The sequence below is a fragment of the Zobellia nedashkovskayae genome (assembly GCF_015330125.1).
Lineage (GTDB): Bacteria > Bacteroidota > Bacteroidia > Flavobacteriales > Flavobacteriaceae > Zobellia > Zobellia nedashkovskayae.
In genome coordinates this window covers 3171936-3229606 of record NZ_JADDXR010000002.1, presented here as the reverse complement: position 1 = coordinate 3229606, position 57671 = coordinate 3171936, and the positions used below count along the sequence as shown (strand labels likewise).

The 57671-nt window shown below is 38.9% G+C and carries 33 protein-coding genes (2 of these 33 cut by a window edge); 30 read left to right on the top strand and 3 right to left on the bottom strand.

The window, feature by feature from the left end; genetic code table 11:
• On the bottom strand, positions 1-5818 hold the beginning of the coding sequence (locus IWB64_RS13375) for a T9SS type B sorting domain-containing protein (protein WP_194534471.1). 7475 nt of this gene lie to the left of the window's left edge; only the first 5818 of its 13293 coding nucleotides appear in the window; its start codon is at positions 5816-5818; its stop codon lies beyond the left edge, outside the window.
• Between the two features lie 489 nt (positions 5819-6307).
• Here IWB64_RS13375 and thiD point away from each other — a divergent pair, with 489 nt between their 5' ends.
• From thiD to IWB64_RS13330, 9 genes are all read left to right on the top strand, one after another.
• Positions 6308-7108: a bifunctional hydroxymethylpyrimidine kinase/phosphomethylpyrimidine kinase gene (gene thiD, locus IWB64_RS13370; RefSeq protein WP_194534470.1), complete on the top strand. Its 801-nt coding sequence runs from the start codon at positions 6308-6310 to the stop codon at positions 7106-7108.
• Between the two features lie 52 nt (positions 7109-7160).
• Positions 7161-7463: an ArsR/SmtB family transcription factor gene (locus IWB64_RS13365; protein ID WP_194534469.1), complete on the top strand. Its 303-nt coding sequence runs from the start codon at positions 7161-7163 to the stop codon at positions 7461-7463.
• Positions 7464-7508: 45 nt separating this feature from the next.
• Positions 7509-7778, top strand: a complete 270-nt coding sequence (locus IWB64_RS13360; RefSeq protein WP_194534468.1) for a hypothetical protein — start codon at positions 7509-7511, stop codon at positions 7776-7778.
• 12 nt (positions 7779-7790) lie between these two features.
• Entirely contained in the window at positions 7791-8393 is a 603-nt protein-coding gene (locus IWB64_RS13355; protein ID WP_194534467.1) for a short chain dehydrogenase, read from the top strand.
• A gap of 161 nt (positions 8394-8554) precedes the next feature.
• On the top strand, positions 8555-9304 hold the full coding sequence (locus tag IWB64_RS13350; RefSeq protein ID WP_194534466.1) for a 3-keto-disaccharide hydrolase: 750 nt from the start codon (positions 8555-8557) through the stop codon (positions 9302-9304).
• 21 nt (positions 9305-9325) lie between these two features.
• A complete protein-coding gene (locus IWB64_RS13345) occupies positions 9326-10837 on the top strand; it encodes an alpha-L-fucosidase (RefSeq protein WP_194534465.1) in 1512 nt (503 codons plus the stop codon).
• A 14-nt stretch (positions 10838-10851) separates the two neighbouring features.
• Entirely contained in the window at positions 10852-12246 is a 1395-nt protein-coding gene (locus tag IWB64_RS13340; RefSeq protein ID WP_194534464.1) for a sulfatase-like hydrolase/transferase, read from the top strand.
• Between the two features lie 74 nt (positions 12247-12320).
• Entirely contained in the window at positions 12321-13967 is a 1647-nt protein-coding gene (locus IWB64_RS13335) for a sulfatase-like hydrolase/transferase (RefSeq protein WP_194534463.1), read from the top strand.
• Positions 13968-14439: 472 nt separating this feature from the next.
• Positions 14440-15957 (top strand): sulfatase-like hydrolase/transferase, encoded by a 1518-nt coding sequence (locus IWB64_RS13330; RefSeq protein WP_226975886.1) that lies wholly within the window; start codon positions 14440-14442, stop codon positions 15955-15957.
• A 201-nt stretch (positions 15958-16158) separates the two neighbouring features.
• Here the strand turns inward: IWB64_RS13330 and IWB64_RS13325 are convergent, their stop codons facing one another.
• Positions 16159-17715 (bottom strand): alpha-L-fucosidase, encoded by a 1557-nt coding sequence (locus IWB64_RS13325; RefSeq protein WP_194534462.1) that lies wholly within the window; start codon positions 17713-17715, stop codon positions 16159-16161.
• Between the two features lie 362 nt (positions 17716-18077).
• On the opposite strand from IWB64_RS13325, the gene galB reads away from it, so the two are divergent.
• The 13 genes from galB (at position 18078) to IWB64_RS13260 (ending at position 40870) form a co-directional block, all read left to right on the top strand.
• On the top strand, positions 18078-20555 hold the full coding sequence (gene galB, locus IWB64_RS13320; RefSeq protein WP_226975885.1) for a beta-galactosidase GalB: 2478 nt from the start codon (positions 18078-18080) through the stop codon (positions 20553-20555).
• Positions 20556-20563: 8 nt separating this feature from the next.
• Positions 20564-21967, top strand: coding sequence for a glycoside hydrolase family 28 protein (locus IWB64_RS13315; RefSeq protein WP_194534461.1), 1404 nt, complete (start codon positions 20564-20566; stop codon positions 21965-21967).
• Between the two features lies 1 nt (position 21968).
• A complete protein-coding gene (locus IWB64_RS13310; protein ID WP_194534460.1) occupies positions 21969-23357 on the top strand; it encodes a glycoside hydrolase family 28 protein in 1389 nt (462 codons plus the stop codon).
• A 4-nt stretch (positions 23358-23361) separates the two neighbouring features.
• A complete protein-coding gene (locus IWB64_RS13305) occupies positions 23362-24930 on the top strand; it encodes a sulfatase-like hydrolase/transferase (protein WP_226975884.1) in 1569 nt (522 codons plus the stop codon).
• 108 nt (positions 24931-25038) lie between these two features.
• Positions 25039-26316, top strand: coding sequence for a family 16 glycosylhydrolase (locus IWB64_RS13300; RefSeq protein WP_194534459.1), 1278 nt, complete (start codon positions 25039-25041; stop codon positions 26314-26316).
• 54 nt (positions 26317-26370) lie between these two features.
• Positions 26371-27633: a glycoside hydrolase family 117 protein gene (locus IWB64_RS13295; RefSeq protein WP_194534458.1), complete on the top strand. Its 1263-nt coding sequence runs from the start codon at positions 26371-26373 to the stop codon at positions 27631-27633.
• Positions 27634-28108: 475 nt separating this feature from the next.
• On the top strand, positions 28109-29482 hold the full coding sequence (locus tag IWB64_RS13290; protein WP_194534457.1) for an alpha-L-fucosidase: 1374 nt from the start codon (positions 28109-28111) through the stop codon (positions 29480-29482).
• A gap of 8 nt (positions 29483-29490) precedes the next feature.
• Positions 29491-30912 carry an alpha-L-fucosidase gene (locus IWB64_RS13285; protein ID WP_194534456.1) on the top strand — a complete coding sequence of 474 codons (1422 nt, stop codon included), beginning with the start codon at positions 29491-29493 and terminating at the stop codon, positions 30910-30912.
• A gap of 146 nt (positions 30913-31058) precedes the next feature.
• Positions 31059-33320, top strand: a complete 2262-nt coding sequence (locus IWB64_RS13280) for a DUF7133 domain-containing protein (protein WP_194534455.1) — start codon at positions 31059-31061, stop codon at positions 33318-33320.
• Positions 33321-33347: 27 nt separating this feature from the next.
• Positions 33348-36263 (top strand): glycoside hydrolase family 2 protein, encoded by a 2916-nt coding sequence (locus IWB64_RS13275; RefSeq protein ID WP_226975883.1) that lies wholly within the window; start codon positions 33348-33350, stop codon positions 36261-36263.
• A 230-nt stretch (positions 36264-36493) separates the two neighbouring features.
• On the top strand, positions 36494-38287 hold the full coding sequence (locus IWB64_RS13270) for an FAD-dependent oxidoreductase (protein WP_194534454.1): 1794 nt from the start codon (positions 36494-36496) through the stop codon (positions 38285-38287).
• On the top strand, positions 38284-39402 hold the full coding sequence (locus IWB64_RS13265) for a hypothetical protein (protein ID WP_194534453.1): 1119 nt from the start codon (positions 38284-38286) through the stop codon (positions 39400-39402). The genes IWB64_RS13270 and IWB64_RS13265 overlap by 4 nt, the downstream gene beginning before the upstream one ends.
• 25 nt (positions 39403-39427) lie before the next feature.
• Positions 39428-40870, top strand: coding sequence for a carbon starvation CstA family protein (locus IWB64_RS13260; protein ID WP_194534452.1), 1443 nt, complete (start codon positions 39428-39430; stop codon positions 40868-40870).
• Between the two features lie 8 nt (positions 40871-40878).
• Here IWB64_RS13260 and IWB64_RS13255 read toward each other — a convergent pair whose 3' ends face one another.
• Positions 40879-41895: a GntR family transcriptional regulator gene (locus IWB64_RS13255; protein WP_194534451.1), complete on the bottom strand. Its 1017-nt coding sequence runs from the start codon at positions 41893-41895 to the stop codon at positions 40879-40881.
• Between the two features lie 386 nt (positions 41896-42281).
• On the opposite strand from IWB64_RS13255, the gene IWB64_RS13250 reads away from it, so the two are divergent.
• The 8 genes from IWB64_RS13250 to IWB64_RS13215 form a co-directional block, all read left to right on the top strand.
• Positions 42282-45389: a SusC/RagA family TonB-linked outer membrane protein gene (locus tag IWB64_RS13250; RefSeq protein ID WP_194534450.1), complete on the top strand. Its 3108-nt coding sequence runs from the start codon at positions 42282-42284 to the stop codon at positions 45387-45389.
• Positions 45390-45407: 18 nt separating this feature from the next.
• Complete coding sequence (locus tag IWB64_RS13245; RefSeq protein ID WP_194534449.1) at positions 45408-47216, top strand: RagB/SusD family nutrient uptake outer membrane protein; 1809 nt, start codon at positions 45408-45410, stop codon at positions 47214-47216.
• 191 nt (positions 47217-47407) lie between these two features.
• Complete coding sequence (locus IWB64_RS13240) at positions 47408-48979, top strand: sodium:solute symporter family protein (RefSeq protein WP_226975882.1); 1572 nt, start codon at positions 47408-47410, stop codon at positions 48977-48979.
• 65 nt (positions 48980-49044) lie between these two features.
• Complete coding sequence (locus IWB64_RS13235) at positions 49045-51336, top strand: FAD-dependent oxidoreductase (protein WP_194534447.1); 2292 nt, start codon at positions 49045-49047, stop codon at positions 51334-51336.
• 10 nt (positions 51337-51346) lie between these two features.
• Entirely contained in the window at positions 51347-52231 is an 885-nt protein-coding gene (locus tag IWB64_RS13230) for a hypothetical protein (RefSeq protein WP_194534446.1), read from the top strand.
• A 17-nt stretch (positions 52232-52248) separates the two neighbouring features.
• On the top strand, positions 52249-54201 hold the full coding sequence (locus IWB64_RS13225; protein ID WP_194534445.1) for a glycoside hydrolase family 97 protein: 1953 nt from the start codon (positions 52249-52251) through the stop codon (positions 54199-54201).
• Positions 54202-54241: 40 nt separating this feature from the next.
• Positions 54242-55681 (top strand): sulfatase family protein, encoded by a 1440-nt coding sequence (locus tag IWB64_RS13220; RefSeq protein WP_226975881.1) that lies wholly within the window; start codon positions 54242-54244, stop codon positions 55679-55681.
• Positions 55682-55695: 14 nt separating this feature from the next.
• Positions 55696-57671, top strand: the 5' portion of a protein-coding gene (locus IWB64_RS13215; RefSeq protein ID WP_194534444.1) for a glycoside hydrolase family 2 TIM barrel-domain containing protein. The gene runs 1081 nt beyond the window's last position; 1976 of the gene's 3057 nt are visible here — the first part of the coding sequence; it begins with the start codon at positions 55696-55698; its stop codon lies off the right edge, out of view.

The following is a 57671-nucleotide window of genomic DNA, read 5'->3' as shown; positions in this document are numbered from 1 at the left end:
CTACACTATCGGCAAGTCCGTCATTATCCGTATCGGTCATAAACGTATCAATGATACCATCACCGTCACCATCCATACCACCAGCTTCTGTTACATCTGGAATACCATCGTTATCAGAATCTAAATCTAATCGGTCTAAAATTCCATCGTTATCAGAATCTTCATCTGGTAAAGGAGTCGTATCTACGCTATCGGCAACACCGTTACCATCTGCGTCAACAAAACCATCTACAGCACCATCGCCATCTACGTCTTCGCCACCGGCTTCTAAAGTATCTGTGATACCATCGTTATCGGCATCTAAATCCAAGTAATCTGGATTACCGTCACCATCTGTATCAATAGGGTCTATACCATCTGTATCTGTTCCTACTACAGGAATACCTGTTAGAGGGTCAACAGCTCCAGGTGTATTGAACCCGCTTGTAGTTTGTGCTTCTACCGTATCTAAAATTCCGTCATTATCAGAATCTAGATCGTAAGCATTTATTAAGCCGTCTCCGTCAAAATCTCCACTATCATCAGTTGTACCATCCCCATCTGAATCAAAAATTGTAGATGTAGAATTTATTTGAACACAACCTGTTTGTGGTGTACATGGAGCACTTCCTTCAGGACCATCCGTAGTATCATTATCCACTACATCTGCAAGTCCGTCATTATCTATATCCGTAATAATATCTATGACACCATCTCCGTCTGCATCTATATTTCCTGAGCCTACCTCAACAATATCGGTTATACCGTCATTGTCAGAATCTAGGTCTAAGTGGTTTGGAACACCATCGCCATCTGTATCAAAGTTGATACATACTCCGTTAGCATTCAATCCTCCACAAGTTGGGAAATCTGTATCATAATAATTAGGTGTACCATCCCCATCTAAATCTCCATCTGGATCAGGTAATCCCATTGTTGCACAATCCCATCCGTCTACACCATCAAAATTAGCTGAACAGAAATCAGGATCTTCATAATCTAAAGTTCCATCACCGTCTGCATCACCATTGTAAACCTCAATAGCATCTGGAATACCGTCATTGTCATTATCTAAATCTAATGGAGCACCAGAAACTACAGGAACTTCTATTAGGATAGCCTCACATTGGCAGTTTGTACTAGAAGGTAAAAACTCCACTATATAATTTGTACCAGAACAAGCGGCACCAGAAGTAGTAAACGTAATTTCTTCTGTTACAGTTGCGGTTTTAGCAATTGTACTAGCTACCGTTCCTGTTGAGATAGCAGCACCATCAATATCTCCATTCACATCTGCACAGTATACACTATACGCGTAACCAGCATCTGCATCTACATCACTTGTATTTTCTAAATCTATGGATAAATGATATTCATAATTGTTACTCGTATCTACCGTAAAGAAACTGTCATTTGCAGTACCGTTAAAAATTGGTTTTTCTAAAGGCATTATTTCATAAGACCCACCTGTTGCTACTTGAAAATCCGTGCAACTAGCCGCAGAACAAGTTACCCCTGTAACCTCTACATAGTTTACTATCTGCACTTCTGCCTCATCACCACAAATACCGTCATCGGTAGTTATAAAATCAAAGTCGAAAGTTATAGTTGATCCAGCAGTAACACCGGCTGGATAGTTTAATATAAGTTCTTGGTGGTCGCCCACTGTTGCTATACTATTAAAAGTGGCTCCGTCTGCACTTGCAAAAGAGGAAGCTACATATTCAATGCCTGGTATTAAGGTTACTTTTCCAAAATCAGCACCACCAGTTGTTCCTCCTGTAATTGTGGTAACTACATTTATATTATCAGTAATACCACAACCTTGAACAGGCGCACCAAAACCAGGTAAGTTTATTGTGCTTAAAGCATTGTAAGGCGATACTGCACCTTGCGCTTCTATAGAATTAGAAACTACTCGTGAACCATTACCTGCGGCAATATCACCACATGGCTCTTCTCCGTAAACCTTAAAGGTAAATTCAGAATTGGATATAAAATCGCACTGCAATTGAATTTCAAGATTAACGTGTGCTGTTCTTTCATCTATTGTATTCGTTGCAGGATTACCGGCAATACCATTTAGAGCTGCTATATTGGTATGTTCCAATAAATTTACCTTGGCTATACCGTTTTCAATGGTTACGGTTACTGGCTGAGTGTCAGCCAGATCAGCCGAACCTTTAGGATAAGTAACATTAGTACTTACTATGGTAATACCACCGTCTCCACCAGGAATGGCAAACTCCAATGAAGGGTTTATTAAATCTCCCAATTGTGCACTAATAACATCAACTTCTATATTGAATGGCGTACATAAATCTTGTGCGGCAGTAGGTTGATCAGTGATAGCTACCTGTACTTGAGAACCTTTAGGCTCTAATGTTATAGAAGTAGAATTCTGATAACAGGTAGCTCCCACTCCTAGAAAATCTGAAGTATCTATACTTGCATCTGGATAGCCAGGGTAACCTGAACAATCCCAACCATGCTCTACAAGAACTGTTAAATTTTCACACTCATCAAAATCTGCTTTGAATCGTATAGATTTTGTGGCACCTGAAGCAACAGAACCAGCCTCGATCCACGTTTTGTCACCAGATTGATAAAAATTGACTGCAGTTTCAACACCTCCTGAGACACTATGCGCGCTAGTAATATTTATACCTACTGGTGAAGTAACCTGTAACCAGTTATAATCTACATCTTCTGGACTGGTATTACTTATATTGGTATCAAAATCTACCGTATAGGCATCACCATTAATGGTAGGTAGTGGTGATTGAATTTGAAACGTAGGCTGTATATAACTAAAAGTATTTGAATAACTAAAGTTTGAAGGCACTGGTGTTGCGTAAGCAAAATCGTCATAGTTTACCGTAAAATCATATGCCGCAGACGGGGGTGATTCACAAGTACCCATAAATTCTACATAAAATCTAGGAATGATTGAACCTCCTTGATCCCTATCTCTAAAATTAGGCCCAGGGGTAATGATTACTTGATTACCACTTTCGGTTGCAATAAACTCACCTGTTGCGGTAGAATAAGCTCCTTGAAATTGGATAGATGTAACATTACCAGTAAATCTAGCCCCTTCCGGTATATCTACAATTGTAGAAGTCCAATTGGTAAGTGGTCTATATTCATCACCATGCATATCATCCGGCGCCATTTGATGTCTAAAATATATAATTCCGTTTGAAGGCGTACAACCATTAGTAGCATGAGCTAGGTTAGCTCCATAAATTCTAGGTCTAGCATAATAAGCTCTATCTCCCCAAGTGTCGCACCCTACTCTATTGGGTGGTGTATTGGCAGGGTAATCCGTAAAGGCAAAGAATTCACCTCTTAAATTGGTAAGTTCAAAGTAAGCTATATCTTGAAAATCTTTACTAAACTCAAAAGTCAATTCAACTTCAACAATATCTCTATTTGTAGCGTCTCCTTCAAATAAGTATGCTGCGCTTATTAAATCTTTTTCATCGCTCAAATCAAAACTTAACATATGCTCTGTAGAGCCATTGGTAGTTAAAACCGGTGCTGCGTTAATTACACCAGAATTTGAAGTGCCAGCGCTATTATCATTAATAGTAATTTTCGTGTCTATCAATGTAATGATATCCGAACCACCAGCAGCTAAACTAGCTGTATCATAAGTTAAATCAAAATAAAGGTTATCTAATGAAATACTATTTATAGAAGCAGTAGTGGTAATCTTCATTTGATCACCTGCTAAATATTTTTTGATACCATCTGTATTATCATCTAAAACAACTTTAGTAGTCATGGTATCATCTGTCCATCCTGCGGTAAGTCTTCTGGCAGTAAATCCTTCAATTGCAGGACCAACACAACCACCTGGGCAGTGTGTGTATATATTTACCGTACCACAATGAATGTCTTGTGTCCAACAAACACCAGCAGCACTTGTAGCCGTGTAGTTCGTTTTGTAGGGAATTGCTTGATTACCATTTGGACCACATGTAAAGGTCATCGGAAAATCTACCCATTCTTTATTTGCTCCAGCTGTTAAGTCTGTTGTAGTATATGTAACCTCATTGCCACTTTGGGTAAAACCTGCCGGTAACGGAGTTTGTAATGCCATACCTGTAGGTACTGTAAGTGTTATGCTCCATACTGAAGAGGCATCATTAGAAAACATAGCGACACCATCTATTGTAGGCAAACCTGCCCCTCCCGCATAAAAAGCGGGAGCAACACTTACTACAAAATCTTCGTTATTTACTATATCTGTAGGTGCTTCTACCTCTGTAACATCTGTATAATCTCTAATGATATTGAAATAACCAATATCGATACGTTCAGGAATACGATCACTTTTACATTGATCTTTAAAATACGTATCTATATAGGTATGCTCCCAAGCCATGTAATCAAATCTAGCCACACCACAATTATCTTTAGGTGTTACTGTAAAATCGAACGAAAACTCTGTAGCTTCCCCTGGTGGTAAATCATCAAACCAACCATCATTATCTAAATCATCAAAACCTCCCGGTCCGTCAGGGTCAGAACCAAAAAAGTTTGGCGGTATAGAAACTGTATTACCAGACCCTCTTGCAGTATATACTGTACTCGGTCTATCTTCTGGAGTAAAAGATATACCCGATGCAAACCTGAAATTGGAAACGCTTCTAGTATCAAAATAATCAAAATCCCAAAGTGGATTGTTAGAAGCAGTTCCAACTGGTGTAGCATTAGCACCGTTACCAATATTAACACCTAAGTCCAAAGCCATTGAACCTACAGCGGTGTTCGTATTTTCTATTCTAATCGTATAGGTAACTGCACCACATAAATCTGGTGTAGTAGAACCTACTTTTGATATAGCTATATCTGGTACATTGGCACCAAAATTTAAAGAACCTGTTTGTGGTTCTGCCGCTTGGCACGTTTCGCCTGAGCTACAACCCCAATAGGTATTGTGTACTATAGTGGTATCTAAACAGTCATCTACCCTAAAGGCTTCTTGGAAAATAATTACTTCCCCATTATCAAAGCAATTATTTCCATCACCAACAGTCCCTGCAAAAGGAGCTGCGTTTAAATCTATTTCGTAAGTTAGAACTTGTCCTGCTGTTGTAGCTGGAGTTAAAAAACTACCATTATAAGATAAGGTATACAGGTCATCTACATCTTCACCTAAATCTACATAATAGGTAAATGTTTCCGTACAACCATTACCACCTTGTGCTAGAGTAATATCTCTAGTGTACGATTCACCAACATTTGCATCAACAGTTGGTATGGCAGAAATATTTAAAGAAGCGGCCAATAACGGATAAGAAGCTATAGTTACTTCCGTATCCGAATCTGAGTTAGCTCCACCAGCATCTTGAAAATTAATAGTGTGTGCATCTTTAAACAAACCACCAGAGTTAGAATGCGCCACCGCATCACAATTTGCACTACGTTCAAAAGTAAAGATTACTTCATCTCCCACATCCCAATTTGCATCACTAGGGCGTAAAACAGTAAAAATAGGGTCAGAAGGTGTACCACCCTCCCCTATTGAATATTGATCCGTTGCAATTGGATTACCAAATGAATCTGTTTGCGAAGTTATACTTGCCGTCCCTGAGACATATTCCACACCGGGCGGAAGGTCAAAAGTAATACTGAAGTCATGACAAGTAGCATTCTGACCTCTAATAAGGACTTCTTCAAGAGAATTGTTGACTCCTCCACAGGTAGCCAAATTTTGAGGTGTCAATAGAACCGTGTATCGGTTACTATCGATTTGTGCATTTGAATTGATAGCATAAAATAGAATAGCGATCAATGCAAGGACACTGGTTTTAATGGAAAAATTCATAGTGCGGTGGTTAGTGTTAAAAACGTAGGTTTACTTAAAAGGTAGGTAAAAGACTACATATAAATAGTTAATGTTATCAAATATATCGTTAGAAGAAAAAAAAAACCAGTATTTGTTGTCAGCTAAGTAATCATTGTATGTGAAAACACCTATTTTGTATATGAGATAACGAAGGAATTGTGCACTTTATCGATAAGCCCAATAAAATTGGTACTTTCAAGAGGATGTATTTTTAACGAAAAAAGAGAAATAACTATAACGTTATAGTAACTTGCTTTATAACACTAACTTTTAGTCCTTGAATCGCACCATTATTCAACAGTAAAAAAGTCCGTGAGCAAGTGTAAAAGTCAGGCTGGGCAATAAATTAAGTTTTTAATAAAATGTAAGAATTTTTAATGCGATAATAGCCATGTCTCCCCACCTCCTTTTAAAATAATTCTATACTTTTGATTCTCTTATATTTCCACAATTGTATTCTTCGTAGTTATGATTACAAGATATCCTAGTGTTCTTACCATTGCCGGAAGCGATTCTGGAGGTTGTGCCGGTATACAGGCCGATATTAAAAGTATTAGTGCCAATGGCGCCTTTGCCGCATCTGTCATTACAGCTACTACCGCTCAAAACACTCAGGGTGTTTTTGATATTCACCCTATTCCTGTTGCCCATATACGCAAACAATTAATTGCGGTTCTTGAGGATATTGACTTTGGCGCTATTAAAATAGGAATGCTCCACTCTGCAGAGGTTATTAAAATGGTACAGGACACCCTTAGGGAATACTCTATCAAGAAAATAGTTCTAGATCCTGTAATGGTCGCTACCTCTGGAGATAGACTTTTAGATAAGACTGCACTAGGGAATTTGAAATATTTTTTAAGCGATGCCTATCTTATTACGCCTAATATTCCTGAAGCTGAGATTTTAATCGATAGAATAATAGATTCACAGAAGCTTGGTGAGGCCGCAAGAGAAATAGGGAATACATTCAAAACCTCTGTTTTATTAAAAGGAGGACATTTAGAAGATTCCGAACAAATGACGGATACGCTATTTTTATATGATACCCAGAAAACGGTTTCTATTCAAAACAAAAGGGTACATACAAATAATACCCATGGCACCGGATGCACTTTATCTTCTGCCATCGCCGCTCAATTAAGTTTAGGTCTTACCCTAGAAGAGGCCGTAAAAAATGCCTGCTCTTATTTAAATAAAGCCATTACACAGGGTAAAGACAAAACCTTGGGCAAAGGCAACGGTCCCGTCCAGCATTTTCCTATATAAAAAAAATGTTAAATTTTATATTACATATCGATAAATACCGATATTTGTATCTATGGATGTAAAAGAAGCAGTTGAAATTAGCAAATGTTTATCTAATCAGACTCGAATGCAGATAATGGAATGGCTCAGGGAACCTGAAAAGAATTTTCCGCCACATATCAGCATAGATCATTTTAATGACGGAGTCTGTGCTACATACATACACGAGAAGTCTAGATTGTCGCAATCTACAATTTCAAATTACTTGACCAGTATGGAAAAGTGTGGATTATTGGTTATGACTAGACACGGAAAATGGTCTTATTATAAAAGAAATGAGGCTTTAATTACTGATTTTGCTAAATATTTATTATAAAATTATTAACTAACAAATCGATATATATAGATATTACTATTTAAGATGAAACTCCTTATTGATGTTTTTGGATGGATGGGCTCGGGGCTCATTATCCTAGCCTACGCCATTACAATGATGGAAAATAGAAAGTATTTAGGCTATAGTAAGTACTTAAATTTAATTGGTGGATTATTAATTGCGGCAAATTGTTATTATTATAGTGCCATTCCCCCATTTGTATCTAATATGTTATGGAGTATTATTGCTACGCTTACCATATATAAAACGCGTAAAAAGAACCCTAAACAGAACAAGCGAAAACGTTTGACCTAAAACTAGAAAAACATGAAAATCCTGATTATTGGAGGGCACGGAACTATCGGAAGAAAAGTAAGCGCTCATTTTTCCGAACATAATGAGGTGCTAATTGCCGGCAGAACCAATGGTGATTTCTTAGTAGACATAGAAGATAGTTCCTCTATTTCTAAAATGTTTGAAAAAACTGGCCAATTAGACGCTATTATCTGTATAGCCGGTGAAGCCAAATGGGCAAATTTCAACGATCTTACGGAAGACGATTTTCATATTGGGCTAAATAGTAAATTAATGGGGCAGGTAAACCTTGTTCGTTTGGGCAAGGATGCTCTAAATCCTAAAGGCTCTATTACACTTTCTACTGGTATTCTAGCAGACGACCCTGTTGTAAAAACTACTAGTGCTGCCATGGTAAATGGTGGTGTTCATAGTTTTGTACAAGCTGTAGCTTTAGAGACAGAAAATGGTATCAGGGTTAATGTGGTATCTTCTGGTATGGTAGAAGATGCTTACGAAAAGTATAAAGATTATTTTCCTGGGCACAACCCTATTCCCATGAAAAAAGTAGTTAATGGATACGTTCGCAGTGTGAACGGAAAAGGCAATGGCGAGGTCATTCGCATCTACGATTAAAAACCTCTTTTTTTTGATAATTCCCCCAATTTGGCAATTATACCTCGTTTGTTAGTCAAAATTGACTCGTAAAAAACATTTGTGGTAGTATAAAAAATGTCTGTTGTCCTAGTTAAAGCTATAAATTTAGAATTTACAGCCTCTTTAGAACACCAGAACAGATGACAAACAAAATTACTACCATTGTAACATTATTACTTTATTTGTGTGCCTTTTTTTTATTTTCATCTCAAAAATCTGCGCCTAAAAAATCATCTATAAATTGGGAAAATCCTTTTCCCAAAGATGAACTCGGTACCGCTTACACCATCACTCCAAACGAACTGCCCGATAATCAGCAATTATTCAACATCAAAAAGAATAAAATAGAAGTTCTCTATGCTTGGAAAGGAGACGAAGCTCCTTTTGGCATGGTTACCACTAATAAAGAATACAGTCACTTTAATTTAGAACTTGAATATAAGTGGGGAGAACGTAAATTTGCTCCTCGCCTAGAAGCCAAACGGGATGCTGGTATCGTTTTTCATATTAAAGGAGAAAAAGTTGTCTGGCCCACTTGCCTAGAATGTCAAATTCAGGAAGGTGACACGGGTGATCTATGGGTCATAAAAGGCCCAAAAGTAACGTGGTTTCAAAAGGATGGCTCTACTCTATTATTAGATTCTAGTGGAAAAATAGACTATCTAGAAGGTGATAAATATGGTAATCATGAAGTTGATGGCTGGAACAAAGTACGCGTAGAAGTAAAAGGTTCAAAAAGTGCCAAGTTCTTTGAAAACGGCCAACTGGTAAACGAACTGAAAGACTTCTTAAATGCAGATGGTACTCCATTAGAAAAAGGAAATATTGCACTACAAGCAGAAGGCTCTGAAATTATCTATAGAAATATCAGAATTCAAGAATTAAAATAAGAACAAGCATACTTTATTTAAATGAAAAACAAGATTGCCCTTCTTTTAATATTGGTACTTACTGCTACATGTTACGCTCAAGAAAAGTTTGAACCAGAATGGGAAAACCTTAACCAGCATAAAGCTTCTCCTGAATGGTTTGCAGATGCCAAGTTAGGTGTCTATTTTCATTGGGGCGTCTATAACGTTCCTGCCAACGGAAATGAATGGTACGGGCGTTTTATGTACGAGAGTGACCGGGTAAAGACGTGGGGCAAAGATGTCTATGACTACCATACCAAAACCTACGGAAGAGATGTAAATTATCATGATTTTATTCCCCAATGGAAAGCCGAAAAATTCTCTGCTAAGCGTTGGGTGGATATGTTCGAAAATATGGGTGCAAAATTCATAGGAACCATTGCAGAGCATCATGACGGATTTTCGCTTTGGGAAAGTGAAGTCAATCCTTGGAACTCCTTTGATAAAGGCCCTAAAATCGATGTAGTAAAACAAATTGGTGACGAAGTAAAAAAGCGCAATTTAAAATTCATGACCACTTTTCACCATGGTTTTCACATGCATTTTTATCCCAAAAAAGAGAATAGTTTTCTTCGCCCCGTAAGCATGCATGCCGTAACTTATGCTAACCCAGAAGTTCCTCAAGAAGATGAGTACCGCATTCTTTACGGAAATACCACCTATAAAGAAGAATGTGATATCTGGCTAGGGAAATTGAATGAAGTAATAGATGCTTATTCTCCGGATTATATTTGGATGTATTTTGCCCAAGGGTATATTCAAGAGGATTACCGCAAACAATTTCTGGCCAACTATTTCAACAAAGCAAAAGAGCAGAATAAAGAGGTGGTGATTAACACCAAAGGGTCATTTTTTCCAACGGATTTAGCTGTTGTAAATTTAGAAAGAGCTACGGTTATAGATATCGCCCCAGAAGTTTGGGTAACGGATTTTCAACTGGGTAGCTCATGGGGCTATAATAAAGACAAACGTACTGCTTTAGACCCTAAAAAAGCCATTCGTATTTTGGCCGAGGTAGTCAGTAAAAACGGAGTTATGATTTTAGCCGCTGCCCCAATGGCAGAAGGTATTATTCCAGAAGAACAGGCCAAAGCAATGGAAGGCATTGGAGCTTGGTTACAATTGTACGGCGAGAGTATTTACAAAACACGTCCATTTGTTGCGTATGGTCAAGGACCAACCGAATTGAAACGAAATCCAGAAGACGAGTGGAATGATTATGGAGCCATAAAAGCTGGTTTATATGACTTGAATTCAGCTGATATTCGCTACACCATAAAGGACAAAACAGTCTACGCCATTCAATTAGGTTGGCCGGGTGAGAATACAGAAACGGTGCTGACAGTTTTTGCTAACAAAGCCAAGGATATGGACATCAAATCGGTTTCTGTATTGGGTAGCAAACAAAAAATAGAATGGAAAAAAACAGCAGAAGGCCTTTTGGTTACTTCTCCAAGAAAAATACCTGCCGAAGCGGAAGCTGCTTTTGTTTACAAAATCACTTTAAAATAATTAGAACATATATAATGAAGAACACTAAACTTTTATTCACTTTTGCTTTAGGTTTCCTAACAGCCCTACCCATTGTAGCACAAGAAAAAAAGCCAAATATTATCGTTGTCCTAACGGATGATCAAGGTTGGGCAGATGTTGGCTTTAATGGAGCAACGGATATTCCCACCCCAAATTTGGACAAATTAGCCTCCCAAGGTGTGATTTTTGATAACGGATATGTTTCCCATCCGTACTGTAGTCCTTCACGCGCTGGACTTTTAACCGGTCGCTATCAGGCTCGTTTTGGTCACGATTGTAACATGCCATACCAAGCCGAAAACGATGACACGGTGGGCACGCCACTTTCCGAAAAAATGATTCCTGAAGCCCTAAAAGAACGGGGATATCGCACGAGCGCTATTGGAAAATGGCACTTGGGCGATCATTCTAGCCTTCACCCTACTCAACAAGGTTTTGACCATTGGTTCGGTTTTGCCGGTGGTGGAATGAACTATTGGGGCGTACCTGATGGCCCTATTAAAACTATTGTTAGAAATGGTAAACCGGTTCCTCAAAATGAATTGCGTTACCTAACGGATGATTTCACAGATGAGGCCATCGATTTTATTACCAAGAAAGATGATAAACCATTTTTTATGTATTTGGCTTATAACGCGCCACATGCTCCTGATCACGCTACCCAACAATATTTAGAAAACACAAAACATATTGAATATGGTGGACGTAGTATCTATGCCGCCATGGTAAATGCTGTTGATGCAAACGTTGGGAGAATAGACTCTACACTAGTTGCAAATGGTATGAAAGAAAACACAATTTTAGTATTTTTAAGTGATAACGGAGGACGTACGGAACATGCTGACAACCGACCGTACAGAGGCCACAAAGGCATGTTGTTTGAAGGTGGAATAAAAGTTCCTTTTTTCATTACTTGGCCAGAGAAATTGAAAGCGGGTCAACATTATGAGAAACCTATTAGCTCATTGGACCTTTTCCCTACTTTTCTAGAAGCCGCTGGCGGTGATGTTACAAAAGAAACACAATTAGACGGCACCACTCTCCTACCCTATATTTTAGATGGAAAAACCGACACTCCCCATGAAAAATTGTTCTGGCGTTCCGTTGGCGGATTTGAATATGCCGTTAGAATAGGTAATTACAAACTTTATAAGAGTTCATACAAGAACAAAACGTTGCTTTTCAATTTAAAAAGCGACCCTTGGGAACGAACGGATATAGCAGATAAGCATCCTGAAAAAATTGCTGAACTAGAAAAAGCATACACGGCTTGGGATGCTAAAAACCTAGTTCCTGGTTGGTTAGACCCGCACCGTGAAAATGTTCTTAAAGAAGAAAAAGCTTTACAGGGCATGCGCAAAAAAGCCCAAGGTCCAACATTAAAATAAGAAGAAAATCATAATTTAGGAAGTATAAAATGAAACAGGACTTTCAATTAAAATTGCTAAAAAATTTGGTCATTATGCTCTGCATTTACGCCGCAACAACCGTATCTGGTTGGGCACAAGAGCAGCCAAATTTCATCTTTATATTAACGGATGACCAGCAGTACGGCCTCATGGGCTGTACGGGTAATACCATTGTAAAAACGCCAAACCTAGATAAATTGGCTAGTGATGGGGTTTTGTTCACCAATGCCCATATAACTACTGCTATTTGCACACCAAGTAGAGCCAGTATTCTAACGAGTCAGTTTGAGAGAAAACACGGTATAAACTTTAATTCCGGCACCAGTATGTCCAAAGAAGGTTGGAAGAACACCTATCCTATGGTTATGCGTGAAAATGGGTATTACACCGGTTGGGTGGGGAAAAACCATGTTCCTGTTGGAGAGGGTGGTTATGATAGCGGACTCATGGAAAAAAGTTTTGATTACTGGTACGCAGGCCATGGTCATCTGGGCTTCTATCCAAAAGACCGTCACAGTATTTTTAAAGATGCTAAAAACGACACCCAAGTAGAAGTGGTTGGTGAAGGAATTCAAGACTTTTTATCCAATGAGCAGAAATTAGGCGGGGCCATAAAATTCATAGACAACAGACCTACGGATAAGCCTTTTATGCTTTCCGTGTGTTTTAACCTTCCTCACGGAGCAGGGACAGGTTCTATGCAAATGCGTGATTCTGACGATGAGATTTACAAAACGCTTTATCGCGACCAGAATATTCCGTTACCAGAAAATTATGTCGCTAGAAAAGATATAAAAACACCAAAATTACCTGCAGAAATACATCACGCGGAAGACCGCCAGGTGGGTTATGATTATGTAGATACGCCAGAAGGTTTTAGAGAGCGTTATATACGCCAAATGGAAGCTATGACAGGTATTGACCGTCTTCTAGGAGAGCTTAGACAAACTTTGAAGGACCAAAAATTAGATAAGAATACCGTTATTGCTTTTACTTCTGACCACGGTCTTTTTATGGGGCAATTCGGTCTTGGCGGAAAAGCGTTGTGCTACGAAGAAACTACGCATGTACCTATGATAATCTTTGACCCAAACACCAAGAAATCAAAGAGAGGAAAAACTTCCGATGCTTTGGTACAGAGTATAGATATAGCCCCAACTATGATGACCATGGCAGGCGTAACTATTCCTGACAGTTACCAAGGTAAAAACTTAACCGGACTTTTAGCTGGTGAACAAGAAGCTGTGCGCCCCTACCTTTACACTGAAAATTTATGGTCTACGCAATTTGGAAACCCTAGATGTGAGGCTGTCCAAGACCATGAATGGAAATACATTCGCTATTATAAAAACGAGAATTTCTCGGCATTGAAAAAAATAGCTACTGCTAAAGAAATGGGTATTAATACCAGCGCAATGTTGTACAAAGTTCACGACCCAGATATAGCTGTTTACAGAGATTATGCAGACGGACCACTAAATGGCGAACCAGCTGTCTATGAAGAGCTTTTCAACCTTAAAAATGACCCCAAAGAAACGACCAATTTAGCCTCTGATGCCTCTAACAAGAATAAATTAGAAGAGTTGAGAAAAGTTTGGAAAACAGAAATTACCAATGCTAGAGGTAATGAATTTCCAAAGGTTCTTAGGTATACTTCGGACAGTGAAGGAGAAAGAGGCCTTATTATAGAACCTAAGTAATACTATATGCAAGGGATAGTACATTTTATTGATTTGTGTTATTGTTTTGGGGCAGTTGCATAACCAAAAGGACATAGGTGTAAGAAGTAAAGATCGGGGTGAAGTAAATAGCAAAAATGTTATTTTATGCACTCTTATGAACGTTAAGGCATAAGGTCCTTTAAAAAAAGTAATTATTCCGTAAAACATATCATAAACAAAACAGGTTTTATCGCGGCTCCGTACTTCTGTAAATGCTTTAATAAACAGTTTGAGATAGTACCTAGCAAATACGTAAAACAAATTAGCAAGAAGAAAGAATCTGCTGACTCCTAAAAAAATGTTGAAAGGTTCAATGAACACTATCTTGTTAATACACTATTTTTTTATGCCCACGAAGTTAATAAGTATCTAAAATACACTTTAAGTCATGATTTAGTATATTTACAATGTCATTATTACCACAAACAATTTAACTCCAAAAATTAATCCTTTGAAAAATTTAACGCTTGCCCTTATTACGGTATTGCTATTCTCTTGCAAGGCCGAAAAGAAAGAAATACCGCTTTCTAAACCCAATGTAGTTTTCATTTTTGCCGATGATATGACCTACTCGGCCATAAATGCCCTGGGAAACAAAGAAATTAAAACCCCAAACTTAGACAAACTAGTGCATAACGGAACCACTTTTACACATGCCTTTAACATGGGAGGATGGAACGGTGCCATTTGTGCTGCTTCCCGTGCCATGATTATTTCTGGTAGAAAATTATGGGAGGTAAATGAGTTTCGTGAAAACTGGAGTAATGGTAAAGAGTTTGACAAAACTTGGGGTAAACTCATGGAAGGTGCCGGATACGACACTTATATGACCGGAAAATGGCATGTTGATGCCAAGGCCCAAAATGTTTTTCAAAACGTGATTCATACGCGACCTGGAATGCCTGGTGATGCATGGGCAAAAGAGCTAACTGGCTCTAAATTCTCAACATTGAAAGAAAACGGACTTAAACCTGCTGATATTATGCCTATTGGCTACAACAGGCCGCAGAACGAAAATGACACTACGTGGACGCCAACCAATATGAAGCACGGTGGATTCTGGCAAGGTGGCAAACACTGGAGCGAAGTTTTAAGAGACGATGCCCTTGGGTTTATAGACCAAACCAAAACAAGTAAAAATCCTTTCTTTATGTACCTGGCTTTTAATGCTCCACATGATCCAAGACAGGCGCCAAAAGAGTTTGTAGATATGTATTCTTTAGATGATATAACCATTCCTGAAAGCTTCCTTCCTCTCTACCCTTACAAAGATGGCATGGGCAACGGACCTAGTCTTAGAGATGAGGCACTGGCGCCCTTTCCTAGAACAGAATTTGCCGTTAAAGTACATACCAAAGAGTACTATGCTCTTATAACTCACTTAGATTTCCAGATTGGAAAAATTATAGAGGGATTGGAAAAAACAGGCAAGATGGATAATACCTATATCATCTTCACGGCTGATCACGGTTTAGCGGTTGGGAAACATGGCCTAATTGGGAAACAAAGTCAATTTGACCATAGTATACGGGCTCCTTTCATGATTGTAGGACCAAAAATCCCTAAATACAAAAAAATTGATACGGATATCTATTTGCAGGATGCCATGGCCACAAGTTTAGAATTAGCCGGTGTTAAGAAACCTGAATATGTATTCTTTAATAGCGTCTTGGACCTTGTAAACGGTGATAGGAAAGAAAGCCACTATGATGCTATCTACAACGGTTATATAGACTTACAACGTATGATTCGTAAAGATGGTTATAAGTTGATTCTATATCCAAAAATGGATGTAGTTTTACTTTATGATCTGAAAGCAGATCCAAAAGAAATGAATGATTTAGCTGCAAACCCAGAATACAAGGAAAAAGTAGATACTATGTTCGCAGAGTTGATGATACTCCAAAAAGATATGGAAGACACTCTAGATATTAGCAGCGTACTCAAAAACTACAGAGCAAAGAAATAAAATACCTTTACTGAGTACACCTACTAAAACAGCCCTGTTCATATTCATATGAACAGGGCTGTTTCTTTGCTTAAAATTCAAGGAAAAAAGTCCCCAAACATACCCTAATCTTAGGCATGAACATAAAAAAAGTGCACCAACTATGAACGATTGATGCACTTAAAACTAACACAAAAAAACAATTTTATATAGAGCTTTACATTAAATTGAAATCTCTAACACATGGGCGTACTCGCCCGATTTTTCACCTAATTTCTTAATCGATAGTGCTTCTTCTGTCTGCTCAAAATCAATTTTAGCATCACTACCCAATAATTTAACTCCTTTGATGTCTACACCTTCCGCAAATGCATTGGCGCTTCCCAAGGACTCAATATCAATCTTACCATTTTCTGGCCAAGCCAACATAATGGCATATAGCTTATCCCCTTTTTGAGTAAACCTGATATCTTGTCCTGTAAAATCCTTGTTTTTTCCTTCGGAATGATGTCCTTTTTTAACCTCTGTTGGACCTTCTCCAAAAGTTTTCCAATATCTTGTATCGTAGATGGCATCTCCATTTGTAGCAAGCCAATCTCCTATTTGCAACAGAATCTCTTTTTGGTCATCAGGAATAGTTCCATCGGCTTTAGGACCTACATTTAATAATAGATTTCCGTTTTTAGAAACGATATCTACCAAATCATCTATTAACTGATTGGGCGTTTTTGAATCCCAATTGGTAACGTGAGACCAAGAGTTTTTACCAATTGAAGTATCGGTCTGCCAAGGTAATTTTCTAATACCCGGAAGTTTTCCTCTTTCTAAATCATAGATTACAGTTCCTTCAGGAAATGCCTCATGACCAAAATTCTTATCATTAATTAAAACTTCTTTACCCCACTCGCGGCCCTTATTATAATAGTATGCTGCTAATTTTGGTCTTAAGTCCGTAAAATCCTCAATATCTACATAAAAATCAAAATAGAGAATATCTGGTTGGTAAGTGTCCACCAAATCAATTGTCCTTTTCCACCAACGTTCTTTGAATTCTTCGGAAACCGGCTCATTTAAATCTTTTCCTTTACTGGAATATAAATCGGCATACTCTGGGTCAACCGTATCAAACTTGTCTTTTTTGTTATAAAAAGACCAGTTAAAGGCAAAGTGAGAAGAAGCTCCCATTTTTAGGCCCTGAGCCTTACCTTCCTTAAAAAGTTCGCCCAATACATCTCTTTTTGGTCCCATATCAAATGAATTCCATCGTGTGGTATTAGACTTATACATCGCAAAACCATCATGGTGATCCGCTACAGGAACTACATATTTAGCTCCAGATTTTTTAAATAGGTCGATCCATTCCTTAGCATCAAATTTTTCGGCCTTGAACATGGGTATAAAATCTTTGTAACCAAATTCCTTTTGGTCTCCCCACGTCTTTTTATGGTGTGTATAGGTTGCATTAGGTCCTTTCTTACCTTTTTTTAGTGTCGCAGAAAAAGTAGCCGTATCCATATACATCTTTCTAGGATACCATTCCGAACCAAAAGCAGGAACCGAATAGGCGCCCCAGTGAATAAAAATTCCGAACTTATCATCAGTAAACCATTTAGGGTCTTTATAGTTTTTCTTGATAGATTCCCAATTGGCCTCAAACACCTTAGTGGTGTCCGCAGCTTTCAATTGAGCCGTGTCTTTTTGATTTTTTTTATCCGAGCTACCGCAAGAAGCTATACAGATAATGGCGACTGAGAGTGCCGCTAAATGTTTAAAATTCATAGTGTGGTTGTTATTGACGATACCTGTTTATTTCGCCCTATTAGAAGTTGCTAAATTCTAATTTTATGATTCATCTGCGAGCCACGAATGTGCTAAAGATTATAACAAATGGACATTTACTCATGATTTTTCAAGCAACCTTCATGCTGCTATTCGTTTATGACAAACCTAAAAACTAGACAATACATTGACAAACCTTAATCTCTCATAAATCTCAATGTTTACTCTGTGACACCCTAAATTTTAGATTAACTTATCCAAGCTTCTCTAAAAAAAACCATCTGTTCTATTCTTTCAGCTGTTCGTGGTCTTTTGCCAGAGAATTATTTTAGACTTTCACCACTATAATTATTAACGCAAATATGATGTTGAGAAAAAGCTTTCTATTTATCCTTTTACTACAATTCAGTTTTTCTTTTGCACAACTGAATTCTGAAGCTACAAATGGTGATGTATCCTTTAATAGCGGTTGGCTCTTTCAAAAGGGTGATCCTTCTGGAGCTGAAAAGTCCACTTTTAAAGATGGTGCTTGGCGCAAGCTTAATTTACCGCACGATTGGGCCATTGAAGGTCCTTTTGATAAAAAATACAATGCTCGTACAGGTGGTTTACCGGTACACGGAACTGCTTGGTACCGTAAACATTTTACCATAGACAAGAAATATGCAGCTCAGCAAATAGCTGTTTTATTTGATGGTGTAATGAATAATAGCCGTGTTTACATAAATGGAGCGTATATTGGCGAACGTCCTTTTGGTTATATGGGTTTTGAACTGGATTTAACACCATATATTAAATTTGGAGAGGACAATGTCATTGCTGTTAGGGTTGCCCCAGAAGATTTGGCCTCCCGTTGGTATTCAGGTGCTGGCATCTATAGAAATACCTATCTAAAAATAAATAATCCGGTCCACATTCCGTTTTGGGGAACTTACATTACTACACCCGAGGTAAGCAATGAAAAGGCTACGGTAAAAATTGAGACTACGGTAAAGAATGCCGATGAAAAGAAAGCTTCGGTAACGCTAGAAACCAAAATAATTGACGGACTCAATAACGTAATAGCCTCCAGCAGTCAAAAAATCGGACTAGAAAAATCTTCGGAGAAAGTTATTATAGATGAAATCATAGTTAACAATCCCAAACGATGGGGAGTTGAGAATCCATATTTATATGATGTTGTCACCCAAGTGAAAAAAGGGAACATAGTTATAGATGAGTTTAAAAGCACACTGGGTATTCGTAGTATTTCTTTTGATGCCAAAGAAGGATTTCTATTGAATGAAGAACCAGTTGAATTCAAGGGTGTATGTATGCACCACGACCTCGGTCCTTTAGGAGGGGCTGTAAATTATAGGGCTACTGAACGCCAAATACAAATTATGCAAAGTATGGGCGTGAATGCCTTGCGTACAAGTCATAACCCACCATCGCCCGAAATGCTTCAAATCTGTGATAAATTAGGTATTGTAGTATTGGACGAAGCTTTTGATGAATGGAAAATACCAAAAGTCATTAATGGGTATAACAAGTTTTTTGACGAATGGCATGAGCGCGATTTAAGGGATATGATAAAAAGAGACCGTAACCATCCTTCCGTAATCATGTGGAGTATCGGAAACGAAATTATAGAGCAGCGCGAAAAAGACGGTTGGAAAGTCGCCAAAATGCTGAATGACATCTGCCATGATGAAGATCATACCAGACCAACTACCGCAGGTTTCAATAATTACCCGGGAGCATTCAAAAACAAATTAGCCTATCAGATAGATATTGTAGGTTTAAACTATAAGCCTTTTGATTACGGGGAAGTGATAAGAGAAAACCCTGATATAATTGTTTACGGTTCTGAAACCTCATCGCAGACTAGTAGCCGAGGTACCTATGCCCTACCTATTACGCATGACCATAAGAAGGAAACGTTGGAAGTTTCTAGTTATGACGTAACTGTTGGTCCTCCATGGGCATATCCTCCTGATGTTGAGTTTGATGTGCAGGCAGAAAACCCTACATTTTTAGGTGAATTCATGTGGACGGGCTTCGATTATCTTGGTGAACCCACGCCTTACGGTGGTCGCGATAATTCTACAGATGGATATTGGAATGCTGACTGGCCAGTACACGCCTCTTATTTTGCTCCTGTAGATTTATGTGGATTTCCAAAAGACAGATACTACCTCTACCAAAGCCAATGGACTACAGAACCTATGGTTCACGTACTGCCACACTGGAATTGGGAAGGAAAAGAAGGTGAAGAAATTCCAGTTTATGCCTATACCAATTGTGATGAAGTAGAATTGATCGTAAACGGGAAATCTTTGGGCAAAAAGGTAAAAGGAGTTGATACTACCGATATTCCAGCGGAATTCCGTGGATTTGAAAAAGGAATGTATACTTCAAAATACAGGTTGAGTTGGAATGTTCCTTACCAACCGGGAAGCTTAAAAGTAATTGGTTATAAAGACGGAAAAGCTGTTGCTGAAAAAGTTATTAAAACAGCTAAAAAAGCATCAAAAATACGCTTAACAGCAGACCGTACGGAAATTACCGCAGACGGAAAAGACCTTTCTTTTATTGAAGTTGATATAACAGATGCGGATGGAAACCTTATTCCTAATGCTGATAACCAAGTACAATTCACCATAGAAGGAGCAGGAAGTCTTGCCGCTGTAGGTAATGGAAACCCAGCTTCTTTAGAGTCGTTTCAAGATACTAATATCAAAGCATTTAACGGAAAATGTTTACTCGTAGTGAAATCTACCGAGGCTGCCGGAAACATCACAATTTCTGCTACTTCTAACGGATTAAAAACCAATACAATAACCATTAGTTCAAAATAAAAACTTAAATGAAAATCAAAATCCTAATCCCTTTTATAATCGGCTTACTTTTTCATTTACAGTCATATGCCACAGACTTTAACGTGTTAGATTACGGCGCAAAGGCCGATGGCACCACCATAGACACCAAAGCGGTTCAGAAAGCCATTGATGCCTGTACAAAAAACGGCGGAGGAAAGGTGATTATTCCCTCAGGAAAAACGGTTGTAATCGGCACTATCTATCTTAAGGATTTTGTTACCCTTCATATTGAGAATGGAGCAACGCTTCTTGGGAGTCCTAATTATGAGGATTATGCCACGGACACCCATAAGAATATGTACAAGAACGAACCTCACATGGACCGTTGCTTGATTTTTGCCAAAGACGCACGTTCCATCGCCATTGAAGGGTATGGAACTATTGACGGGAATGGACACAAAGAAAACTTCACCAAGAAAAAAGGAGGCAGACCTATGATGATTCGGTTTGTAAACGTAAAAGACATTCATTTAAATGATATTACCTTAATCAATCCTGCGGCATGGACCTCAGCTTGGCTCTACTGTGATAATATTTCGGTGAGCGGAATCAACATCATAAGTCGCGTAAACAATAACGGAGACGGGCTGGATTTTGATGGATGTACAAACGTGCGCGTGAACAATAGTAATTTTGATAATAGTGATGATAGTATTTGCCTGCAAGCCTCAAGACCGGATAAACCTTGTAAAAACATCACGGTAAGCAATTGCCATTTTAGCACAAAATGGGGCGGAATGCGCATAGGACTACTATCTCGCGGAAATATAGAATCGGTTACCGTTACCAACTGTACTTTTAAGGATATTCAGGATTCGGGACTTAAGATTCAACAATGCGAAGGAGGCGAAATGAAAAATATGGTCTTCAGTAATTTGGTTATGGAAAATGTGCCAAGACCTATTTTTATGACGTTCGCCCAACAAATTGCATCCGTTGATACCCCTGAGGGCCAATTTGAGCCGCTAAAAAGCATGCACAACTTTAGCTTTAGCAATATTGTGGTAGATAATTCCAACCTTGATAAAAACTCTGCTTTCTTTTTAACCGGTTTTCCAGAGCATCAAATTGAAGATATCACTATTAAGGATGTTCAATTTGTAGTTTCTGGTGGAGGTACTGCTGCAGATGCGCAAAAAACGGACATCAAAGAATACACCCAAGAAGTACTCAATGGTTGGTGGCCAGAATTCAGTTTAGTGGGTACCCTACCCGCTTCTGGACTTTATGCTCGGCATATAGATGGGTTGGTGGTTGAAAATTTCAGCATTAAGACTATAAGAGAAGACAAAAGAGCCCCAATTGTTCTAAAAAACGTTACAAATAGCGAAATAAATAGAGTTTTCCTAAACAAAAAAAATATCTCAAAGAACCAAATCCAGAGCAACTAAAATGAGAACCAAACTACATTATGCAAGCCTCCTAATTACCTTTATTCTATTGGTAAGCTGTAATTCAAAGTCAGACAGTTACAACGTTGTCGATCATGGTGCCATAGGCGATGGTAAGACAATAAATACCAAAAGCATTCAACAAGCTATTGATGCCTGTAATCTTGCTGGTGGTGGCACTGTTACTATTAAAGACGGCGATTACATTTCAGGTACACTTCTCCTAAAAGACAATGTAACCCTACATATAGCTAAAGATGCAAAATTGATCGGAAGTTCAAATCCATTAGATTACCAGAGTATAGATACGTTTGAAGATGCTACTGGGCAACAACGTGGCAATTGCCTTATTGGTGCAAAAAATGCCACAAATATTGCCATAACCGGTAAGGGAACTATTGATGGAAACGGAGAAGCTTTTCTATCCAAAAATATAAAGGCGAAAATTAAGGAGCTGAACATTACCGAAACCGAAGGTTTTGGCTCAAATAGGCCTTTTCTTTTACGGTTTGTAAATTCTTCTCAAATCAAAGTACAAGATGTTCATTTACGCCAACCAGCTGCATGGACTTGCCATTTCTATCAATCCAATGATATTTTGGTGGACAACGTTTCCATTTACAGCCACGCCCATAAGAATAACGATGGCATAGATTTGGACTCCAGTTACGACGCTGTTATTAAAAATTGCGATATTAACACGGGCGATGATGCTATTTGCATTAAAACTACGAGTCCAAAACCTACCTATAACATACAAGTTAGCGATTGCAAGCTCAGAAGTGATTGGGGTTCTATTAAGTTCGGAACCGAGTCTATGGGAGATATGTACAACATAGACATTAAAAACTGCCAGATTTATGATACCAAAGGTGGCGGAATAAAAATCTTAAGTGTAGATGGTGCCAACATTCACGATGTGACTATAGACGGGATCCATATGGACAGAGTAGATATGCCTATTTTCATTCGTCTTGGAGAGCGCCTACGCACCTACCGTAATGCCAAAAAACAAAAAGTAGGTTCTATTACCAATGTAGTCATCAGAAATGTTAAAGGTAACGCCCGGGTTTTGGATAGCTCAAGGGTAAAACCACCATCGGGCATATTAATTACGGGAATTCCAGACCATAAAGTTGGTAAAATAACTTTAGAAAATATTGAATTGGAACTCCCCGGAGGAGGCTCAGAAGAAGATACCATGGCCAAAGTTGTGGAAGATGTAGATAGATACCCAGAATTCAGTTTCTTTAAGATACTACCCGCCTACGGCCTGTACGGAAGACATATAGAAAGTATACAAACCAACAACGTCGTGTTTACTTTAAACGGTGACGACAAAAGAGAAGCTCAAATTTTAGTTGATACAAATACAATTCAATCTGAATAACCTTATGAATTTTAAAAATCGATTTTCCCTTTGCTTTTTAGTTGTTTTTAGCATGCTATTGGCACTTCCTGTTAGTGCTCAAAAACGTAAAGCAAAAAAGAAAGACCAGCCCAATGTACTTATTATCTATACGGATGACCATCGTTTTTCAGGTGTTCATGCTTTAAGCGGGATGCAAGTAAAAACACCAAATATGGATGCTTTGGTTGCCGATGGAGTTTCATTTTCCAACGGTTATCTAATGGGTGCTTTTTCCGGTGCTACCTGTGTGCCAAGTAGAGCCATGTTGTTAACCGGGAGAAACGTGTTTGATTTAGAAGGACAAGGACACAGCATTCCTTCTGAACACACAAGCATAGGCGAAGCTTTACAAGGCCAAGATTACAACACCCATATTGTTGGAAAATGGCATCAAGATAACGCTTCCTTGGCACGCTCTTTTGATTCGGGAGATAGGCTTATGTCCAGGGGTTTATATCTAGTCGACCATTTTCGTATGCCTTTGTGGGACTGGAAAAAAGATGGTGACTATAAATTTGAAGACGGCTACTTATTGGAATATGATGAAAACGGAAAAGTGGTTCGTAGAACGATAACCAAAGATGAGAAAAGAGGTCCGTCCGGTACGGAGAAAAATGGCCCGCATACCTCTGAAATCTTTGCTAAAAGTGCTTCTAAGTTTATTACGGACTATAAAAAGAAAGACCCGTTCTTCATGTATTTAGCTTTTCACGCACCACATGACCCAAGACAGGCTCCACAGAAATACAAAGACATGTATCCTATTGACGACATTATACTTCCTCCTTCTTATATGGAGCAACACCCTTTTGACAATGGAGATATGTTCCTTAGAGACGAAGAACTAGCTAAATGGCCAAGAACACCAGAAGTTGCTAAACAAGAACTTTCTGATTACTATGCCATTATTACGCATCTAGATGACCAAATTGGTAAAGTCATTGCTTCATTGAAAGAAAGCGGTGCCTATGAGAATACGTTAATCGTTTTTGCTGGTGATAGTGGTCTTGCAGTTGGAAACCATGGTCTGATGGGGAAACAGAATATTTATGATGAAGACGGAGTTCATATTCCACTTGTTTTCTCGGGTAACCTTATAAAGGACAAGGGCAGTAAAAGAGAGGCCTTCGCTTACAATTTTGATATTTTCCCAACCATATTCGATTTTATTGGAGTTGACGCGCCTAGTTCTGTAACTGGGGAAAGTCTATTACCTGTTATATATAAAGAGAAAACCAGTTTTCGGGATTACACCTATCACGCATACAAACAATTTCAGCGCGCCTATAGAACAGGGGATTACAAATTAATTGAATACGTACGTGCCAATAATTATGATAAAAAGAACGGAGAAACCATAAAAGGTTCCCGCGTTACCCAACTATTCAATATAAAAAATGACCCTTGGGAAGTGTATGACCTTTCCTTCTTTCCTGAATATGCGGAACAAGTGAAAACGATGCGTAAAGAAATGAAAGAAAAAGCTAATGAATTAGGTGACACCAAAGAAAATATTGAGGGTGAGAAATATGGTTTTTGGGAATTTTATTGAATCCAGACTAATTAAAACAATTCCTAAATGTAATATTCATGAAACCCAAAACGATGCTCCTACAAATAGCAAAGGAAGAATTGACTCGGAAAAATAAAAAATACTCCAATGATTATAAGAATAGCTTTTTTAATTTTCACATTTACAACAGGTAATCTCTTTGCCCAAGCACCACCAGAGACTCCGATTTCACCAGAACAAGAATCTCGCCAAGGACCACCTAAACCACCTATGGGTAAGCGATGGGTTTTAAATCCTGATTTTTCAGATGAATTTAATGGTACCGAGTTGGACACCACAAAATGGTATGACCACCACCCCACTTGGATTGGACGTCCACCGGGACTTTTTATGGCATCACAGGTTTCCGTGGGTGATGGTTTTCTGAAAATGACAAGCAAAAAACTTGAAAAGGACACCATAGTTCATGCCTACGGCAGAGATATTACTTTTAACGTTGGAGGGGCCGCCGTGGTTTCAAAAAAATCGACTCAATTTGGTTATTACGAATGTCGGGTAAAAGCTGCCGCTACAACCATGTCCACCACATTTTGGTTTTCTAGCTCTAATAATTTTACAGGCCCTAATGATTGCGATAAATATGGCTTAGAATGGGATATTCACGAATCTATTGGTCGTGAAGGTGATTTTAGCGGAAGCTACTTTGCTAGTGGCATGCACTCCAACGCACATTTCTGGTATACGGACTGCAATGGCGAAAAACATGATTACAGAGCCCCACAAGTAAAATTTGAAGACAGTAAACTTACCTCCGAAGATTTTAATATTTACGGTGGATGGTGGCAAAACGAAAGTACGGCCAGCTACTACTATAACAACCGGGTACCCAAACACCAAAAATTTTATGACAAGGTAAAGGATAAGCCTTTTGACCAACCTATGTATATGCGTTTAGTGAGTGAAACCTATCCTTTTCCGTGGATAGAAATTCCTACTGCCGAGGAATTAAACGACCCAAGCAAAAACACAGTGTACTATGATTGGGTTAGGGCTTATAAACTGGTAGATGCCAATGATTCCAATGCCGTGTTTAAAAGCAGATTGAAACTTTATAATGAAAATGTATCGTTCAATGCGGCCATGATCTCTCAAAAAGAGTCGAACACTGTTGAAATTCCCCTTACCTACCAAGCAAATAAAGACCGAGAAATAGAGCTAAAATTATTCAATTCTAAAGACGAAAAAATACTTGAAACAACACTACAGGCCTATGCAGGCTACGCATACCTATCTTATACTATAAAATTAGAGTCGGAATTAATGGAAGACACAACCTATAAACTAACGGCAAATATTAAACCTAAAGGCGGAGATAAAAAGAAGGTTTTAGACACAAGTACAATCTACATCAATTTTACAAAATAAAAAGTTTAGCCAACCAAACCATAAAATCCAAAAACCTGATATAAGAACAGAATTATGAAACGAATTATTTTTACACTATTGGCCCTAAGCGGTTTTCTTACTTCATACAGTCAAAAAAAAGCTTTTCCCTTTGATCTACCAGAAGAAAAACCGAATAGACCCTTAAGTGCCGCATTAAACCGTAATTATGATAATTATTTAGGCCCTCGTCAGGAAAGCAATGAGTTGTATACCCAGTTTAAATATACAGAGCTCAAAGGCTTTGATTACAACGGTAATGACGGTACTATTTCTCGCCGTGACCCTTCCAAAGTGATTTTTGAAAATGGCCAATATTATATATGGTACACTCACCGTGAAACCCCTGTAGCTCCAGTAGGCATTCCAAGGGTTGAAGAATCTAATGACACTATTCCCTCTGCAGATTGGGATTTAGCCGATATTTTCTACGCGACATCAAAAGACGGGTTTACTTGGGAAGAGCAAGGTGTTGCGATTCCTAGGCCTCCAAAACCACAAGTAGGTTGGCGTTCGGTTACCACGACCGATATTTTAAAGTGGAAAGGGAAATACTATTTATACTACCAAGCTTTTTCCGAAGCACCCGGAAAAAGTGGCGGAGACAATTGTCCGGTCGCAGTTTCTTATGCCGATTCTCCAAACGGTCCTTGGACACCTTTTAAGAAAGAAGTAATACCTAACGGCGCACCCGGTTCTTGGGACCAGTTTTCAATTCACGACCCCTACCCTATAGTACACAACGGTAAGATATACCTATACTACAAATCAGATTTTGGTAAAGTTAACGGTAAGAACAATGTACGTATGCACGGTCTTGCCTTTGCAGATGATCCGTTAGGTCCGTTTACAAAACATCGTTTGAACCCTATACTAAATTCAGGACACGAGACCACTTTATTTCCATTTAAAAAAGGGGTAGCCGCTTTTGCCATTAGAGATGGTAATGAGGCCAATACCATACAATATGCCGAAGATTGGGTAAATTTTGAAATCGCTTCTATGGTAGAAATGATGCCAGATGCCGGAGGACCTTTCGTTGCCGATGCTTTTACAGATACCAAAGATGGTCGTGGAATTACTTGGGGAATTTCACATTTTGCCAACCCTACGCGCGACTGGAAAAAAAACCATGTGGTATTAGTCCGTTTTGATTGCGACCTTAGCCTAGATGTTGATGACCAGCAAATGAAACGCCACCATAACACTCCTAAGTTCGAGTATTTATTAGAGCATGGTCTGAATGCCAAACAGCGTGAGCGTGTGAATAATGGAACAAAACAATTAAATGAAAACTAGCATATATATTCCTTTCCATTTTACTTTCTTATATAGGAACCTATGCTAAAGAAAAGCCATTAATTCCACAACAGGCCAATGAATATGTACAAATCTACAAGCCTGATGGCGATTATTTTTTCGCCTCTGATACACCAAACCTAAAAGAAGCAAAATGGTATGATGAATGGGTCCTTTTCATGCCATTCGCGAAGGTAATTTTAAACTAATCATGATAGCGGATAGTAAGAAAACCTAAAAGGACTAAAAGCAATTGAACTGTATGATTTAAAGGACAATGTACAAGAGAAGAAAAACAAAAACCTAATTAATGAGCCCGGGCAAGCAGAGCGTATACAAAAAATGCAAGAGACCTATCTGGACTTAAACACCAATGGAGGAACTACACTTTTTTAAAAGCTAATTAACGGGCTTTAATCCAGCTTAAAATATTCTTATACGTATCAGAACCACTTACCAAAATAAAACAACGATTATGAAAAAAACAGTCTTCATTTTAATGACCATTTTGTTATCTCTACCCTCTTGTTTACAAGCTCAGGAAAAGAATTATGAACCAGCTTGGAACTCCTTAAGAAACCACCACACCCCAGAATGGCTGGTTGATGCTAAATTTGGAATATACTGTCACTGGGGCATTCAGACCATCAGTTATGAAAAAGGAAAAGAAGATTGGACGGATGAACAATTACTCAAACAATTTAAAGGCGAAAATTTTAATGCGGATGAATGGGCCAAACTGTTTGAATCCGCAGGAGCTAAGTTTGGAGGGGTCATCGGTTGGCATGGTAGTGATTTAAAACACTGGGACAGTGACATATCAGATTACAACACGGCTAAAGTTGGACCTAAAATAGATATCGTAGGCGAAGTTTTTAAAGCCGTCCGCAAACGAAATATGAAAACCCTGGTTTCCTATCATTCTATTGAAGGTGATGAATGGATTAATTTTGCTAAAGAGGGAGTAAATAAGTATGATCCCGATATTTTTTGGGTGGATGCCAGTTTTGGTGGTACCAAAGGCTCTCACAATAAAAAAGTGACTCGCAAAAGCAAGTTTATTGGTGAAGGAACTTTACCATCTCCCGTATTTGAAGATAAGTACCAAAGGGAGTTTATTTCTTACTTTTTCAATAAGTCTTTAGAGCGAAAAAAAGAAGTTGAATTTGTTTATAAATCCAATGATATTCCGCCTTCCGTAGGCATGCGAGATTTAGAAAATGGTATTCTTACCGAAACCGCTTATGACGTTTGGATGACCGATATGGATATGACCGTACCGCCAGATTTTCCAACCCATGGTTGGTTTTATAGAGAAGACATTCCTTTGCGTTCTACCAATGAATTGGTAGATATGTTAATGGATGTTATTAGTAAAAATGGAGTCCTTTTACTAAATATCCCTCCAAAGTCAGATGGTACTTTTCCAGCCGAAGTAATCAAGAATCTAACGCAGATGGGTAATTGGTTGGAAAAGAACGGCGAAGCTGTTTATAATACCGCTCCTTGGTTTATTTATGGTGAAGGCCCTACCGATATTGATGAAGGCAATTATACCTACCATCACAACAATCATTTTGCACAGGTACAATACACAAAAGAAGACATCCGGTTTACTGTAAACGGAAATAATCTTTATGCCTCTTGCTTGGGTAAACCTGATGGTGACCTTTTGATTAAATCCTTAAATTCAAGTTTTAAACTTCGTAAAGGTGATATTCAAAAAATCGTTCATTTGGATACGGGTAAACCTGTTCAATTTGACCATAATGAAAACGGACTTCTTTTAAAATCAAAGGGCATGGAGGTTGATGAATCGGCCAACGTTTTTAAAATAACACTTAAATAAAGTTGTTCATGAGAATAATTCGCACCACTTTATTAGCACTGCTATGTTGTATGCAAGTCAGCGCCCAAACACCTGAAACAACATCAAAACAATATGGCGAACTATTGCAAGATTTTGTTAATATGCGCTTTGGTATGTTCATATGTTACAACATCATGTCTTACGGGGCAAGTTGGGGCGAAAAAAACTATGATATTTCTACTTTCAACCCAAAGAACCTGAATACGGACCAGTGGGCAGATGCTGCCGTTTCCGCTAAAATGAAATTTGGCCTACTGACCACAAAACACCACGAGGGCTTTTGTTTATGGGATAGTGAGGTTACCGATTATGATGTTGCTTCTACTCCATACAAAAAGGACATCGTAAAGCAATATGCTGAGTCTTTCAGGAAAAAAGGACTGAAAGTAGGCCTCTATTATTCCATTTGGGACAGCACACATGGTATCGATAAAGATAAAATCGGACCTCCAGAAATGGACTTTATAAAAACCCAGATTACCGAACTGCTGACCAACTATGGTAAAATAGATTATTTAGTTGTAGACGGCTGGTTTTGGCGGATGGGCCATCATGAAGTACCCTTCACTGAAATTCGTGAATTGATTAGAAAGATACAGCCCGATTGTTTATTGACGGACCATACGCATTTACAGGCCCCTTATCAATTAGATATTCCTTATTTTGAAGGTCCCTTTGGAGCTTTTCCCGATGAGGACAACCAAATGGCTTCGGCATTAGGGCATTGCAGCTTTAAAGGAAACGGATGGTTCTGGGGTCCTGAAACCCCAAACGGTATGTTGAAAGAAGGAAGTGCCGAAAAGCTAGTTTCAAAATTGGAAACGCTAGAAAGCAGGTATTGTAATTTTATGCTCAATTGCATGCCCAACAGAGAGGGTCTTTTAGATCCTGCGTTTATCTCGCTTTTAAGCGACATTGGTAAAAAATGGTCTCCCAATGAATCCAGAATAGACCTCCCATCAAAAAAACATCTCATTTTCTCGGCGCCTATTGTAACGGCGACTGCATCCAGTGGCAAGGCTTCCCATATAATAGATGCTACCCAATACAAAACCGATTTTAAACACTGGGTTTCCGATGCTTCTTCAATTCAGACCCTTACTTTTGATTTGGGCCGTCCCAAAAATATAGACATCGTCACCTTAGTGCCCAACCACAAGAGCAAACCAGCTCCGGAAACGGCCCTTTCGGAAGGAAATATTTTAGAATGTAAGACCTACATCAGCAATGATAATAAAGAATTCCTGCTGGTATCTACGGATTCATGGCCAACGAATTCAAAATATAGAAGCATTGATTTTAAGGCCTCTAAAGCCCGATATATCAAAATTGAAATTTTAAAATGGAACGGTATAAATGCCATTATTGCCGAAGTAGAAATCGGAAATACCACTCATCAGATGAATTAAAAATCATCAAAAAGTACATATGATATAGGCATATGATCATTTGTAACAATTTCAATAAGGTGCTATGATTATTTTTACGGACAATCACTCTTGCAAACTAACATCACCGTTTTAACCAAAAACAAACAAACGCCAAAAAACCGAATATGAACCAATTATTTTACCAGTTAACAAATCGTTCTACAATACAAAAAAGTCTCTTCGTTACTTCTGCCCTTGTACTATTCACTCTTGGCAGTTGTAAAAAAGAAAAACCGGTCTATGCAGATGTTATTTATACCAAACCAACACTCGTAAAGGACCCACCAGTTGTTTTTATGTCTCCAGAAGAGAGTATGAAAACCATGCATCTTCCCGAGGGTTATCACATGGAGTTGGTAGCCAGTGAACCCATGATTAATGAACCAGTTACTATTGCTTGGGGGCCAGACGGGAAACTTTACGTTGCTGAAATGCTGACATACATGCAAGATATTGACGGAACCGATGAAAATGAACCTTGGAGTAGGGTTTCCGTTCTTGAAGATACTGATGGTGACGGAAAAATGGACAAAAGCACCGTTTTTGTGGACAGCTTAATTCTTCCAAGGATTATACTTCCGTTAGATGACCGCGTCCTTATTGGCGAGACCTATAACCGTAGTCTTTATAACTACAGAGATACTGATGGTGATAATGTTGCTGACGAAAAGAAATTAGTACTTGAAAATAACAAAAGGGACAATGCAAATCTAGAGCACCAATCTGCAACAATGATATGGGGATTGGATAACTACCTCTATTTATCCAACGGTTCGTTACGATACCGTTTTACTAGGGATGAAATGGAAATTGACACCCTCAGAGATGCGCCTTCAGGACAATGGGGTATGACACAAGATGAAGTTGGTCAACTTTACTATTCCAGCGCAGGTGGCGAAACACCCGCATTGGGCTATCAACAACATCCCTATTATGGCAATCTAGAAATGGAAGGCAAATGGGAAGAAGGTTTTGAAAAAGTGTGGCCCATAATTGGAACACCAGATGTGCAGGGCGGTCTTCATAGGCTTCGAGAAGACGGTACACTCAACCATTTTACGGCAAGTTGTGGGCAGTCTATATTCTTGGGAGATAAACTACCTATGTACGGAGACCTTTTTATTCCAGAACCGGTTGGTCGTTTAATTCGCCGTGCGAAAGTGAACTTGGTAAACGGGAAAAAAGTATTGTCTAATCCTTATGGCGAAACGGAATTCTTGGCATCTACGGATACCAACTTTAGACCGGTTGATACACGGACTGGTCCTGACGGTTGTCTGTACGTAGTTGACATGTACCGCGGTATTATCCAAGAGGGTAACTGGGTTAGAAAAGGTAGTTTTTTACGCCCCGTGGTAGAAAGAAAAGGTTTTGACAAGAATATTGGGAAAGGTAGAATTTATAGAATAGTACATGATGAAATAGCTCCTTCAAAACAAGAAGATTTGTTGCATAAAACTAATGATGAGCTATTAGAATACCTACATCACCCTAACGGTTGGTACCGTCTTACAGCACAGAAAGTATTGGTTCTAAAACAAGATAAAAGTATCGTTTCTGATTTGAAAGATATGGTTACTGGTGGAACTCCTTTTATAGGTTCTATGTTAGACGATGCCGATTATGCCCTAGGTAGACTTCATGCTATCTGGACGCTAGATGGTCTTGATGCTATTGACAAACTTGTTGTTCTAGCTGCTTTACAAGATGAAGATGCGCGTGTACGTGCAGCAGCCTTACGCGTAAGTGAACCATTTTTAAAATCTGGAGATGCGAATGTTTTTGAAGCCGTTCAGGCTTTAAAGAGTGATAAAGAGCCAGAGGTTTTACAACAAGTAGTCCTTTCTTTAAATTCAGCTAAAGACAAAATGGGAAAAGAAATCATTTCTGAAATTATGGTGGCTAACCCAAATAATGAAGCAATTGCAACTATTGGTGAAGAAAGCTTAAAGGCGGTTCCTTTAGAAATAGAGAAAATTAAAAAACAGTATGTTTTACAAAACAGTAATACAAGAAAGAGAATTGTGGAGGGCTACAACAATTTTAAAAATCTCTGCGCTGCTTGCCACGGCATAAACGGCACGGGTATTGAAGGAATGGCTCCATCATTGGTAGGCTCTCCTAGAGTAACTGCCAAAGATTGGAATATTCCAGTGAAAATTCTCCTAAATGGACTTACCGGACCTGTGGACGGTAAAGAATATTCCGGTGTTATGGCGGGTATGAAACAACAGGACGATGATTACATTGCCAGCGTGGTCACTTATATCCGAATGCACTTGAACAACGAAAAAGGTGTTGGTGGATGGCAAGTCAGTAAAGTTCGAAAAGACCAAGAAGACCGAGAAGATTATTGGACGATTGAAGAGCTTGAAAAGAGTAAATAAACAATTTTCATTAAAGAACATTATAGAATGAAGCTTTACAGATTAATGCTCTGTGCACTATTGTTTACGGCAATAGCTTGGGGGCAACATACAACTTTACCAGAAGGGTTTACAAAAACGGACCGTTCCAAACTAAATATCAACCAAGGATGGAAATTCCATTTGGGTGATCCAGATGCCGATTTTTTTAAATTGGATACGGATGATTCCAATTGGGAAACAGTTACTGTGCCTCACGGATTGGAACTTACTACTATGGACCTCAACGGGGTTCAAGATGATAAGTACCAAGATACATTTATGCGTAAAGTAGGCTGGTATCGTAAAGAAATTCAGGTTTCAGAAAACACGAACAACAAGGTATTTCTTGAGTTTGAAGGTGTTCATCAGGTAACGGATGTTTGGGTAAACGGTAAGCATATTGGCCAGCATGCTGTTGGAGGCTATACTCCTTTCCACTTTGATATTACGGATTTTGTAAATCGAGGTGAAAAGAACCTTGTAACGGTTTTAGCCGATAACAGAAAACGAGATGATATTCCACCAGACCCTGGTCCAATGGACTATATTAAGTTCGCTGGCCTGTATCGCGATGTGTATTTAGTAGAAACTAATCCACTACACATAACTTTTAATTGGGAAGCTGAAAATGCAGGTCAATACATTACTACGCCAACCGTAGATCCAGTTAATCTTAATGCTACTATCAACATTAAAACTACGGTTCGTAATGAAAATATTCAATCTAAAAAGACTACCGTTTTAAGCAGAGTAATAGATGCTAAAGGTTTAGTCGTATTAAAACTAAAGCAGACCAAAACTATTCCAGCAGGAGCCGATGTTCTTTTTAACCTCATTGGCAGTATAGAAGATAATCTAAAACTTTGGTCTATAGATGAACCTAACCTCTACCGAGTACATACGTTAGTTCTAGAGGATGATAAGGCTGTGGACCAAGTAGAAGTTAAAACGGGATTCAGGAAAATTGAAATGAACAACCATGACGGCATAGTCCTGAACGGAAAACCCATAAAACTCATTGGCACCAATTTGCACCAACACTACGGTTTTATAGGTGATGCCATGCCCAATTCTTTGCATTATAAAGATATTCTGCAATTAAAAAAACTGGGAATGAATGTTATCCGAACGGCACATTACCCACATGACAATTCTTTGCTAGAAGCCTGTGACGAACTGGGTATGCTGGTATATGAAGAGGCCCCAACATGGATGTCCATCGGTAATGAGGCTTGGTTCGATAATTTCGAAAAAGCAGCAAGAACTATGGTCAGAAACCATAGAAACCACACTTCCGTTTTTGTCTGGGGAGCTGGTATCAATCACAGGGGTTATGTTCCAAGGGCTCACAATGTAATTAAACAAGAAGACCCGTTTAGATATACCGCTTCGCAAAGTAGCCGTTGGACGGGTTGGCAAACCTCTGGTTTAACAGATATTTATGGGCAAATGGTATATGGACCCTATTATTGGAGTGGAGATGAACCCATGCTAGCAATGGAAGGGCGTCGTGGTCCTGAGGCTATTAATGAATATATGAACAGTCCCATGAAATTGGGTCTCATATCATGGACCGCACATGCCTATTATACTTTTCATCCTACCGACACGCCAAAAGATAGAAGTCGAGGCGGTTTTATGACCGCTTTCCGCTACCCGCGTCCCGAAGAAAATCTGGCCTGGTATCCCGCCGAACTAACCGATTATCCTTATCTCCATATTAATACCGATTGGAAAGAAGGTACTAAAGAAGTGGTCGTGTTCAGCAATTCTGAGAAAGTGGAATTAAAAGTGAACGGTAAGACCATTGCAGCACAACACCCTTCAAAAGCAGATAAATACAAATATTTAAAACATGCGCCGTTCGTATTTTCTATCCCACAATATGAAAAAGGAAAACTTACTGCCAACGGCTTGCTTGACGGTAAAGTTGTTGTTTCTCAAACTACGCAAACACCGGAAGCCGCTTATAAAATAATTCTTGAACCTGATACCGAAGGCCGAGAATTTGTTGCCGATGGTTCTGATATTCTTGTGATTTATGCAAAGGTGCTAGATAGAAACGGCACACTACTGGGTGATACTAACACAGCTATAGAATTCGCTATAAAGGGCGATGCAGAAATTATTGGCGATAAGGAAGGTATTGGTTCCAATCCTATGCCAACACAATATGGTGTTGCCCCAGTATTGATTCGCGCAGGTAATTCTCCCAGTGAGATTACGATTACAGCTAAAGCAAAAGGTCTGAAATCCGCCTCCGCAACGATTGCAACCGTAAAAGCTAATTTTGATGTGATAGCTGCAAACGCAAAGCCAATCTATGATTTTGAAACGCTTCGGGTAGATTTAGGAGGAGATGAACAATTAGTTCAGTTTGATTGGACTCCTTGGAATGGTAAAGACAATGCTGCCTCTACAAAGCAATTTGAAGAGCTTGGTGGTTTCTCCGCTACCGTTCAAAGTAATGGTGATGCTAGCTCAACCCGTTGGTTAGGTGAAATAAATGTTATTGGCAAATATGGTTTCGCTCATGGCGAAGGGGTTCTGGGTGTGTCAAAAGAAGGACTGACCTTAGAATTTTCAGGATTGAAAAAGGGAAAATATAAGTTGAATACGGTTCATCATGCACCAAGAACCAATACAGATAGTATGGACCCTAATCAAGAAAAAATGGCTACTTATAAAATCTATAGGATTCCATATGCCAAAGAAATTGGTGTTACTATTATTGATGCAAATGGTTCCTTTACCCTATCGAACATAACAGTAACCGAAGGGGAAACTATGCAGACTACACCTTTTAAACCCACCGAAATTTATTTTGAGTCGGATGGGGAAAATAAAATTCGATTTATCTTTAAAGGCTCGGATGAAAAAGCAGTTTGGCTCAATAGTTTTATTCTGAGTGAATGGCATTAAACAGATAGCATTAAGTATTCTATAAATCCCCCAGGTATAGCCTTGGGATTTTTTTTTATAAACAACTTAAAACTCCCCTCACTAATAAATATTCAAAATCTGACCCAAAAATATATTAACATCAATTATTTAAAGGTAAATAATTAGATTAAAAATAATTTTATATATTTACATAAACCGTACTAGACCGTACTAGATTTATTTCGTCCTGATACAGAACATTATACTTTATGAAAAATTTACTGACCGTCCTCATCCTCTTTATCGCTTCGCTCAATGCAGTAGCACAAGACATCCTTTTAGAAGCTGAAAGTTTTGATAATCCCGGTGGTTGGGTCGTAGACCCACAGTTCGTAGAACAAATGGGATCGCCCTACCTCAATGCGCACGGCATGGGTAAACCGGTAAAAAATGCTTCTACTGCTGTAGAATTCAAAAAATCGGGTACATATCATATCTGGGTACGCACCATGAATTGGGTTCCAGGTGAATGGGAAGCACCGGGAAGATTCCAATTAAAAGTAGGCGAAACGGTATTAGATACCGTTTTAGGAACCCGCTCTGGTTGGGGATGGCAATATGCCGGTGAGGCCAAAATCAACAAAAAGCAAGCTACGCATATTGAATTACAAGATCTTACAGGTTTTAACGGACGTTGTGATGCCATCTATTTTTCAACTAAAAAAGATACACCTCCCTCATCCACTAAAAAGTTAGCAGCTTGGCGTCAAGAAATTACGGCCCAACCTAATGCTCCTGAAGAAGTAAAATCTTATGATTTGGTAGTTGTTGGTGGCGGTCTAGCGGGTTGTGCAGCAGCTATTGCTGGGGCAGAACAGGGATTGAAAGTTGCGTTAATACACGATCGTCCTGTTTTGGGTGGTAATGCAAGTGAAGAAATTCGTGTTCATACTTTAGGCATCTACGGTAATTTTGAGAGGATATTAAAGAAAATCGATACAGAACACTATCCAAACGGTTCAGCAGATGCCAAACTAGACCAGGAAAAAAGAGATAAAAATGTTAAGAGTTATGACAACATAGATTTATTCCTGAATTGGCGAGCTTACGATGCTTTATCTGAAGAAAACAGCGTAAAATATGTAGATGCGAGACAAACCTTTACAGGAGAAAGAAAGCGATTTACGGCTCCTTACTTTGTTGATTCTACGGGAGATGGCTGGATAGGTTTTTGGGCTGGTGCCGAATTTTCATACGGTCGAGAAAGTGTTGACACCTACGGTGAACATTGGGAAGAACATGGTGAATTATGGAGTCCAAAAGAGGCAGATAATGCTGTTATGGGTTCTTCTGTACTTTGGGGTTCTAAAGATACAGATAGTCCTCAGAGTTTTCCTGAAGTTCCTTGGGCCATGCCTGTTTCTAAAGATTATTCCGAGGTTAATGGTGAATGGCAGTGGGAGTTTAGCCGTAACGATTTGAGTCAGATTGATGATGCCGAAGAAATACGCGACCACATGCTCCGCGCTATCTATGGTTCTTTCTCCAGTGCTAAAAAAGACGAAGTAAACGAAAATCGAAAATTGGAATGGGTATCATACCTAGTAGGTAAAAGAGAATCTAGACGTTTGGTGGGAGACCATATTTTCACCTTCAACAATGCCAAAGAAGGAACAGAATTTCCTGATGGCGTGGTAATCGAAACAAGAGCGGTAGATGTACATTATCAAACTGTTCTAGAGGATGAAAATAATCCAGATTTTATTTCTGAAGCGTTATTCTACAGGGGTCCACAATACTATATTCCATATAGAAGTTTGTACTCTAAGAATATTAAAAACTTGTTTATGGCCGGCCGTAATTTCAGCTGCTCACATGCCGGACTTGGAGGTCCTAGAGTTATGCTTACTACAGGTCAAATGGGAGCTGCTGTAGGTTATGCGGCTTCGCTTTGCAAAAAATATGAAGTTATGCCTCGTGAAATTTACACGGGTTATTTACAAGAATATTTAGATTTAATAGAGGAGCAGAAATATGAAAAAATTCCGACTTCCAAAAAATGATACGAATTGCGTTAGGCTTCCTTTTATTTGTAACCCACTTTTGTGATGCTCAATTTGGGTCGCCTGTCGCATTTTCTGATAGTCAAGAAAAAACTGTTTTAGAGACTAGTCCGGAGTTTTTTATATTGGACTGGAAACCAAATACAGCGCTTCACATTTCAGAAACTCCATTGGAAATCATTACGGATTCTGTGGGTGCTCAAAAAGTAAACTTATTTCGCGATAATACAGAGGCGCCCATCTTATATTCCTCCAACATTATAACTCCTGTCTGTGCAGATGGAGATTGCAAATTTATGCACATTACACTGTATTGGACACTTTTGGGTGATTATGCTGGTTTTGACCGCTCAGTTAAGGAGCCATTGACCAAACATGATCACGATGAGTTTTTGTTCTCAGATTATTGGAAGCTTCACGATTTGCTGAAAGATGATAATTCAATCTTAAAGAGAAGAGCCATAGACGAGTTGGTTACCAAACCCAAGCCTTCTAAAATTGAAGGTGTAGATGCCTTGTCGGGCGCTACTGTAAAAGAGGTGAAAGAATCTGTTGTCTCTGGCGCCCTATATTCATGTTACGTAGCTTGGCATTTAGTTCACGGTAAAATTAAAGAACAACTAAAAGCATATACTGTTGAGCAGCTAAATGAAGAAATGTTGGTTCGTATGCTGAATAGTGAACATACCAATTATCAGATGTATGCATTAGAAAACCTTGACCAAAATCAGTATAAAGTCAATTTTTCAAGAGTATCGGAGCTTTTCAAATCAGGTATTCCATTAGTACGTTCTTTCATCATTAAAAATTTAGCAAACTCTTTTTCACAATCTCCAACTACCATGCAACCTTTTTGGGATGCACTTCCCTATATCGATATCAATACCAGAAGTTTATTGCTTCAACATGTTGATTTCGCTTCTGATGCTACCGTGACGCATATCTCTACGCAGTTAAGTGTACTTACTAGAAATCAGCTACTTAAATACTTAGAACACCTAGGAAGTAAAAAAGTAATTTCCACGGAAGTATTAAAAAATCTTGAGCAGTTTGCTGCATCCAATAAAGAGAAGAATGCATACCTTGTTACTGAATTTCTAGAGGATAATAGCTAATCTGATATTTTAAAATCTACATTTTATGGTTTCGTTTATTATTTCTGTTCTTGTATTGATACTGGGTTATTACACCTATGGGAAACTGGTAGAAAACATTTTTGGTGTTGATACAGAAAGGGAAACCCCTGCCATACGATTACGGGATGACATAGATTTTATGCCCCTACCCGCTTGGCGTATATTTCTTATTCAGTTTTTAAATATAGCCGGTCTAGGCCCCATTTTTGGTGCCATTGCCGGAGCAATGTTTGGACCTGCCGCTTTTTTATGGATAGTGCTGGGTAGTATTTTTGCCGGAGCAGTTCACGATTATTTTTCAGGCATGTTATCCGTACGTCATAACGGACTAAGCATTAGCGAAATTGTGGGTATCTATTTGGGGCCACGAATGAAACATATCATGCGTTATTTTACCGTTATACTTTTGATTTTTGTGGGTACCGTTTTCCTTATGGGCCCAGCAAAAATTATAGATGGGATGACCGGTAATATGTGGAATCTTTGGATTTGGGTCGGGATAATCTTGGTGTATTACATATTATCCACTCTCTTACCTATAGACAAAATGATAGGCAAAATCTACCCTGTATTTGGGGTCGCTATGTTGCTTATGGCCTTAGGATTATTAATTGCACTATTTTTTGGTGATTATCATATTCCAGAGTTGGTACCTGCCAATCTAATTAATATGACTTCTGACCCAGAAGCCACACCACTCTTTCCTATACTTTTTGTTACGATTGCTTGTGGAGCCATATCTGGATTTCATGCTACGCAATCGCCGCTCATGGCACGTTGCATGCAAAATGAAAGACTAGGTAGAAAAATTTTCTTTGGAACTATGATTACCGAAGGTGTCGTGGCTCTAATTTGGGCTGCTGCAGCTATGACGTTTTTTGGTGATGTGGGAGGTCTTAATGATGCTATGCTCGCCAACGGAAATAACGCAGCATGGGCAGCCAATGAAATATCCTTAAACATGTTGGGTAAAGTTGGTGGTATTCTTGCCTTATTAGGTATTGTAGCTGCTCCTATTACCTCTGGCGATACTGCTTTCCGTTCTGCAAGACTTATATTATCGGATATTTTTAAAACTGACCAAAAGAAAATAAAAAATCGACTTTATATCAGCATTCCTCTGTTTATAGTCGCTTTTGCACTTACCCAAATGGATTTTGGAATGATATGGCGCTATTTTGCATGGAGTAATCAGACCTTGGCCACCGTAGTGCTGTGGACGATTACCGCGTATTTAATTTATGAGAATAAATTCTATTGGATAACTCTCATTCCGGCAATTTTCATGACCATGGTATGTACCACGTACATTCTTATAGCGCCAGAAGGATTTGAATTAGAAAATAACGTTGCCTATATAGGGGGCGCTGTGTTAACGATACTAATTTCGATGCTATTTTGGTATTATGCCGTGCAACGAAAAAAAGTGTTTACACAGCTGATGTAATTGATATTTTAGAGCGAATTCCTTAAAATCAACTTGGTTTCATTGCTTTTATGTTCCCTTCTGCCTTCCAAAATCATTTTGGCAGCCTCCTCTCCCATTTTCTTAAAGTCAGTACTAATTACTGATATACCACCAGCTAAAATTTCTTTGGTACTGGTATCATTGTAACTAATCAGTCCAATTTCTTTACCCAATTCCCAGTTAAATTTACGAGCCAATTTTATAATCTCCACCATGTCCCTGTCATAGGCGTCAATGGTGATGTAAAGGGTTCCTTTTTTAAAGTAGTCCGGAGAAAAATTATAATACACCTCACTCTGAAAGTTGTATTCGGTGCAAAATCGTTCAAAACCCTTTTGGACAAAATCTCCGTGTGGCGCATTTTTACGATTGAAAAGTACTAGCCTATCGTACTTGTTAACCAAATCAATATTTACCTTTAATAGATTAAGAATGTCATTCTCAAAATCTTGAAAAACCATACCACAACCATCGTTGACATTAGGCTCATATTTATCCAGAATAATCAATTTTTCGGGTGGTATTTTATTGAGCACTTTCTGAACAGATTTTGAATCCTCTATGTATGTGGTAACTATAAAGTGTGTGTAGTTTTTGAGATTATCTAAAATTAGAGACGCAAAAAGTTCAATGTTTTGGTGATGAAAATATAAGCGGACCTTTACATTTTCACCCAAGCTTGAAATAAGTGAATTATACAAGTCTTCTTTGAAAGGTGTTAATTTATCCAGCAAAAAGAACACCTTAAATTCTGTCTCAACGGAAAGGTCGTTCACAAAATAACCAATCTTGTCCACTGCCCTAACAATTCCCTTTTCGCTTAGGTAGTTTAATGCTTTAAAAACTGTTTCACGACTAAAGTTAAAATGAGCGGAGAGCTTGTTTACTGATGGTAACCTGTCATCAAGAACTAATTGCTTTTGTTCAATTTGGGAAGTAATACTATCTGCAAGCAGAAGATATTTAGGCTTCTTTGAGTTCTTTTCTATACTAAGTTTTACCATTTATTCTTTCTTAACCATTTGGGACAAATACAAAAGTACTAAAACCAAAATTACCTGTTTTCAGGTACAACTTAAGACGCCCATTAATAAGAACTAAATCTACACGCGTAAAGATCTATCGACTTTACAGATTCTAATTTAGGTAAAATTAGCTTAGAAGTAGTTTGTACAAATATTTTAGAGAAGACAAATCCTATGAAATATCAGAGTATTTAAGATAATACCAATTGTTACCACGTCAAATTCAACATTTAGCAAAAAATATTTGGCAAATATGTAATAATGTTATTTATTTGTTAAACAGACTAGACCAGACTAGACTTGTAATTTAGAACGGTCAAACCTTAAATTACTCACTATTCACCTCTCAACTTAAACTAGAGCTTATGAAAAAAGCAGTTTTATTTTTTCTTTTATCGATATTCGCGCTTTGTGAAATATCTGCCCAAATTACGGTCTCAGGTATCGTAAGCGACAAACAGGGTATTCCCATACCAGCTGCCAACATTGTTGAAAAAGGAACGACCAATGGGGTTGTAGCAGATTTTGATGGAAATTTTAGTATTGAAATTCCAGAAGGGGCTACCTTAGTTTTCAGTTCTATTGGTTACGGAACTGTTGAAAAAGCAGTAAACGGCCAAACTACACTAAACGTTACCATGGCTGAAGAAGCATCACAACTAGACGAAGTAGTTGTGGTTGGGTACGGAACCCAAAAAGCAGTTAACTTAACTGGATCTGTAGAAACGGTTAAGGCAGAAGAAATAGCAAAACAACCCGTTGCACAGGCTTCACAAGCACTAGCTGGTCTTGTTCCTGGTCTTACCGCAACCCAATCTAGTGGTCAACCGGGCTCAGACGGTGCAGCTATCCGTATTCGTGGTGTAGGTACTTTAGGTAGCGGAGCAAAAAACAACCCACTTATTTTAGTTGATGGAATTCCTGACGATATTAATGGTTTAGACCCTAGTGATATTGAATCTATTTCTGTTCTTAAGGATGCTTCGGCTTCGGCTATATATGGTTCTCGTGCGGCAAACGGTGTAATTCTTATTACTACAAAAAGGGGTAAGGAAGGGAAAATATCAACCTCTTACAACACTTACGTTGGGGTACAGAGCATTGCTCAAAATCTACAATTCGCAGATGCTTTAGGGTATATGGAAGCATTTAACTCTGCTGAGCCTGGTGCATTTTCTGACGACGTACTTAACCAATACCGTTCGGGTAACGGAGTAGGTTCAGAGGCCTTACCAGATACGGATTGGGTTGGTCTTCTATTCAATTCAGCTGCTATTCAGCAATACCATAGTCTTTCTGTACGTGGTGGTTCTGAAAAATTGAAAGTAGCCAGCTCTATATCGTTCACCGATCAAGACGGTAACATTCCAAACTTTAAATTTCAAAGATATAATGGCAGGTTTAATCTAGATTATGCACTTAGCAAAAAATTAGACTTAGCATTTGACCTTAACTTCAGAAGAGAAGTCAAAAGTCAGCCCGCACGTTTAAATAATCTTACTCGTTCGGCATACCGTCTACAGCCACTCTTTGTAGCTTTTAATGATGATGGCACCTATGGTTCCGGTTTTGGTGGTAGTAATCCCGTTGCACTAGCTAATTCTACTGCAAAAGATGAAACCGTTTCAAATTACTTTAGAGCTTTGGCCAAAGTAACTTACAGACCATTCAACAATTTCTCAATTGCTGCAACGTATGCACCACAATTTTTTGACAGGGACCAAGATGATTTTAGAGCACGGTACACCTATTACGAAGGTTCTGGCGGTGTTGCTCAAAGCACTGTAGGTGGCGGTATTTCAGAAAGTTCACTTTTTAAGGAAACCTTTACCACGTTTCAAGACAACTTTAACGCAGTAGCTAACTGGGGAAAAGAATTTGGTGACCACAATGTTTCGGTTTTAGGAGGCTATGAATTTCTTAAATTCAATTCGGAAATATGGTCCGCTAGTAGAAGAGGATTTGTTCTAGACGAATTTAGAGGTCTCGATAACGGTTTACCAGATACACAGCTAAACTCTGGTAATTCAACCTTAAACGGGTTAGAGTCTTTATTCGGAAGAATAAACTACACGTACAAGAACAAATATCTTTTTGAAGCCAATGTTAGAAAAGATGCTTCTTCACGTTTTGCTGAAGGTTACCGTTCTGCAACCTTTCCTTCCTTTTCTGTGGGTTGGGTAGTATCAGAAGAGAAATTTCTTCAGGATAATGAAACCATCAACTTTTTAAAATTAAGAGCATCTTGGGGACAATTAGGAAACCAGTTCATTTTTGCAGCCAACAGAACGGACAATAACGGAGATGTTATTCAAGGTTCTGATGGTTCAGCTGTGGCTCAAGAGGTAAACTTCCCGTATACTTCTCTTTTCGGTCTTGGTAATGCCAATGCTGTTATTGGAGGTACTCCGGTAGTAGGTGGAGCCCAGTCAGTCTTGGCCAATTCACAATTGCAATGGGAAACCGGAGAAACCCAAAACGTTGCTATGGATGCCAAATTTTTCAACAGTAAATTATCTTTTACTGGCGAATATTACGTGCGTAAAACAAAAGATATTCTTTTAGGTGTTACCATACCAACATCTGTGGGTCTAGAAGCTCCAGTTCAGAATGCCGGTGAAGTTTGGAACACAGGATACGATATTAGTATTGGATGGAACGATACGATAGGTGAAGATTTCCGTTACGGAGTTAATCTTAACTACTCTGGTTTTGACAACGAAATCAAAGACTTGGGCGGTCTAAATCAATTACCTCCAGGTAACACAATAAACCGTGTTGGCGAAGAAATTGGTTCTATATACGGTCTAAAAGTAGATGGACTTTATCAAGAAAGCGATTTTGATGTAGATGGTAATCTTAATAGTTCATTACCATCGCCAGGATTTGGAGCAATCCAAGCGGGTGATTTAAAATATGCTGATATCTCTGGCCCTGATGGAGTTCCAGACGGAGCAATAACAAATGACGACCGTACCATTATTGGTAGTGACATTACTACTGAAAATTGGGGATTAGAGCTTTTCTCTGCCTATAAAGGTTTTGACCTTTCAGTATCATTACTTGGAGCTGGAGGACGTGATGTGGTATTGCAAGGTGATGCTGGTTGGGCCTTTTTTAACGCTGGAAAAATTCAGGAATGGCAAACGGATTACTGGACTCCTACTAATACAGGTGCAGCCTATCCACGTTTAACTCCAGGAAGTTCACACTCTAACTGGCGTGTGAATGAAACTTGGATGCATGATGCCTCTTATGTAAGACTAAGAAATATAACTCTTGGCTATAAGATACCTAGAGATGTATTGGATAAATTCAGTATTTCAGCTGCACGTATCTATCTGTCTGGGCAAAACTTAGCTACCTGGGATAACATGCCTGAAGGTATAGACCCGTTGACCCCACAGTTTTCCAGTGGTGCTTTTTACCCTGTTACCAAAGTTTTCACTATGGGCCTTAACGTAACATTCTAATCGTATAATTTCTTTACAATGAAAAACATAAAATATATCATCTTAATAAGTCTTAGCTTGCTGGTATTTCCTGCCTGTGAAGACAACGTATTGAACTTAGAAGACCCTGGGAGCCCTACGGATGCTACATTCTTCAGAACTGAAGCACAATTGGAAGTTGCTCTTACAGGGGTTTATGAATCCTTGAATTACGTGAGAAGCGTTCCTTTCCCTCAGTTATTAGATCACACCACAGACTACGCATATAATAGAGGTAATGTTGGCGGAACTGTAGCGGTAACGACAGGTGGAGTTACCTCTACCGAAGGTATTATAAACGGCTTCTGGGATAGTTTTTATACCGGTATACAAAGAGCGAACAACCTATTGACCAATATGCCCAAGGCCGAGGAAGCTTCTGACCCTGGTCGCTATGAGCAAATCAAAGCCGAAGCACTGTTCTTAAGAGCTATGTTTTACAGTTACCTGACCGAACTTTACGGTGATGTTCCTTTTAGAACCGAAGTAACTTCCTTGGAAGAGTTGGAGATTAAATCCAGAACGCCTAAAGCTGAAATCGTTGCAAGTATAATAGTTGACTTGGAAGAGGCGGCAAGTATCTTACCTCCTACTCAATCGGCAAATGAACGTGGGCGAGCCTCTGCTAATGCCGCTAATGCTCTAATTTCTCGTATTGCATTATATAATGAAGATTATGTATTGGCCGAAAGTGCCGCTCTTAAAGTGATGAATTCTGCCGAAACGCCTAGTTTGTTTCCTGATTATGAAGCTTTATTTACAGATGCCGGTGTAGGTTCATCAGAGGTGCTATTAGATATATCCTATATAAACGGAACAAAAACACATAGTCTGTCCCAAGTTCAAGGTAGTAGGTTTGGTGGATGGTGCCAATTGGTTCCTTCTCAGCAAACAGTTGATAGTTACGAAACTGTAAACGGACTACCTATTGATGAGGATCCTGCTTATGATCCTGCAAATCCGTTCGAAAATCGTGATCCTCGTTTGGCCGCTTCCATTGCCTTACCAAATAATATCTGGACAGGACATATCATTCAGCAACATAGTGATAGTATAGCAACCTGGCGTATTGAAGATGGCGCTAAAGTTGAACGTGTTTTCAATCCTAATGCGGCAAACCCAGCAGGTCGAAAAATAATTGACCCTGTAGATGGTACTGAATATGTAACCGGAGGCGCGAATCGTTTTACTGCATTTACCGGATATTTCTGGAAAAAATTCTCAGATGCACCTAGATTATTAGGGTCATTAACAGGCGGCCCTAGCCCTTTACAATCTGAGCAAACCATTTATTTAATGAGATATGCCGAAGTACTTCTAAATTATGCCGAAGCTAAAATTGAAGCTGGTACAATAGACGGAAGCGTTTTAAATGCTATGAATGATGTACGTGAACGCGCTTATAACAATAGCGGTTTCGCTTTTCCTGCAGTTACTACAACGGATCAAGCAGAGTTGAGAAAAATTATTAGAAGAGAGCGTAAAGTAGAGTTCGCAGATGAAGGACTTCGCCTATTTGATATTAGAAGATGGGGGGTTGCCGAAAAGGTTATGAACACTACCGTTTTTGGTGGTCCTGCCAATGGCTTTAGCAAAATTGGGGATTTAAACTATGTTCCTAGTATTGATGATGATGGGTATATAGATTACACTGGCGCACCTTCTCAGCCAAGAGTTGAAATGGGTAACTTAGATTACAGAGAGTTGGAAGAAAGAACCTTTGACGCCGGAAAACACTATTTATGGCCAATACCACAAGCAGAAATTGATGCTACGGAAAATGTAGTAACTCAAAACCCTGGGTATTAAAAATGTTTGTTAGTTTTTGTTAGTTTTTTCAAATAGGGGGTTCTAGTTTACCCCCTATTTCTAAATTACAGAAAATTAGAGTTAATAGTATATTCATCAAAAGAATGGGCACAATAGACATTACGGTTATACTTATTTTCACTTTGCTTGTCTTCGTATGCGGACTAAGCTTTTCAAAGTCGGGCAAAAACATGAAATCATTCTTTGCTGCGGGTGGGGCACTACCCTGGTGGATGAGTGGCCTTTCTCTATTTATGAGTTTCTTTTCTGCAGGTACTTTTGTAGTATGGGGCTCCATAGCATATTCCAGTGGTTGGGTTGCCATTACCATTCAAACCACAATGTGCATTGCCGGTGTTCTAATCGGTTTCTTCATTGCTCCTAAATGGCAAAAAACAAAAGCGCTTACCGCGGCCGAATTTATAACGGACCGTTTAGGGTACAGCACTCAAAAAATTTATACTTATTTATTTTTGTTGATATCCATCTTTACCACGGGTGCTTTTTTATATCCCGTAGCTAAAATTGTTGAAGTATCAACAGGTTTCCCTATAAGTACCAGTATTATCGTACTGGGTATCTTAATTTTAATCTATACCGCAGTTGGTGGTCTTTGGGCAGTAATTGTTACAGATGTTCTTCAATTTGTGGTACTTACCGCAGCCGTTTTAATTGTTGTTCCGCTTTCGCTGGATAAAATTGGTGGTATCGAAAATTTTGTATCACAGGCTCCTGAGAATTTTTTCAATTTGGTAAATGAAGAATACACTTGGGGTTTTATGGTTGCCTTTGGTTTGTACAACCTTTTCTTTATTGCCGGTAATTGGGCTTATGTACAGCGCTATACCAGTGTTGCCACTCCAAAAGATGCTAAAAAAGTAGGGTGGCTTTTTGGCGGACTTTATCTTGTAAGTCCAATAATTTGGATGTTACCTCCTATGATTTATAGAGTTCTAAATCCTGAATTAGGTGGTTTGGCAGATGAAGGCGCATACCTTCTAATGTGTAAGGAAGTACTCCCTGTGGGCATGTTAGGCTTAATGTTAGGCGGAATGATTTTCGCCACTTCCAGCTCTGTAAATACCACTCTAAATATCTCGGCTGGTGTATTGGCCAATGACGTTTACAAACATTTTAGACCCAATTCAGACGGAGATAAATTGGTGAAAGTAGGTAGAACGGCCACAATATTACTCGGTATTTTAACTATACTAATTGCACTACTCGTTCCTTATATGGGCGGTATCGTAGAGGTAGTTATGAGCTTAGCGGCCATAACCGGTGGAGCTATGTTTTTACCACCTATGTGGGCGTTGTTCAGTAAATATCAAACAGGTAAAAGTGCTTTGATTGTGACAGTCATTACTTTGGTTATCAATGCCTTTTTTAAATTTTTGGCCCCTACTCTGCTAAACTTTTCATTTGACAGAGCCCAAGAAATGGGATTTGGCATGGGTATTCCCGTAGTGCTATTAGCAGCATTTGAGGTATACGCGCGCTCCCAACAAAAGGCCACTGTAGAATACGACAACTATCAACTTAAAGTTGCTGAAAAAATTTCCGAGACGGAAGAAGAAGCTGCTGCCGGAAATAAAAAAGGTACTCGGGTTATAGGTATAGGCGTAGCACTTACCGGCCTAATGATTTTAATATTATCCTTTATTGCAAAAACAGGTGCACTCTTGGTTGGTGGTATGGGAATCCTGGTTTTACTTCTGGGTAGCTATATCATATTTAGAACCACCAAAAAAGATTCAGATTAAATAGTTATCACTTACTACGCTCCAAAAAATACCAAATCTAATTACTAAAGTACAAATTGCATTATATGATTTTAGAAGCCTATAGTTCCCAAAAAAGAATCACGAAAACCATACCGTTACAAAGTGACCTTGTCGTTGTTGGCGGTGGTCTTTCGGGAGTTTGTGCCGCAATTACAGCTGCTCGCTCAGGTTTAAAAGTTATACTCTTACAAGACCGCCCGGTTCTTGGGGGTAATGCTTCTTCTGAAGTTCGTCTTTGGAGTTTGGGCGCTACCTCACACATGGGTAATAACAACCGTTGGAGTCGTGAAGGCGGATTGATTAATGAAATTCTTTTAGAGAACCTTAAAAGGAACAAAGAAGGAAATCCGTTAATTTTTGACACCGTACTGCTCGAAAAAGTATACGAAGAAAAAAACATAACCCTACTCCTTAATACAGCTGTTTATGATGTTGAAAAAAATGATGATAATAAAATTAAAACAGCAACTGCTTTTTGTAGTCAGAACTCCACAACATACATAGCTAGTGCTCCCCTTTTCTGTGATGCTTCGGGTGATGGAATTATTGCCTTTATGGCCGGAGCTTCGTTTCGGATGGGTGCAGAAACCAAAGAAGAGTTTGATGAAGGTTTTGCCCCCAATCTTGAAGATTACGGTAACCTCTTAGGACATTCACTTTACTTTTACACCAAAGACATTGGTAAACCTATTACCTATACTCCTCCCTCTTTCGCCATAAAAAATGCAGAAGAACTTCCCCGCATCAAAAACTTTCAACTAGGAGATCATGGTTGTAAGTTGTGGTGGGTAGAACATGGTGGACGACTAGATACTATTCATCAATCAGAAGACATAAAATTTGAACTTTGGAAAGTTGTGTATGGCATTTGGGATTACGTAAAGAATAGCGGTAAATATCCCGAAGCCGCAAACCTTACCTTAGAATGGGTTGGGACTATTCCGGGCAAACGGGAAAGTCGCCGCTTTGAAGGTGATTTCATGCTTACCCAAAAAGACATTGTTGAGCAACGCGATTATTATGATGCGGTATCTTTTGGCGGTTGGGCTATGGATTTACATCCTGCAGACGGTATTTACAGCAAACACAATTCATGTACACAATGGCATGGTAAAGGGGTGTATTCCATTCCATACCGTTGTTATTATTCCAAAAACATAGATAATCTTTTTCTTGCAGGCAGAATCATAAGCGCAAGTCATGTCGCTTTTGGCTCTTCTCGCGTAATGCTTACCTGTGCGCACGGAGCACAAGCAGTAGGAGAAGCAGCTGTTATTTGTAAAGAGGAAGGTTTATTACCCCGAGATATTGCGTCCAAAGAAAAAATAGGAAAACTACAACTGGCCCTTAACAGAAACGGACAAAGTATTCCACGATTATTATTGGAAGACAAAGACGACTTGGCTATCAGAGCAAATATAGAGGCTAGTTCTACTTTAGCGTTTACCGGTTTTGCTGCTGCAGACGATTGGCAAGTACTAAAATTTGGATTAGCTCAAATGGTGCCTCTTAAAGCCAACGAAACTTACAGTTTTGAATTTGAAGTAGATGCTTTAGAAGCTACTAATTTAGAGCTTCAACTTAAAAGCAGTTCGGCTTGCAGTCATTTTACCCCAGATGTAATTATTGATAAAAAAGAGATCGATTTACAGAAAGGGAAGCAAAAAATCACTTTTACAACTACTAAAACACAAACGCAAGACCACTACTCGTTCTTCTGTTTAATGAAAAACGAAAAGATAAAAGTGCGTCTTTCGGATGAGCGTATAACGGGCTTAATGACCGTTGAGAACAAAGTAAACAAAGCGGTATCTAATTTTGGAAGACAAGACCCACCTGCAGAAATAAACGTTGATAGTTTTGAATTTTGGACTCCAGAAAGACGCCCAAAAGGTAAAAACATAGCCCTTAAGATGACAACTCCTCTGCTTATTTTTAAAGTCGATAATCTTAAAAACGGAGAAGTGAGACCCAATTCAAACGGAAGTACCAATGCTTGGGTAGCCAACATTGCCGATAAAACTCCAACGCTTGATTTAAAATGGGACGATAAAGTTGGTATTAAAACCATAAAACTCTTTTTTGACTGTGATTATGACCACGCTTTGGAAACTACCCTTATGGGACATCCAGAAGATATAATTCCTTTTGTGGTTGCCGATTACAAAATAAAAGATGGTTCTGGGAACACTCTAAAGGAAGTGAAAGGTAATTATCAAGCTATAAACACTATTGAACTAGACCAGGCTATTTCAACAGACAAGCTAACGTTTGAGTTCGTCAAAAAAGAAGATAATATACCTGTTTCTGTTTTTAAAATATCAGTTTATAACTAAACCCTATAAAATGATTAAGAACGTAATTGGGCTTTCTATATTTCTAATTCTAGGCATTACGCAGGTAATAGCTCAGAAAGAAAATAGTACCCAATTACCTGATATCAGCTCTTTTCATCAAGACCTTTTTGTTCCTGAAATAACGGAGGGAAAACCCGAAGCTGGTAAACGAGTTCGACAAACTTTAGGTTCATACCAAAACACAGATGTCTATCACTTAGTCTACCTGCCTACCAATTATAAAAAAAGTGAAAATTATCCTGTTATTATAGAATATCCGGGTAATGGACCATATACAAGTTCTTCCGGAGATGTTTCTACAGGCCAAGTAGACGGTTGTAATTTGGGGTACGGTCTTAGCTCAGGCAAAGATTTCATTTGGGTAAGCATGCCTTTTATAAGTGCTGATGGCAACGAAAACCAAAAATGGTGGTGGGGAGATATAGCAGCAACCAAAAAATACTGTATTGACACGGTTAAAGAAGTCTGTGCTAAATTTGGGGGTGATGCTTCCAACGTTATTTTAACTGGTTTTTCAAGAGGAGCCATCGCTGTTAACTATATCGGGCTTCATGATGATGAAATCTCCCATCTTTGGAAGGCCTTTATAGTCAATTCACACTATGACGGTTTAAAAACATGGGACTATCCAAATTCCGAAAAAACATATGCCCTTGCACGATTAAAACGATTGAACGGAAGACCACAATTCATTTGTTCAGAAGGTAATGGAACGGCAAAAAGTAAAAATTACCTGGACCAATCAGGTATTCAAGGAAACTTTACTTTTATGAACATCCCAGTTAGAAATCATACCAATACTTGGACTTTATTTGATTTAAAAGAACGAGAAAATATTAGAACATGGCTAGCGGAAACAATCAAAAAAAACTAAGAAAACATCAGTATAAAATGAAAAACGTATTCTACAAATCCACTTTGCTTTTTGGTTTCTTGTTCGTGCTTTTCTCCTGTAAGACTAGCTCAGGAGATGATAAGCTAAATCAAACCTTAAATTATGGCACTACTAAAGTGTCTTTGTTTACGGCTACGAACGGTCAGTTAGCATTTCAAATTACCAGAAATCAAAAAATAGTTCTAGACACTTCCCTCCTGGGCCTTAAAGTAAATGACAAACATTTAGGGAAGAATGTGGAAATAGCACTTCTGGAGCAAAAAGAAATACAGATACAATATCCGCTTAACGGAATTAAAAGTGAAGCCTCCTACACAGGAGATTTACACACTTACAAAGTTTCAGAAGCCGATGGAACCGACTGGAAATTAGAATTTCAACTTTCCAATGAAGGTGTCGCATATCGCTATATAGTTTCAGGCGGTGGCATCCAAAATGTAAAGGGAGAAGAAAGCAGTTTTAAAATACCGAGCCAAACCAAAGTTTGGTACTTTGAGCGCGATAGCGACTGGAAATTAAAATCCCACGCTGGTGAATGGCTTTCTGCCGATATTTCCCAAATGCCTACGGTTTCACAAATGGGTCCTATTCAAGGCTTGACTCTTACTTGCGAACTCCCACAAGGAGGGTATGCATTATTGGCCGAAGCTGCACTTTATAATTATAGCGGTATGCGTTTGGAAGCTGTTGGTAACAACACCTTTAAGGCCAATTTTGAAGAAGGTGATACCGGTTTTGATGTTTCGGGCAATGTAACCACACCATGGCGCTGTATTTTATTGGCAGACACTTTAAACGATTTGGCCAACAATACCATGGTAGCATCGTTAAACCCTGCTCCCGACCCCAAGTTATTTACGGACACCGACTGGATTAAACCCGGAAAATCCGTTTGGCACTGGTGGTCTGGAAAATATGTCAACTATAAAGAAGAACATGATATGGTTGATGACGCTCAGGCGCTAGACTTTTCATATTCCATGGTAGACGAAGGCTGGGAAAGGTGGCCAAATAAATGGACTAAGGTGACGGAACTCTCCAACTATGCGAAAGAAAAAGGAATCGGCATTTTTGTATGGAAGCATTCCAAGGAAATCAATTTTCCTGAAGACGATTATGCTGTAATGGGGCATTTTTTAGATAGCGTAAAACAAACCGGCGCCGTTGGGGTAAAAGTCGATTTTATGAACGGCCAGAGCAAAAGCATCATATCTTTTGATGAAGCATTATTAAGAAAAGCAGCGGAAAGACAATTGATGGTCAATTTTCATGGTTGCCAACAAAGCTCCGGAGAATATCGCACTTATCCCAACGAAGTTACGCGTGAAGGCATAAGAGGTTTAGAGGTAAACCATATGAAAGAAGGTCCTTTAACCGCTTCTCACAATGCTGCATTGCCGTTTACGAGATACGTAACCGGTCATGGTGATTATACACCGCTTGGGTTTACCGAGCCAGGAGAAACCACATGGGCGCATCAATTAGCTACTTTGGTAACTTTTTATTCTCCTTTTAATTGTATTGCAGAAAACACCCAATTCCTTTTAAAAACCAAAAGTTTTCAGCCCGCTTTGGGTTTTATTAAGACCGTACCTTCTGTCTGGGATGAAACCTTTGTATTACCTCAAAGTAAAATTGGAGAATTGGCAGCTATAGCTAGACGCACGGACAATGATTGGTATTTAGGCGTTCTACGAAGTGGAGCTGCCCAGAAAATGATTATCGATTGTAGTTTTTTAGGCGATGGCGAGTACACCGCGGAAATCTTTACTGACGATACCGAAGCCGAGCGCATTGATTTAAAAGGACTTAATAAAGAAACCGATTTAAGACAGTGGGACACAGCAGTGCCCTTTAAAAAACGTACCGAAACAGTTTCTAAAGATAAAACGATAATTATTCAGCTTGCCGAACACGGTGGTGCTACCATTAAATTTATCAAAAAATAAAGTCTAAAAAATTTAGAACCTATACTTAGAACCATTACGTATGAAGCTGATTAAAACATTTTTATTAGCGCTTATTTTAATGCCATGCAATATGATGGCACAAAGCAATACTAAAGCCCGTCCAAACATTGTTTGGATCATGTTGGAAGATTGGGGTCTTGACTTAGGCTGCTACGGTACTCCGGGAATAGAAACGCCCGTGACGGACAAATTAGCTTCAGAAGGCATACGCTACACTAACGCTTTTTGTACCTCGCCGGTTTGTTCAACTTCTCGTTCGGCAATGCTTACAGGCTACCACCAAAATTACATTGGCGCCCAACAGCATAGAACGGCCAAAGAAGACAAAAACCCTTTACCTTACGATATTGAACCGATGCCGGTTCTATTAAAAGAAGCTGGGTATTTCACTGCTTTAATGATCTATAACAAAACTGACGCCAATTTTAGTGGCGATTTAGGGTTTATGGGTAAGGATTGGAAAGAACGTAAAAAAGGTCAACCTTTTTTCGCTCAGATAACATTAGGAGGAACCCACAGAGCTTGGAACAGAGACCCTAAAAACCCTATTGACCCTGCTAAAGTAGAGCTTCCACCCTACTATGCAGATACACCTTTTGCCAGACGCGATTGGGCTAATGGTCTAGAACAAATGCAAGTCTGTGATCGCGAAATTGGAGGTATCCTAAAACGATTAGACAAAGAAGGTCTCGCCGAAAACACCTTGATTTTTCTGATTGGAGATAACGGCCGATGTCATATCCGTGGAAAACAATTTTTATATGACCCAGGTCTTCAAGTGCCAATGATTATAAAATGGCCTGGCAAAGTTGCACCTGCTCAAGTAAATACAGATATGGTCCAGACTATTGATATTACCGCTACTATTCTAGACGTTACAGGAGCCAAACCAAGACATGAGTTACAAGGGAAAAACCTCTTTCAAGAAGAATCCAAGAACCGAGAATACATTTTTGCTGCAAGAGGTAGAATGGGCGGCACTCATGATGCTATGCGTACTATTCGCTCTAAAAAATATAAATTAATCCATAATTTAATGCCAGAGCGTGCATGGTTGCAATACAGCGGTTATAAAGAGGATATGTATCCTATGTTGGCCGAGATGAACATCATGTATATGGAAGGAAAACTTAATGAAAACCAAGCCAAATTCTTTGCTCCAACAAAGCCTGAGTTTGAGCTTTTCGATATTGAAAAAGACCCTTACGAATTGAATAATCTTGCAAACGACTTACACTACGGAGACGTTAAGGATAAACTTTTGGAAGAATTATATGTTTGGAGAAAATCTATAAAAGATGAAGGTGTTTCCCAAGAATTTAGGGAAGGCGGTCTCTCTTCTAAATATCCTACTAAAACACTGGAAGAATGGAAAGAACGCTACGAAACTTGGAAGCCTTGGGTTTTTCGCGAACCTAAATCAAAAGTGAAACATCCGTTCGTTAAGAAAAACTATTAAACCTTAAAAAATTTATGAATTTGAAACATTTGGCATTCCGTATTCTCTTTCTTGTTGTTGGCATTTGTTGTGCCCAGACTGAAAAAAATAAACCCTCCAGTGAGGAACAATTTTTACTCAGCGGCGATTGGAAATTTCATGCCATTTATGGTGAAGGTTCAAATTATATTGATATTTCCGCAACTGCCGAAGATATCGTAATAGATAACACAGATCAAACTCAGGTTACGGTACAGGGTGAATGGAACACAAAAACAGAAGGAGAACGTGGCTCCGGTTTTTTTGGTGAAAATTACTTACAAAGGGATTTTAAGACAGGGGAATCCGAAGGTAATTATGTTCGTTATAGCCCAGATTTATTACAATCTGGACTATACGAAGCTTTTGTTCGTTTTCCGTTTGCATCACATTTAACGGCAGAAGTGAATGTTAAACATGCCAACGGGACCGCTCCTTCTTATTTCAACCAACGTAATCGGTGTGACCAATGGTTGAGTTTGGGTGTTTTCAGTTTCAATACTTCTGATGATAATTTTATTGAAGTAACTGCAATTACAGGTAGTTCTGTGGCGGCGGATGCCGTGATGTTCAGACCAGTTTCTAAGGATAAAATGGACGCTTCCGTTACTGAGAAAGCGACTATATTTCAATCGGATTTTGATGATTCTAACTGGAATGACTTGAGCGTTCCGGGACATTGGGGAATGCTTAATGAATTTTCAAACTACACAGGAAAGGGTTGGTACCGCAAAAACTTCAATCTTCCTAAAAACTGGAAAGCGAACACAAAAGAAAGAGTGCGCCTTAAGTTTGACGCCGTTTACCACATTGCCAAAGTCTTTTTAAACGGAGAACTGGTGGGCAGTCACCAAGGTGGCTTTACCCCCTTTGAATTTGATGTAACCGATAAACTGAATTTTAACGGGCAGAATGTTTTGGCCGTAGAGGCAGACAACAACGCGTTAGTAGGTGCTACTTGGAACTGGGGCGGAATTATCCGAGATGTCCATCTAGTCAAAAATAATGATGTTCGCATCAGTTATCAGTATATTCATGCAGACCCTGACCTAAAAAGAGGTTCGGCCAATTTGCAACTTAAAATCCGCGTTAAAAATTCATCGGCACAAAAGAGAACTATATTACTAGCTTCTACAATTGACGAAGCATCTATGCCCGACTTACAGCATACAATTACCATACCTGCAAACAGCACAAAAGAAGTTCAATTAGCAACTACATTGTCTGCAAACGATGTTAAATTATGGCATTTTGATACGCCCAATTTATATCACATTACAACTACCGCTACCGAAAACGAGCAAGTCTTAGATACTCAGAAAGACCGTTTTGGAATTAGAAAAATAGAATTGACAGATTCTCAATTAATTCTAAATGGAGAACCTGTACGTCTAGCTGGTTTTAACCGCGTGAGCGACCATAGGTATTGGGGCTCTTCTGAACCGCAATATTTAATTAATAAAGATGTGGACCTCATGAAAAATGCTGGTGCCAATTTTATGCGAATCATGCACGGTACACAGAATAAAAAATTGATTGAACGCTGTGATGAAAAAGGGATTCTAATCTTTGAGGAAGTCAATGTACGTGAGCTTACCAATCCTGAGTTTACACCTCCGCACTACCCTTTGGCCAAACAATGGTTGAAAGAGATGATTGAAAGAGATATTAACCATCCCAGTATTATTGGATGGAGCGTGGGCAATGAACTAAAAGACCATTTTGATTATGCCAAATTGACGATTGATTATGTCAAAAATGAACTGGACCCACATCGTCTGGTTACTTGTGTGAGCAATAGCGGTTGGAAAGATTCGGCTACTCCTGAGAACGACCCCAATAGTTTAGTGGATATCATTATGCACAATCTATATCCGTTTCAAGGCAAGCCAGATGAAGTATTTAAAACCTTGCGTTCTAAATGGCCCAACAAACCAGTTTTCATCTCGGAATATGGTATAAAACCTATGGC

Bases quoted from the DNA above. Each gene is read 5' to 3' on its own strand.
- IWB64_RS13355 (WP_194534467.1), top strand. From the start codon at position 7,791: ATGAAAATCCTGATTATTGGAGGGCACGGAACTATCGGAAGAAAAGTA.
- IWB64_RS13305 (WP_226975884.1), top strand. From the start codon at position 23,362: ATGAATTTTAAAAATCGATTTTCCCTTTGCTTTTTAGTTGTTTTTAGC.
- IWB64_RS13275 (WP_226975883.1), top strand. From the start codon at position 33,348: ATGAAGCTTTACAGATTAATGCTCTGTGCACTATTGTTTACGGCAATA.
- IWB64_RS13265 (WP_194534453.1), top strand. From the start codon at position 38,284: ATGATACGAATTGCGTTAGGCTTCCTTTTATTTGTAACCCACTTTTGT.
- IWB64_RS13310 (WP_194534460.1), top strand. From the start codon at position 21,969: ATGAGAACCAAACTACATTATGCAAGCCTCCTAATTACCTTTATTCTA.
- thiD (WP_194534470.1), top strand. From the start codon at position 6,308: ATGATTACAAGATATCCTAGTGTTCTTACCATTGCCGGAAGCGATTCT.
- IWB64_RS13280 (WP_194534455.1), top strand. From the start codon at position 31,059: ATGAACCAATTATTTTACCAGTTAACAAATCGTTCTACAATACAAAAA.
- IWB64_RS13270 (WP_194534454.1), top strand. From the start codon at position 36,494: ATGAAAAATTTACTGACCGTCCTCATCCTCTTTATCGCTTCGCTCAAT.
- IWB64_RS13245 (WP_194534449.1), top strand. From the start codon at position 45,408: ATGAAAAACATAAAATATATCATCTTAATAAGTCTTAGCTTGCTGGTA.
- IWB64_RS13360 (WP_194534468.1), top strand. From the start codon at position 7,509: ATGAAACTCCTTATTGATGTTTTTGGATGGATGGGCTCGGGGCTCATT.
- IWB64_RS13230 (WP_194534446.1), top strand. From the start codon at position 51,347: ATGATTAAGAACGTAATTGGGCTTTCTATATTTCTAATTCTAGGCATT.
- IWB64_RS13225 (WP_194534445.1), top strand. From the start codon at position 52,249: ATGAAAAACGTATTCTACAAATCCACTTTGCTTTTTGGTTTCTTGTTC.
- IWB64_RS13290 (WP_194534457.1), top strand. From the start codon at position 28,109: ATGAAAAAAACAGTCTTCATTTTAATGACCATTTTGTTATCTCTACCC.
- galB (WP_226975885.1), top strand. From the start codon at position 18,078: ATGATGTTGAGAAAAAGCTTTCTATTTATCCTTTTACTACAATTCAGT.
- IWB64_RS13295 (WP_194534458.1), top strand. From the start codon at position 26,371: ATGAAACGAATTATTTTTACACTATTGGCCCTAAGCGGTTTTCTTACT.
- IWB64_RS13365 (WP_194534469.1), top strand. From the start codon at position 7,161: ATGGATGTAAAAGAAGCAGTTGAAATTAGCAAATGTTTATCTAATCAG.
- IWB64_RS13220 (WP_226975881.1), top strand. From the start codon at position 54,242: ATGAAGCTGATTAAAACATTTTTATTAGCGCTTATTTTAATGCCATGC.
- IWB64_RS13345 (WP_194534465.1), top strand. From the start codon at position 9,326: ATGAAAAACAAGATTGCCCTTCTTTTAATATTGGTACTTACTGCTACA.
- IWB64_RS13335 (WP_194534463.1), top strand. From the start codon at position 12,321: ATGCTCTGCATTTACGCCGCAACAACCGTATCTGGTTGGGCACAAGAG.
- IWB64_RS13250 (WP_194534450.1), top strand. From the start codon at position 42,282: ATGAAAAAAGCAGTTTTATTTTTTCTTTTATCGATATTCGCGCTTTGT.
- IWB64_RS13350 (WP_194534466.1), top strand. From the start codon at position 8,555: ATGACAAACAAAATTACTACCATTGTAACATTATTACTTTATTTGTGT.
- IWB64_RS13255 (WP_194534451.1), bottom strand. From the start codon at position 41,895: ATGGTAAAACTTAGTATAGAAAAGAACTCAAAGAAGCCTAAATATCTT.
- IWB64_RS13340 (WP_194534464.1), top strand. From the start codon at position 10,852: ATGAAGAACACTAAACTTTTATTCACTTTTGCTTTAGGTTTCCTAACA.
- IWB64_RS13235 (WP_194534447.1), top strand. From the start codon at position 49,045: ATGATTTTAGAAGCCTATAGTTCCCAAAAAAGAATCACGAAAACCATA.
- IWB64_RS13240 (WP_226975882.1), top strand. From the start codon at position 47,408: ATGAAATCATTCTTTGCTGCGGGTGGGGCACTACCCTGGTGGATGAGT.
- IWB64_RS13300 (WP_194534459.1), top strand. From the start codon at position 25,039: ATGATTATAAGAATAGCTTTTTTAATTTTCACATTTACAACAGGTAAT.
- IWB64_RS13260 (WP_194534452.1), top strand. From the start codon at position 39,428: ATGGTTTCGTTTATTATTTCTGTTCTTGTATTGATACTGGGTTATTAC.
- IWB64_RS13325 (WP_194534462.1), bottom strand. From the start codon at position 17,715: ATGAATTTTAAACATTTAGCGGCACTCTCAGTCGCCATTATCTGTATA.
- IWB64_RS13315 (WP_194534461.1), top strand. From the start codon at position 20,564: ATGAAAATCAAAATCCTAATCCCTTTTATAATCGGCTTACTTTTTCAT.
- IWB64_RS13285 (WP_194534456.1), top strand. From the start codon at position 29,491: ATGAGAATAATTCGCACCACTTTATTAGCACTGCTATGTTGTATGCAA.